Raw genomic sequence first — 57,224 nt, 5'->3', positions numbered from 1 at the left:
GTCAGCTTTACTGGATTCAGCATCAGCCACACATTCGTGACGCCTTCATCGCTGACGTCAAAGGTAATCATTCCGTATCGACGCCCTTCATTTCGAATAATGTATCCGAGACCGTCAGCTGTGTCGCGTCGCTCAAGACGGAGGGCGGGCTGCTTGCGCATCACTCCCATGAACCACCGGGCTACATGATCCGACCCACGGATGACCTGAGGTGCGGCATTGACGAAGCCGCCGCCGTCTACTCGTAGTTCGACGTCTGGAGCCAACACGCGGAGCAGGTCCTCGATGTCCCCTCTGACAGTTGCACCACGGAATGCCCGAACAACCTCATCATGCTGGTGGGGAGAAACCTGTGCGCGTCTTCCTCGTCGAACGTGGCGGCGTGCGGACGTTGCCAGTTGCCTTGTTGCTGCTGCTGAACGACCTACGACACCAGCAATCTCGTCAAACGGGACGCCGAACACATCATGCAGGACGAACGTCACTCGCTCTGCTGGGGTCATGGCCTCGAGGACCGTCAGCAATGCCATGCTGACGGCATCATCGAGGGTGACACGTTCGAGCGGATCAGCAGCGAGATGACTGGAGTTCAGTGGCGCAATGCCTGTGTCCGCAAAGAGGTCGGCCGGAACTGGCTCCGGCAGCCATTGCCCGACGTACGTCTCCCGTCGTGCCCGCGCGGAACCCAGCAGGTCGAGTGAGATGCGGCTCGCAACTCGAATCAGCCATGCTACAGGCGCGGCAATTTCGTCGCGTTCCTCGGGCTCAAGGCGGTACCACCTCACATATGTCTCTTGCACGACGTCCTCGGCATCGGCCAGGGTGCCCATCATGCGAAAGGCTAGCGACAGCAGACGATGCCGCTCCGCCATGACCGAATCGAGAGCCCGTGATTCGTCACGCTCGGCTTTTCCGAACTCTGCGGATTCAACAGGAAGATCTTCCGACATGGGGCACCCTTTCCCATTGGGCGCAGCACGCCTAACCGATTGCCTGGCGGTCAGACGTTCCCGCCTCTCTCCACTATCGCATTCAGGCGGTGGGGATCCCTGTAATCGGGTACCGCACGCTGCCTGTCCGGTACGCGCCGCGCGGAACCATGGCATCGAGGGGCTCCTGTCCGTCCACGGTCACAACCTCACGATCGTCTCCGCGATCGGCCAGAGTGGCACGGAAGAGGTCGTCGTGGTAGAACCGGTCGGGTCCAGCGATCTCGACCACACTTCCCGGCTCCAGCGTCGTGACAGCCTCGGCGAGCAGCTCGACGACTTCGTCCAGCTCGACGGGCTGGATGAATGACCTCGGAGCGAGAACCTTTCCGTCCACGGTGTGCTGGTCAATGAGGACAGGGATGTAGCTCTGGAACTGGGTGGCCCGAATGATGGTGGCGGGGATCGAAGCGGATCGCACGGCCTTCTCCTGCGCCACCTTGCCGAGGTAGTACCCGATCTCAGATGCGTCCCCTTCTCCAACGCCGACGATGGAGAGCACGATGTGATGACGCACACCTGCCCGCTTGCCCTCCGCGGTCAGATTGTTGATCGCTCCCTCGAAGAACGAGATTGCCCCCTCCGCATCAAAGCGGGGGGTGTTGAGGACGTTCACGATGGTGTCGACTCCGACGAGAGCCTCGGTGAGCCCCTTGCCCGAGATCACGTCGATCCCGTCCTCGAGTCCTCCCGAGACCACCTCGATGCCCTTGGCCTCCAGGTTGTCAGCAAGGCGGGACCCGACACGGCCGCGCCCACCAGCGATGAAAACCTTCATTTCCTCACTCCGTTCCGGGGCACCAGTCGCTGCCCTCACCAACAGGACGACGCAGGCCGGAAAAATGTGAGGTTGCGAAGCAGGCTTGCTACCACACCGTGTCCTATGTGGTGAGGCGGAGGAGTCGCTCGTAGCAGCCTCCGCCGCCTGCGAACCTCATTCTGAAACGATCAGTAAGTCCGTCCCCGGTCACGGGCTTCCGGGTCCCCGGTCACGGACTCCGAGTCCACTTCCAGTCACGGCCGGACGGGCGCCTCCGGCCACGCACTCCCGCGTCCGCCTCCGGTCACGGCCGGACGGGCGCCTCCGGCCACGCACTCCCGCGTCCGCCTCCGGTCACGGCCGGACGGGCGCCTCCGGCTCCCGGACGCCCTCCAGGAGGGTCCTGGCCAGCGCGGCGGCGAACTCGTCGAGCGGCCGGGCGGCCGGTCCCGACGGCGGGCGCCCCCCGGCGAAGGCCTGCAGGAAGGCGCGCTGGAAGCAGGCCCCGAGGAACAGGGCCGCCGCCGCCTCGGGGTCGGCGTCGGCGCGGACGCGCCCGGCGGCACGCTGCTCGCGCAGGTAGGCGGCCAGGGAGTCGAGCGGCTTGTGCGGGCCCATGTCGAGTCTGTCCATCTCCTCGCCGTGCCGCCGCAGCAGCGCCGGATCGGAGAACAGGGAGGCGGCGATCGGGAAGGACGACGCGTAGAACGCCACGGCGTGCCGGGCGATCTCGGCCAGGGTCTCCTCGACGTCGCGCCCGTCCGCCTCCCCGCTCTCCAGCTCGGCGAGGAGCGGGGCGAACCGGGGCAGCCGTTCCTTCAGGACGAACGTGAACAGCTCCTCCTTGCTGTCGAAGTGCTTGTAGAGCGCGGCCTCCGAGCATCCCGCGGCGCGGGCGATCTCCTTGGTGGTGGTGCGGGCCAGCCCGATGGTCCGCATCAGCTGGTCGGCCGCGTCCAGGATCCGGACCCGCGTCGGCTTCATGCTGGGAGCTCCCCCGGAGTTGACGAACAGGTGGGTGAACACTCACTCTAATGGTTAGTGAGCACTTACCCACCAGGAGGGCACCATGAAGCTGACCGTCTGCGGAGCCACGGGTGGTACGGGCCGGGAGGTCGTACGACAGGCGCTGGAGGCGGGGCACGAGGTGACGGCGGTGGTGCGCGATCCCGCTCGGCTGCCCGGCGACCTCACCGGCGTGCGGGTGGTGACGGCCGACGTGACCGACCCGCAGGCGTTGCGTCCCGCGATCGAGGGACGGGACGCCGTGATCTCGGGTCTGGGCCCGCGCAGCAGGAAGCTCGCCCGGGACGGCGTCGTCGCGCCGGCGACGCGGGGGATCCTGTCCGCCCTGGAGGTCTGCGGGGTGCGCCGCTTCGTCGCGGTGAGCGCGGCCCCGGTCGGCCCGTCGCCGCAGGGCGACCCCTTCCTCGACCGCAGGATCATGACCCCGCTGATCCGGAGGTTCCTGCGTGACGTCTACACCGATCTGGGGGCGATGGAGGAGGCCGTCCGCGCCGGCGACACCGACTGGACGGTCATGCGGCCGCCCCGCCTGCTGGACAAGCCTCTCACCGGGACCTACCGGCTGGCCGTCGGCGGCAACGTCCCCGGCGGACGCACGATCGCCCGCTCCGACCTGGCCCACGCGATCCTCGCCCTGCTGGACGACCCGGCGACCGTGAGGCAGGTGGTCGGCATCGCGTACTGAGCCTCCCCGCACCTCCGACGCCCCGCTCCTGCGCGACGCGGGCACGGGGGCACCGCCGGCCCGGACGTTCCCGGCGGTCATCCGGCTCCGGCAGGCCCCGGCAGGACCCGGCGGAACTCCGCGGGACCCGGCACAGGATCATCCCGGGGGCGCCGGGACCGGTGCCTTACCCGGGCTCGCCGGCGAACGCCCGGGCGAACGCGTCGTGGACGGGCGTTCCGGGGGCGTCGTCGAGCACGGCGAAGACCACCCGCTCGAAGCGCCCGTGGAAGGCGCCCGAGGGGCCGAGATGCGTGGCGAAGCAGGCCGCCACGAGCGCGGGCGAGTTGCGGAACACCCCGCAACCCCACGCGCCCAGCACGAGCCGGCGCAGCCCCGAGGCGGCGAAGAGGCTCAGCGCCCTCCCCGAGCGCTCGAACAGCACCTCCGGCAGGCGGGCGCGCCGCTCGTCGTTCTCGTCCATGGCCCCGGCGTTCGGCGCGGCCACGGTGAGGAACGAGACGGGGTACGGACGGGCGAGCAGAGCGGCCCGGTCGTCCCTGAAGACCGGGACCGCGGGCGAGAAGATCGCACGATCGCTGTAGAGCGGATCGCCCCGCTTCCGGTGGAAGGCGTAGAAGTCCGGCGCCTCGAGCAGGCAGCGGTAGAGCCCCGACGCGTACGCCAGGCTCTCCTCCTGCGCCTGGGTCCCCCTCAGGAAACCGCCCCCGGGATTCTTCGCCGAGGCGAAGTTCAGGCAGCCGACGGCACCGTCACCCCAGCCGTCACCGTTCCCGTCAATCCCGTCGGCCCCGGCCATCCGGCGGGCGGCCGACAGGGAGGTCTCGTTGACGACCTCCACCGAGGTCGCGACGGCCGGGGACATTGTTGCCGGGGACACGGCGGGCGGCCCGACCGGCTCGTCGGGCCCCCACAGCCGGGTGCCCGCGACCGCACCGGCGAGTTCTTTCGCGATGGACACCCGCCCCCGCGAGGGGTGGTCGTACCAGCCGCGCTCCAGGATCTCCACGGTCTCCGCGGCAAGCGCCCGGCGTGCTTGGGTCATCTTTCCTCCCGATTTCCTCCCGGGCACAAGTTATCCTCATTGTGAGAAATTCTCAACACGAGAAAGACATGAAAAAGGAGGCTCCCCGGCGCGGATGGCCGGGGAGAGCCGACCAGTGTGGAGTTCCGTGGCCGCCCGATTCGTCTCCAGCTGGGCCACTCGCTCGGCAATGGCACGGGGCCACAGGGTCGCCGTCAGGGGCGCCCGCGGCATCGCCACGCGATGGGCTTCGCCGATCCTGAACCACACCCCCTGCCCAAAGAGCCTTCACGGCACAACACGGCCGCCAGTACCGAGATTGATAATTTTGGTACCGGCAGCCTTGGAAAAGGGATTACGGTGCTACGGAAGTATCAGTTCACCCGAGGGCGAAGGGTCGGTGCAGACCGCCGCGATGCGCCGCGACAGCACGGAGACCGGAGGGCTTGAAATCTTTTGTGAACGATCCTTTCAGCCACTCCGTGAGCCATTCGGCAAGGGTCATGTTCTGTGCCAACAATTCCGGGTGATCTACGCTTTTCTCCTCCTCTGAACTTATCTGGTCCGGCCGACGGTAAGGGCCCATTGGATCCCATATCCACATCGGCCCCGAAGGGTCACGGCAATCCACCAGCGACCAGATCGCATTTCCCCAGTCGCACAACCAAATAAAACCGGGAGGGACAAAAGGGTCGGAGCCTGAAGTCCAAATCCTATAGAATTCGACGATGTCGGCCGACTGGACGGTTCCTGTAATGGGCACCCCAAGAATGCTGCGGCCTGGCCCCACCCCACCGTTGGAGACTTCCAGGTAGATTCTGCGAAGAAGTGGAGGAAAATCAAATCCTATTACCCGTTCCGCCTCCTCGACTGCCAACAGAGGTGCAGGCGGAATCAAGGGATGGAGCCTGGATATCGCGTCAATGATCTCGTCGTCGGTCAGGGGTTCCGGCGAAGCGTATTCCAGCTCGTCGGGACCGATGTCGAACACCGCCCTGCGCTCGGAAACAGCGATCAGGCCCGAGGTTTCGAAGGCCTTCTCCAGGTTTCCGTTGAGTGACTCTGTGAGCCATTCGGCCAGGGTCATGTTTTGAGGGATGAGCAGAGATTCATCTGGATATTCGATCTCATCGAAATTTGGATCCCATATCCACATGGGTCCGGCCGGATCCCGGCTGTCCATCACGGACCAGATTCCCGCACCCCAGTCGAACAGCCATAGCATTCCGGGCCAATCGTCGCGTGTACTCTGGTCCACATCGAGGATGTCGGCCACCTCGAAATGGTGCTCGTACTCGCTGCCGGCCACCCCGAGGATCCCCCCGCGCGGGCCGAAGCCTCCGTTGGCAATCTCAAGATAGAGACGGCGAAGCAATGGTGGTAGTGGATGTCCGATTGCCTCCTCCGCCTGACTGATCGCTTCCGGTGAAGCGGGAGGCAGCAGATTCGGGAGCACACGAATCGCTTCGACGATCTCATCCTCTGTCATGTCCACCATTGTTGGATATAGCGACCGGTTAAGTCAAGGAGACATCAGGTCGTGCGACCGGTGTCGGCCGCACGACCGGGACGGTGATTCTCCTACCGCCCAACGCTTCGGCCGTTAGATCCTCCGCGACCTCCCCTGAACATTCCGGCAATATAGGCCTTGGATGCAACCATTGAAGGAACCATTCCAGATCCCTTTGCGCCGAAGAGACCTCTGGCTGTCTTGAGGAATTTTGAATCTATGACTTTTCCGCCAATCATTCCATTGGTCCCGACCCGGACGCTCTTGGTAGGGTCGCCAATGAATCTGTTTAATCTGTCTTCGCACGCTTTGGCGCATATTTGAATGGTAGAGAAGGCGCTCTTAACTGTTTTTATTCGACCGCCCAGATCCTTTATCTGCGCCTTTATATCGCTTCGAAGGTCTGCGGCTGCTCGTTCAGCGTGACCGTTCAGATCCCTTGAGGGCGATTTGGGCGCCTTGTATACCGTGACCCCCAGCTTGGACAGTTTTTCTTTGAGTGCGTCAGGTATCCCTCCTTGACTGGTGAACGCGATAATCCTGGGAACGGGGCCGTGTTCCGTTTCTACGACCACTTCAGCAAGTACGATCGTGAACCTCGAGCGCTGAGGACCATTCAGCTTCTGGAGATATTCCGCTATGTGCTGCAGCGCCACTCCGAATATTGTTGCCCCGCCCGCTTCGACTTCTTCAGCGGTGAGCCTTCTTGAGGGCGTTACGATCTGCGGATTGTTGTCCTTTATGAACGACGGTGGGGAAGGGCATACCATACGGCGAGAACCATCGCCACATGGATCTGGAGCAAGACCGGTTGGGTCAGATATACCGATGGGGTTATTACCGGCGTAGGAGTACGGGTTGGCCCATTCGGGTTTGCGGGGATCGAGCAGGGGGTCGGTGGAGATGAATTTGGCGATGGTGGGGTCGTAATAGCGGGCATCGAGGTAGTTCAGGCCGGTGGCGGCGTCTTCGATCTTGCCGAGGAAGCCGCGATCGGTGAAGGGCAGATCGTCCCCGCCGCGGCGCTGGCCGAAGGGCAGGTACCGTTCACGGTTGACGGCGCCCGTAGCGTCGTTGATGGCTAGCTGGGTGCTGCTGTGAGAGCCGGACAGCAACCAGGTGACTCCGCCGGAGTCGCGCATGGCGATCTGGGCGCCATCGGCACTGTTGTAGTAACGCCTCCCCGTGGTTTGTGCGCCGGAAAGTTTAATTTCGGTGTCGGCCAAGTAGAGGGTGCTGGTGCCGTCGGGGTCGCGCCGGATGAGGCGTTCGCCGTCGGCGTCGTAGATCATCGAGGTTTGTTTGCCGTCGACGGTGGCCGTAACTAGTTGGCCGAGCTCGTTCCAGTTGAAAGTGTTCTGTTTCCCGTTGACGGTTCGAGCGGTGAGTTGGCCGTTGTTGTTGAAGGTGTAGTTGTCCGTGCCACCGGGTCGGGTGATGGAGGTGACGGCGTTGGGCCGGACGACGTTGGCCCCAGGGGCGGGATAGGTGTATTTAGCGATCTGACCGTTGTCGGTCAAACTGGTGAGGTTGCCGACCTTGTCGTAGGTGTATGCCTGGTTGTAAGGATCGGCGCCCAGGCCGTCACCGGTTCCGGTGCAGGAGCCGGTAGTGGTGGTGTAGGCCGTCTTCAGCCGGAGCAGGCCGTCGTAAGTGAAGCATTCGGACTGCCCGTCGGTCGTGCCGGCGACAGCTGAAGCGGCGTCTAGGACTCGGGTGACGTTGCCGCCGAGGTCATAGCTGTACCGGTCGTCCTGAACGGTTTGCGGGCTGGAACTGTCGGCCTTGGTCTGGGTGGTAACTCGGGACAGCCAATTGGTGGCGGCATTGCGTTCGAGGATGCGCTTGATCTGGCCGTTGCCGCCGAGTTGCCTACTGGCGAGCTGACCGGTGGGAGTGAGACCCGTGTCCTTGAGGTAGGTGAGGCCGAGGTTCGAATTCAAACCCTTGACGAATCCAAGGTCGGTGTAGGTGTGAGTGAGCTTCTCGGCAGGAAGCCCGCCAGCGGCGGGAAGGGTCTGTTCGCGTAGGTTGCCTGCGGCGTCATAGCTGGAGGTGAAGGCGTAGTCACCGCCGAGGGCGCCTTCGCTGCCCGGGATGGTGATCTTGCCGGTGGTGGCGTGATAGTCGTTGTCGTAGGCGGTGATCACCTGCCTGTATGCCTGCGTGCCGACGTATCGGGTGGAGGAGGTGGGCTGACCCTTGGCCACGCTGTCGTAAGCCCATTCGGCGAGCTTCGTGCCCGTCCCCGCATCACCGGACCACAGGGTGGTGGGGCGGCCGAGGTCGTCGTAGCTTTGGGAGACCTTCTGTCCCTTGCCGTCGATGCTCCAAGCCAGCTTCCCGGCCAGGTCGTAGCCGTAGCTGGAATTGCCGCCATCGGGGTCGGAGTTGGCGATGCGACGGCCGAGCCAGTCGAAGGTACTGGTGCGGACATTGGCGTTGGCGTCCGTCATCGTGGTGAGGTTGTCGTTGAGGTCGTAGCCGTAGCTGGTGTCGGCGTGCGTGCTGGCATCCGACCAGTCCTCGACCTTGACAACACGGTCGAAGGCGTCGGTGACGGTGACGGTCTTACCGCCGACCGGCGGGGTGACCTCGGTGCGTTCGCTGCCCAGGTAGGCGGTGGTGGTGCGGCGCAGCTCCGTCCCCAGGTGGTAGGCAATCGTGGAGACGGGCCGTTCCTGGTCGTCGTACACGTTCTTCGTCCAGTGCGGCAAGCTGGTGGTCGCCGGGTTGAGCAGGCCGCTGCCGGGCTCATCGGTGTTGTGCACCGGCTCGGACTGTGTCGCGGCCAGGCCGCGGGCGTCATAGCTGGTGGCGGTGACGATCCGGCCGCCGGCCGGGGAGGCGCTCTGGGCTTCCCTGATGCGGCCGAGGCCGTCTTCGTAGCTGTGCGTGGTCGTATAGGTGGTGCCGGTCAGCAGTTGTCTGACGGTGGTCTTGATCGGCCCGGTAGGCTGCCCCAGCCGGCCATCGAACGGGATGTCGTAGGCGACCCTCACGCTCGGAGTGCCGCCGCTACGCGGCTGGCCCGGCTTCCACAACGCGGTGGTACGGCCCAGCCCGTCGTAGTCCATCTCGGTTACCTTGCCGTTGGCGTCGGTGACCGAGACGGCCTCGCCTAAAACGTGCGACAGCCGTGCGGTGACGGTGTGACCGAGTGGGTTGGTGGTGGTCACCCCGGTGTGGGGCCAGCCGATCGGCGGCGTGTAGGTGGTGGAGCTAGTCTTGCCGAGCGGGTCGGTCGAGGTGAGTGGACGACCGTAGTCGTCGAAGGTCGCCTTCCTGGTGGAGATGATGCTCGCGTCGGCGTACGAGCGGATTTCGGTCGCATTGCCGTCGCTGGGCTTGTTGGTAACCGGGTCAGTGCCCAGGTCGTACAGGGTGATGCTCCTACCGATCAGTGTCCCCGCGTCGCAGTTGTCGCCGGCGCGCTCTTCCATGACGGCGGGGAAGGCGGTCAGCCATTGACCGGCGTCGGTGTTACGGGCGTACGTGGTCCTGGCGCAGGTGTTGTCGCCGGCGACGCCTTCCTGGCCGTAGTCGTTGACCTTCACGGGCAGACCGTGGGCGTCGTGTTCGGTCCTCTCGTCGGTGTAGCGCCAGGCACCGGTGCTCAACCTCTCGCGCGAGCGTTTCCGGGTGGTGAGCACCTGCGAGGGATCCCTCGGGCCGGTGCCGTTGCGGATCGTGTACTCGTATCGGGTGGAGTCCACCTCGGTGTAGGCACGCGGGCTGAGCGTGGTCATCTTCCATGACTGCTCCTGCAGCACCTGGCCCTGCAGCGGCCTCGCATCGACGATGGTGTTGCCGTCGAAGTCGGTGATGGGATCCCCAGTGCCGCCCAGGAAGGTGCGGGTGCTGACGGAGTAGGCCGACGGATTCGTACCGGCGCCCCCAATGGTGCGCACCTGGGCGTAGCCGCGCCATTCGGACTCATCCGGCGCCTGTCCGGGTTCAATGACCTGTCGGGGGTCGATCCAGCGAGGGTTGCCCAGGAACTCGTACTGATGCACCATGTCCGGCGAGTCGGCCACCATGTCACGTTCGACGACCTTGGTGGCGAGCTGCTTGAAGAACCGGCTCCACGTCTCGTACCCCTGCTCGGGGTCACTGCCCATGTCGACCTGATAGCAGTCGCCACTCTTGTCGGCGAGGTAGTTGCCGCCCACCCTGCCCTGGCCGCCACCACACGGGTTGGCCTGACCGTAGGTGACCTCGATTCGGCCGCCCATCCCGTTGGCGATGCCGGCGATGCGCGGCACCATCCGCCATGACAGCAGGTCGGTCCAGTCCGACATGGTGTCGTAATCCATCTTTCCAGCCAGCATCACCGCACCGAAGTCCAGCGGTGGCAGCGTCACCGACGGTTCGACGGCCGAGCCCACCTGCTGCACCGTGTCCAGCCAGAGCACCGGGTCGAAGGCCCAGCCGAAGTCGGTGCGTTGGTAGATCCATTCGTGGGTGAGATCCAGACGATCTACCGGGTCCCACTCACCCGAGCTCGGGTTGCGGGATGCAGTCTCCACCGACACGAGCTTGCTCGTGGAGTAGAACGCGATCGAGTCGTTCTCGCAGCCCACGGCTTGCTCGCAGTGCAGGTCCGTGGGAACGTCCTCACCGTCACGGGGGGCGGTGACGAACACCGTGCGCGCGGTTGGCTCACTGCCGGCCACCTGCGTGTTGTGCCCCCAGTTCACTTCGGACAGGAACCCGCCCCGGTCGTACGGCAGCACCCGATAAGCCTCATGGATACAGGAGGGGAGACAGAAATAGTTCGTCTCGCGGGTGTAGGAGTAGTCGATCACGTTCTCGTTGCGGTCGACCTCCTGGTCCAGGTTCCACCGCCATACCCCTGTACAGGTCGGCGGAATGTCATCGTTGAAGTAGCGGTCGTAGCACGGCTCATCCGCCACACGCAGCGGGTCGTGCTCGTTGCCTACGTAGGGTGTCTGCCACTGCGCGTCCCGGTTGTGACCGAATCGCCACACCTGGCCTTCCTGGCTGGTGATCTTCCAGTACGGCTGGCCGGTCGCTCCCCCTGCGATTTGCTCGATCTTCCACCCGAAGTCCGGCACCGTTTTCCAGGTGCCGGATACCTGAACAATCGTGGCCGACCGGCCACCCGCCGACAGCACCAAGTCCGATTGCGTCTGGTCATTGGTGGACGCGTCATTGTCGTTCTGATCGGGTGACTCCCAGCACAGTGCTCCGCCACCGATACCGCGCTCCTCGGCCAACCAGATCAGCTCACCGGTCTCATCGCTGAAAAAATTGTCGACATAACAGCGCCGGTACCGCCGCTCGATGAACCCCGCGCTCAAATCCCAGCCCACCCCGACCACGCCGGACTGGTTATTGGTCCACTGTCCCTGCCCGTCCACCGACGATGCGTCGTACCGCAGCGACAGAGCTGGGCCATTGCCCGTAGGCGACGGGGGCTCCGGCAGCGGCACGTCATAATCAAACCCGCCACCGGACGTGCCTGCTTGCCAGGTGCCCGACGGCTTGAGATCAGTCGCGCCCCAGTTCCCGTCCGGCCCGGTCAGGGCAGCCGCCAGCAGATACACCGACCCTGCCGCGAACTGCCTCGCCTGCGTCGTCTCCATTGCCTCCGCAGCGGTCTTCTTGTCCTTACCTGGCGTCGGCTTGACCGGTACGGACACGGCATTGGGCGCCATCGCCTCCACTTCAGCGGTCACCGTCCCGGCCTTCGGGTCGTTCACCGACGGCACCGCCGCCGGCCGGACCACGCAGGAGCGTGGACGCGGCGACTTCAGCACACATGCGGGCAGCCGTACGAGTTGCAGCCGACTCGCGAAGTTACCGCCGTAGGCATCCCGGAATCCGGCGTAGGAGAACTCGGCGCGCACCTTTCCCGCCGTCTTCCCGCCATCGGCACGCATCACCCGGGCCGCAATCCCCAACCCGCCCAACGTGCGCACTTTCTCCGGCGCCAAGGTCTCCACCGTGACCTTGTCTAACCCTGCGTCCTTGACCGGGGCGATCCGGACCGGTAAACCCTCGGCTTCGGTCACTTTGTCCGCTTCAGAGACCTGCACCTCAGCGGTGCCGGCCTTTGGCCACACTGGCTTCCTCGGCTCGACCTTCGGCACGGACTCCTCCGCGCCCTTGGCCACCTTCTTGCCGGGTACGGCCCGCTCATCGACCGACTGCTCGGGGTCGGACTCTGATGCAGCCGCCTGCGATATCAGAATGTCCGGCACCCCCACACCGGAGATCGTCACCAGCGAGCAAAGCCCAACGATCAGCACCACGAACCACACCGGCAGACGTCGATTCGGCATCCCGAAATCCCTTCAGGGCACGCTGACGCAGACCTCGGCGAAGAGGCCCTTCACACGCCATAAAGAAGAAATAAACGATCCATCGGAATGTGATTGACAAGTCGAGATAGGTCAACAAGTGGAGCGTCGCTTACCTGATACGAAGAGTCGATAAGTATCCACAAGCTCGCCATAGATGTACTGATCAACCCGCAAGTCACGAAATCTCACCGACCCCGCGAATTTGCATGATGTGATTTACGTCACTCTAGTGCGGGCAGAAACCCGGGACTGTATGGGTTCGGCTCTGGCTCACTTTCGGTGGTGACCGAGCGTTTTCATAGGTGATGAGGAGTCGCCGGAGACGAATCAGGTGGCCAGAAGGGTGTCATGGAGCGGTCCGGCGAGCGGGGGCACGGGTGACCGCGCGGTCACACAGGTGTCCGATGAGGAAACCGCCCAGCTCCGTGATGTCAGCTTGATAAACACGTTCCGTCATCACCGAAAGTGAGCCAAAGCCGGATCTGTGATAGAACCGTTAATCTTCGCTTTTAATCCGGTGCCGGATGTAAGCTGTCCAGCTGGACATTGTGGTGGCCGGATGATGAGGAGCAAGTTCGCGGAGAGTCCCGCATGGGCGGCTTGGAGAGTACCCGCGCGGTTGTGGTGGGCTGGTGGGAGCGCCTACCTCCGCGTGAACGGCGCGAAACGTGCGCCGTAAGCGTCCAGGCGTTAATCGGTTGGCGGGCAGGGATTTTTCCCAGAACAGGTGCAGGTCGGTGACGAAATAGTGGGCTAGGCGTAGCTGGATGTAGGCCGCGACGATGAGCCAGGTCCACCGGTCGGCCTGTTCGGGGGTGCGAGGCCTGGGCAGTGTCCGGTCCAGCGTCTGCTTACAAAAGCCCAAGGTGTGCTTGAGGTCGAATCGCCGCACATAGGAGTGCCACAGCAAATCCAGGCGCAAAGGGCAGCCGGTCGAGCCGTGCCACCACAGCTAAGGTGGCGGGTTCGCGGATGCGGCCGGGTAGTGCGGTGACGGTAAGCCGAACCACAGTGCCGACAACGATCAGGCGCGGGCCACAGTTGCCGTGCCCGTCATGCTGCTGGGTTTTAGAGGGCGGTTCGCGAGTTGACGTCCCTTTCGCCGCTGAGATTGGGTGAGACGAGCTGGTCGGAGACTCGTCGGCGGACTACGGGCGCGGCTGAGCGAACAAGCCCGGCTCGGTCTCGATGAGGATGCCGCGGCTGACCAGACGTTTGAGCTTGGAACGGATGTTCTCGGTGTTCTTCGACACGATGGACAGGTCCAGGGCCTCGCACGGGTCACGGGCGCGCAAGGGCCGATCGGCATCGGCGAAGACAGTCAGGATCTGCTGGTAGGCAGGATGGCTGGGCAGCGCGGGCGGCGGTGCAGCCGGTCGGGCGTCGTCTTCGTCGGCCAGCGCGAGGAGGGTCTTGCGGGTGATCCGCAGATGCTCGATCGCCTCGCCGAGCTCGCCCAAACGTGCGCTCAGAGCGTCGATCTCCGCCTGGACCTGCTCGATCTGGCACGTCAATACCTGCTCGCGAGCGTCGATCTTGTCCAGTAGTCACGTGCCGGGGTCGGACGGGGTCACCGTGAGCCTGTTCACGTCGACCGCCACGACGGCGCGGGCGCACGGATCAACCGGCGAGACATCACGTCGGTCATCGCCCAATACACCCGCGACTCGGACGTGGCCGGCAGGTGCTCGTAATCGCGGACCAAGCGCCGATGCAGCATCAAGGTGCCGTAGGTCTGCTCGACGATCCACCGTGTCGGCTGGGGGACGAATCCCTTGCCTGTCCGGTTGCGTTCGACGATCTCCACGTCGATCCCCAAAGCGGCTCCATGGGCGATGACCGTGTTCTTGAACCCCTGGTCGGCCAGCGCCTTCATCACCGTGCCGTCGGTCCGCGCGGCGAGGCGGTCCAGCAGAGCCGTTCCCGCGGTGTTCTCGTGCGCTGATGCGGCGAGCACCACCGCCGCGATGACCAGTCCGAACGTGTCCACGGCCAGGCCGCGTTTGCGTCCCGGGACCTTCTTGGCCACGTCCTTACCGGTCGTGGTGGCCGGGACGCCGGCTGCAGCGTGGACGCTCTGGGTGTCCAGCACGACCAGGCTTGGATCGGCCTTTCGCCCTTTGCTCTCCCGCAGATACCAGCGCAGCAGGTCGTGGATCACCTGGTCGGTGCCGTCGTTGCGCCACTTGGCGAAGTAGTAGTACGTCGCGCTCTTGGGCGGCAGGTCATGCGGCAGGTACGTCCATTGGACGCCGGTTCGTCCCTGGTAGCGGATCGCGTTGACGATCTCGCGCATCGCGTGGTTGCCCTCGTGGCCGCTGACCGACGGGTGCGCGGCCTTCCATGCCGTAATCACCGGTTCGATCAGCGCCCACTGCTCGTCGGACAAGTCGCTGGGGTACGGCTTGCGCTCGCTCACCCGGTCATCCCAGCACATCCTGGCCCACCAGCCAGCTGTAACGCTAAATGTCCACCCGCTCACACTGTGACATCACAGGCATCGACTCGCGAACCGCCCTCTGAGAGTGCAGCCCGCTCCAGGCGTGCACGGTGACCGTGCCGCACTGCGCATCCGTTGTGGCGAGGGTGGCGCTCGGGAGCGGCCAAGTGGCTGGAACGGTGCAGGCGAACTTCGTGCCGTGCCGACGCGGTCGGCCTTGGGCGTCCCGCCCGGCGGGTGGCGGATCGACGTGGAAGCAGCGATCGGAGCGGATCCGCACCAGCAACTGCGCGGGAGTGTCCTTGAAGACGAAGGCCAGTCGGACTAGGTCGTAGCCGCTGTCGAGGACGAACAGCGAAAGCCGGCCGCCGGTATCGGGCAGACGCGAGAGCAACTGGAAGATCTAAGCGGCCGCGGCATCGTTGATGCTCGCACCCGGAAGCAGACGCACCACATCCAGCGGTGCAGTCCAGGAATTGGGCGTTGCATCCGAGCGACGGGTGAAGCAGCCCATTGGCTTCTGCCGGAACGTCGTTGGACCAGCCAGCTCTTGGCGAGATGGGCCGGATGAGAACACACTCGAAACGACGGCCGCCACACATCTCCGGGCACTTGGTCATACTCGAAGCATCGCGCAGTGACCGCTCCATGTAGAAAACCACCCGCCACTGGATCAAAAGCGAAGCCAACTGGACAAGCCCTTCCTGAAAACGAAACAGAACGATCCCATCCGGCCGGAATGATCGGGTGGGATCGCGTTTCCTTGTTCAGGTTCCTGAAGGCTACGAGCCCTCAGCGGCGGACCGCGGTGAACAGGGCGTAGCTGATCTGCGGGATCTCCCCGAAGCGCCGGTACATCTCCGCGCAGACGGCGAGCTGCTCGCCGATCTCGCCGCCCAGCTGGATGGCGGAGGCCGGGAGGATGTCGCCCACGAGCTGGAAAGACCGGCTGATGTTTGGCCATATGTCGTGAAATATCTCGATCTTCAGCCCGGCGCGGTCCATCTCCTCGTAGAACTCCTCGACGGTGGGCAGGAAGTGGACGTTGAAGCTCCGGGAGAAGTGCTCCAGGTCCGCGGCGTCGTCGTCGGCGAGCGGACCGAGCAGGTACCACTCCCCCACCACGAACCGCCCGCCGGGACGCAGCACCCGGGCGATCTCGCCGAGGACCGCCGCCGGGTTCTCCATGTGGACGAGCGACTCGATGGCGTACGCGGCGTCGAAGGAGGCGTCGTCGAAGGGGAGCCACATCGCGTCGGCGAGCTGGAAGTCGGCGTGCCCCTGACCCTGGCCCGCCCCGGGGCGCGACTCGGCCAGCCGCACCTGGTACTCGCTCAGGGTGACCCCGGTGACGTGGACGTCGCGCGCGGTGGCGATGCGCGCGGCGGGCCTGCCGGTGCCGGAGCCGACGTCCAGGACGCGCTCCCCGGGAACGACCTCCAGGCGCTCGGCCACCAGGTCGGTGAGGTGGTCCGTCGCCTGCGCGACGGGCGCCTCGTCGTAGTCGTCCGTCCAGTAGCCGACGTGGAGGTTGCCGCCGAACGCGTCGGCGCAGGAATCGGTGAGCTGGTTGTACATCTCGCCGATCGCCTCGGGCGAGAGCTTTTCCTGACGGGCCATAACCAACCTGCCTCTCAGCGGCGGTCCGCGTGAAACCCCGTGGGGACGGCCCCATGAAGGACGCGCCTGCCGGGGAGCATGCGGCCGTGTGAGACCGCACGCTCACCCACCCGCGGCATCTCCTGGAAATCCCGGGACGAACGCTCGCGGTGCGGCGTTCCCAGCGTTCCCAGCGTTCCCAGCGTTCTCGGAGTTCTTGGCGTTCTCGGAGTTCTCGGCGTCACCGCACTTCACTTCGTGCGGTCGCCAGATTACTCAGGCCGCCCCCCGGCAGGTGCCTGGCCTGCGCCGCCTGTCAGGTAAACCTTCGTCCATGAGACACCGCCCCCGCGCGGACACCGGGAGGGCTCCCGCGGGGTGCCTCATCCGGTTCGCGTGCCCGGCAGCAGCTCCACCCGCCGGTCCTCACGCTCGACGATCACGAACGTGCGCCCGTTCCCCTTCCTCCAGTCCGCCACCGTGATCAAAGGGATCAGGTAGTAACGATCCCCGCGCGTCATCAGCAGGCGCAGTCCCTCGTAGCGGAACGGGTAGGTCTTGTCCGCCAGCGTGACGCGGGTGACTCCCGGAGCGTTGAGCGCGAGCGTCTTCCCGCTGTAGATGGCGACCGAGGTGTGGTGCGGCAGGGAGGCCACGAGCTGCTCCGCCGTGGCCTCTCCCTTGCGGTACGCGTGCAGGGACGCCGCCCACAACAGGCAGAAGACCGAGGTCACCACGGCGGCGGCGAACGCCGTGCGGCCGACCGCGAGCCCGCGCGTCGGCCAGGTGAGCAGCAGCGGGCCGATGACGCTCAGGGCCAGCACGACGAAGGTGTCGACCTGCCATCCGGCCAGCGCGGCGAACGCCAGGGCGGCCCCGCAGACCGTCACGACGGCTCCGCCGAATCTCGGGTCCGCCGCGATCCGGACCCGCCTTCTCGCGGCCAGCGCCGCGCCCGCCGCGCGGGCCCGTTGCGGAAGCGCGGCGGTCAGCGACGACCGGTACGCCGTACCCGCCAGGAGAACGGCCGTACCGCCGACCATGAAGGGCAGGAAGGCCGGGGAGAAGATGTTCAGGCCCCGCAGGGCGTACTCGTCCACCCCGAAGCCCATGTCCGTCGCCTTCAGCTGGAACGACCCCAGATAGCCGTCCAGGTAGGCCCATCCCATGTAGATGAGCACCGCGCCGCTGACGGTCAGCAGAAGGGTGATCAGCCCTATCACGTCGAGCGGCCTGGACTGTTCGGGGTGCTCCTGGTCGACCTGCGGCACGCTCACCCCGTCTGGAGGGGAGAGGGCGGGCCCGGGGAGAAGATCGGGTCGGGAGAGGGCGACGACACGGGCGGTTCGTGTGTCGGTTGTGGGGCGGTGAGACTGGGCGCCGGCCTCCTGCCGCCGACGCTCGGGCAGGGGCCCTCGACGGGATCCCCGCCACCGGCCGGGCACGGTCTCCCCGGCGGGGCGATCGGATCGGTGGTGGGCCGCTCCCGCGGCGGTTCCGGCTCCGGCGTGTTCGGAGGGCTCATCGGCGCGAGAGTCTCCCCCGTCTCCGAGGAGCCCGGAGCGTCCGGGCTCTCCGTCACCGTCACGGTGATCACCGGCGGTTCGGCGCCGTCGCCGCAACCGGCGAGCACGAGCAGGCCGGTGACCGTCAGGGCCGCCCGGCACAGGAGAGCCGCCGCCCTGATGCCGTACGGCTCGCTCATGGTCGGCAGGCTCCCGGGGACGCGAGGGACATGGTCTCCTCATGTGCATCCCCCCGCCGTGGCCGGCCGTTACCCGACCGGCGTTTAGGCGCCTGACTTTCCCTTTCAACGGGACGTCCGGAAAGTCAATGGGACGTCCGGAAACGGGACCGCGTGTCCCCAGGTCAGGTGGCGAGCGGCCGGAGGCGACCTTCTCGTCGATCCGGGTGGCGAAGACGTCCGCGGACGACCGGAGAGGCGGGGAAGGCCTCATCAGGAAGGTCACGCTCCCGCCCGATCGGCCTCCCGGGCCCCGAACACCCGGCACCGGGCTCAGCCGGCCTTGCCGTTCACCCCCGCCGCCTCCAGGAGCACCAGGGCCAGGCTGTCGGCGGCGTCGACGCGGCCCAGGGCGCCGGCGGCACCGGCCATGGCGGCGCGGGCGTACGGGTCCCGCAGGAGGGCGTCGAGCTCGGCCAGGAGGTGGTCGGCGGTGGGGCCGTCCTCCAGGAGCGCGCGGGCCGCGCCCGCCTCGGCGAGGTAGCGGGCGTTCTGGCGCTGCTCGTCGGCGGCGGAGGGCACCAGGGGGATGAGGACGGACGGCTTGCCCACCGCGGTCAGCTCGGCGACCGTGCCCGCCCCGCTGCGGGAGACCACGACGTCGGCGGCGGCGAACACGTCGGCCAGCTCGGCGCCGACGTACGGCACCGGGCGGTAGCGGTCGCGCACCGCCACGGGGAGCCCGGCGGCGGTACGGGTGAACTGGGCGATCCAGCCGGGACCGCACTGGTGGATCACCTGGGCGCGGGAGAGCAGCGCGGGCAGGATCGCCTCGACCATGGTGTTGATCTGGCGGCTCCCCTGCGCGCCGCCGGTCACGTAGACCAGGGGCAGGTCGGACGAGAGCCCGAAGTGGCGACGTCCCGCGTCGACGTTGCCGCGCAGCAGGTGGGGACGCACCGGGTTGCCGGTGATGACGGCCCGGTCGCGCACCCCCGCGGGCAGGTGCTCGATCGAGGAGGGGTGGGTCAGCGCGATCCGCCGGGCGAAGCGCGACAGGATGCGGTTGGCCAGTCCGAGCGAGGTGATCTGCTCGTGCATCACCAGCGGCCGGCCCAGCAACCGGGAGGCGACACCCAGCGGCACGCACACGTACCCGCCGGTCGACAGCACCACGTCGGGCCGGTAGCGGGCGGCGATGCCGAAGGCCTGGAACACGCCGACCGGGATCCGGAACAGGTCCGCGAGATTGGTGGCCAGCTCTCGCGGGTTGGGCGAGCGCCTGAGCTTTCCCGCCGTGATGGCGCGGAACGGGATGCCGTGCTCCGCCGCGACGCGGGCCTCCAGGCCGGCCGCCGTACCGACCCAGAGCACGTCCAGGTCGAGCCCTCGCGCGGCGGCGTGGTCGCGCAGGGCCGCGACGGTGGTCAGCGCGGGGTAGGTGTGACCACCGGTCCCGCCTCCGGTGACGAGCAACCGCAGGGTCCGGCGATTTCCGGCCTCCATATGTGTCCATCCTTCCAATGTCACCGTGGTCCGCGCCCGGCCCGCGTTCGCGGGCCGCGCCGAAGTGCTCAGGGGCCTCGGGCACGGTACCCGACGTCCCAGTGAAGATCCACTTTGCCCTTCGTCGCCGCGTGGTCGCACCCGGTGGTTTTCCGACACGCCCGCCATCCGGGAGCGTCATCCGAACGGCTTTCGGATTTCGTGGCGATGAGTACGGTATGTGACATGGATCTGACCGATGAGCATTTCTCCGGGGCGTCGGAGCGTCTCGATGACGCGTTGACGGCGCTCCGGCGGCAGGCCGGGGCCGGCGCGGCGGCGCTGGACTATTTCGGCGACATCGCGGAGGAGTTGCACCCGATCGGATCCTGGCTGCGGCGGCCGGCCCAGGCCGGTGAGTGGCCGCACCACATCATGCCTCCCGTCTACGGTCTGCTGTTCGCGCAGGCGTGGTCGCTGGCGTTTCCCGGCGAGACGCCCTCGGTCTTCCCCGACGGTGCGGAACGAACGGAGTCGGGGTGGATCGTGCACCGGGCCACGATCTGGTTCGGCGACACGTACGTTCCCGGCTGGCTCGACGTGAAGGCGCCGCTGATCGTGATCGGCGGGCTGGTGGTGGAGGGGCTCCTCGACGACGGCGACGCCTCGGAGAGCTACCTCGCGGTCACCGGTGACCTGCGGGCCCGCGCGATCCACAGCGCGGCGGACCATCTCGTGCTCGGCAGCGTCGCCGCAGGGGTGATCTTCTGTTCGGGCAACGACGGGGTCCTCGTCGTGGGCGGGGACATCGTGGCGGACCTGTTCGTGCCCGCCGAGCACGCGTACGAGCACTACGGCCGGCTGCTGGCCGGGGTCGTCGGCGCCGGTGACCGCGACGACATCGTGGCCGAGCGGGTGGCGCCGTGGCTGCCGTCGGGCTACGTCCGTCTCGGCGGGCAGGGCGCGCCGGTGGACAGGTGGCGCGTCCTGCAGGAGGCCGCCATGGGGCGGTCACCGGTGCTCGCCCAGCCCCGGCCGGTGATACTCCCGCCCCCTGCGCTCCTGCTCTCGGCCCTGGCCGCGCCCTCCGGGGTCGAGGAGCTCGACCTGTCCGGCAGCCGCCTGCACCGCGTCCCGGAGGACATCTCGGCCCTCACCTCGCTGACCCGGCTGGATCTGGAGCACACGCCGCTGACCGGTCTGGACGGCATCGAGGGCCTGCGCACCCTGGAGCACCTGTCGATCAGGAACACGCCCGTGCGGTCGCTGGCCCCGCTCCAGACGCTGAAGGACCTCCGCCACCTCGACGTCTCCTACTGCGACGACGTCCAGGACTGGGCCGTCCTCCTCGAGCTGCCCGCGCTCGACACGCTCGTCGCGCACGGCTGCGCCCTTCCGGCGCACGTACGCGCGCAGCTCGTCGCCAGGCTCGCGGACCGGATCATCGGGCAGGGCCCGGGCCCGGCCGGCTGACCGGCCGGGCCCGGGCGTACGAGCTCGGGCGTACGGGCCCGACCTCGGCGCGCACGGCTCAGAGGCGCTGCCAGAGGGCGGGGGTGGTGGACGGCTCCCAGCCGACCTGGGCGGTGTGCGCCTGCAGGCACCGGTAGCTCACGCCGGAGTGAGTGACCTGGGCGCCGACGGCGTAGGCGGTGCCGGCCCTCCAGGACGTGGCTCCCGTCTGGGTGGGCGTGGGCGTGGGGGTCGGCGTCCGGGTGGGGGTGGGCGTCGGGGTGGGGGTGGGGGTGGGCGGGGTGGTCCCGCCCTCCAGCTGGTAGCCGCGCATGTTGCGCAGGAGCAGATAGGTGTTCTGCAGCGAACCCGAGGTGTCGCCGAGGGAGCGGTAGATGCCCCACTTGGGGCGGACGCGGTCGGCCAGGAAGGTGTCGACGCCGGTCTTCACGGCGTCGATCACCGTGGTCCCGCCGCTGCGCAGGACCCAGCGCACCGACCCGGCGGTGCCGTTCCCGATCTTGATCTCGTACTCGACGTCGACCCACTTGTCCTGCAGCGGTTCGAGGTCGGTCCTGCCCACCAGGACGTCCTCGGCGAAGATCTTGTGCTCGATGGTCTGCTTGCCGCCGACCCTGCGCAGCGAGGTCACGGTGATGGGGGAGGTTCCGTTGCCGGGCTGCTTGGTCTGCATGATGTGGGTGAAGGTGGTGGTGGCCTTCAGCGTGCTCGGGATGTACATCGAGTAGGTGACCCGCCAGGTCTCGCCGAGCCGCCACTGCAGGTACGACCCGCCGTTGCGCATCCCGGTGACCTCGTGGCGCTGCCGGTCCGTGGCGGTATCGCGGTCGGCCGTGTGCATGTCGAAGCGGAAGGCACCGCCCGACACCTTGATGTGCGGGGCGGCGGACGGGTGGGAGCCGGCCCGGTCGTCCTCGATGGTCTCGAAGGCGGACAGGCCCGTCTGCGCGGCGTCCGGCGACCAGCGGAGCTGCCAGGCGGCGGCTCCGGCCGCGGAGGCGGGCAGGGCGGAGGCGGGCAGGGCGGAGGTCGGGAGCAGCAGGGTCGCGAGGACCAGCAGAGCCGTGCGTGAACGTTTCATGGCGGCCACCTCTGAGTCGCGGCGTATCGGGGGGTGAACGCCATCCTGCCCCGACCCAAACCGTTAGGAAAGCTTCCTAACGATTAAATTTTCTTAAGCGGGCAAGGGGATCTGGGTCTTGCATGACAGGCCCGGGCCACCTAACGTCACGTGTCACGTTAGGAAAGTTTCCTAATAAAGCGCCATGACGTGTCCACCACCCCCCACGCAAGGAGCGATGATGCGGCGCACCACCCCAGCCCTGGTGCTGACCGGGCTGCTGACGTTACTGTTCACCCTGCTCGTCCCGTCCGCCGCCCACGCGGACACCGCGACGTTCACCAAGGCGCAGGATTGGGGCAGCGGCTACAGCGGCCAGTACACGGTCAAGAACACCGGGACCGCCACGCTGAACGGCTGGACGGTCTCCTTCGACCTCCCGTCGGGCACGAGCCTCGGCACGTACTGGGACTCCCTGATGACCAGCAGCGGCAGCCGGTACACCTTCAGGAACCGGGAGTACAACGGCACCCTGGCCCCCGGGGCGAGCACCACCTTCGGCTTCACCGCCTCCGGCTCGGGCTCGCCGGTCAACTGCACGCTCAACGGCGCCCCCTGCGGCGGCGGGCAGAACCCCGGCGACACCACGCCGCCGAGCGTGCCGTCCTCCCCGCGCAGCACCGGCACGACGTCCTCCTCCATCAGCCTGGCCTGGAACGCCTCGACCGACAACAGCGGCACGGTCAAGGACTACCGGGTCTACGAGGGCTCCGCCGTGGTCGCCACCGTGACCGGCACGAGCGCCACGGTCTCGGGGCTGGCCGCCTCGACGACCCACACCTACACCGTCACCGCCCGCGACGCCGCGAACAACGAGTCGGCCAGGAGCGCGTCCGTCACGGCGACGACCCAGGCGGGCGGCGGCGGCACGCCGGTCGCGGCCAACGGGCAGCTGCGGGTCTGCGGCACCAAGCTGTGCAACAAGAACGGCAAGCAGATCCAGCTGCGCGGCATGAGCACCCACGGCCTGCAGTGGTACCGGCAGTGCGTCACTACCGGCTCGCTGAACGCGCTGGCGACCGACTGGAAGGCCGACGTGGTGCGCCTGTCCACGTACGTCCAGGAGGGCGGCTACGAGACGAACCCGCGGGCGTTCACCGACCTCGCGCACACGCTCATCGAGCAGGTCAGCGCGCTGGGCATGTACGTCATCGTGGACTGGCACATGCTCACCCCCGGCGACCCCAACTACAACCTCTCCCGTGCCAGGACCTTCTTCACCGAGATCGCCCAGCGGCACGCCGCCAGGCCGAACATCCTCTACGAGGTCGCCAACGAGCCGAACGGCGTGAGCTGGAGCACCATCAAGGGCTACGCCGAGCAGATCATCCCGGTGATCCGGGCGCAGGACCCCGACGGGATCGTCCTGGTCGGCACCCGCGCCTGGTCCTCGCTCGGGGTGTCGGACGGCGCCACGGAGACCGAGGTGACGGGCAACCCGGTCAACGCCTCGAACATCATGTACACCTTCCACTTCTACGCGGCCTCGCACGGCACCGAGTACCTCAACGCGCTGTCCCGCGCGGCCGACCGCATCCCGATGTTCGTCACCGAGTTCGGCACGCAGAACTACGCCGGAGAGGAGGCCAACGACTTCGCCATGTCCCAGCGCTACCTCGACCTGATGGCGAGCAAGAAGATCAGCTGGGTGAACTGGAACTTCTCCGACGACCACCGCTCCGGCGCGGTCTTCAAGACCGGCACGTGCGACGCCGGAGGCCCCTGGACCGGCACCACGTCGCTGAAGGAGGCCGGCGTCTGGATCCGTGACCGGATCCGCACCGCCGACGACTTCTGACCGGTTCTGACCGCAAGCAGGAAAGCCGGAGAGAACCGGCAACCGGGAAGACCGGGAAAGGACCCGGAAGGACCGGAAGAACTGGAAGGACCAGAGAGGGAGGCCGGCTCGAGGGCCGGTCTCCCTCCCCCCTCCCCCGGCGAACCGGTCTCCCTCCCCCGGCGGACCGGCCCCCGCTCCCTCGGCGGACCGGCCCCCGGCGGACCGGCTCCCGTCACCGCTGTGGACCGGCCCCGCCGGGGAACGCCCCGGTGAGGATCACGGCCGAGCCCGGAGGGTCACGCGGGGGTGCCGATCCGGAAGGACACGGCGAGGCGCCGGAGCCGGGAGCTCACGCGGGGGCGCCGAACCAGGTGGACAGCGCCTCGCGGAGACCGTGGTCCGCAGGTACGCCCGTCCCCTCGTCCGGGGCCGTCCAGGCGACGTAGCCGTCGGGGCGGACCAGGAGCCCGGCGGGGACCCGCCGGTCGGGAACGGCGGTGACGGCGGTGACGACGTCCACCCTGTCCTTCCAGCCCGCCGCCGTCTCGGCCAGCGCGTTCCCGCCGCCGAGGTCGAGCAGGAGCGGGCGGGCGCCGTGGGTCAGGTCGGCGAGCCGCGTGGTGCCCGCGTCCGTGGTGAGGGACAGCTCCGGCGCCAGGCCCCCGAGAAGGGCGTGCGGCGCCGGACCGGCACCGGCCGCGCCAGGGCGAACATCGCTGCCGCCCGCGCCGGGACGGCCCGTACCGGGGCCGCCCGTGTCAGGGCGGACGTCCCCGCCGGCCGGGCCGGAGGGCGTCCCGATGCCGGCCATGTCGTAGCGGATGTCGGAGCCGGCGATGAGCTCGGCGACGCGCCGCCGGTTCTCGTCGTGGCCGAGCAGCTCGGCGAAGAGCGTGCGCAGCGCGGTGACCTCTCCCCCGGGCGCGAGCAGGGCGGACTGCGCCTGGGTGTGCATGACGACCCGCTCGCCGACGGGGTGCCGCTCGTCGTGGTAGGTGTCGAGCAGTCCCGGCGGCGCCCAGCCGCGGACCTCGGCGGCGAGTTTCCAGCCGAGGTTCACGACATCCTGCAGGCCGAGGTTGAGCCCGGGACCACCGGCCGCCGAGTGGACGTGCGCGGCGTCCCCGGCCACCAGCACGCGTCCGGCGCGGTAGCGGTCGGCCAGGCGGGTGTTGCCGCCGGTGAGGCGGCGGAGCACGTGGGGACCCCGCCCCCCGGGCGGGCTCATCGGCAGGTCGGCCCCGAGCACCCTGCGCACGCTGTCGCGCAGCTCCTCCAGGGTCATCGGCACCCGCTCGTCGACCTGCTCCCGCCCCCACTCCATGGTGGTGACGAGGTGTACGCCGGGCTCGAACGACGCGAGGGCGAACACGCCGTGCGCGGTGCGATGGATCATGAACGGCCTCCAGCGCTCCCCGGCCAGCAGCAGCTCGCCGGTCGCGGGGTCGAGCAGGGAGGCCGGCAGGGCGGCGTGGGCGCTGCGGGACACGACGTCCTCGGTGGTGACGCCGGGAAAGCCGATGCCCGCCTTCTTGCGTACGAGGCTGTGGGCGCCGTCGCAGCCGACCAGGTAGCGGGTACGCAGCTCGTAGTCGCCGTCGGGGGCGTGGACGCCGACGGTGACGCCCTCCTCGTCCTGTGACATGTCGACCAGCTCGTGGCCGCGCCGGATCTCCACCCCGAGTTCGATCGCCCGCTCCTGCAGCAGTTGCTCCAGGCGACGCTGCGGGATCGGAAGGGTGTGCAGCGGGCCGGGATCCAGCGCGCTCAGATCCAGGAGCATGCCGCCGAACATGAAGTACGGCACCGGCGCCGGGGGTTCCGGGGCGCCGGTGAAGCGCCGGTACAGGCCCCGGCCGTCGAGAACCCTGACCACCTCCCCGACCAGGCCGTTGGCCCTGGGCTCGTCACCCGGTTCCGGCAGCCGCTCCAGCAGCGCCGGGCGGACACCGGCCAGGCTCAGCTCACAGGCCAGCATCAGCCCGTTCGGGCCGCCACCGGCGATCACGACGTCGATGGACATCGGGCACCTCCTTGGTCGCGCTTGGTCGCGCTTGGTCGAATGGGGAAACGGGCGCGGTAACACGTCGCCCGCCGGGGGCCGGGACGGCCGGAAACGGGCTCGGAGCCCGTACGCGACCAGGCGGCGAGGCCCGCTCCGGGCCCGCGCACCTCCCACTGCCGTCAATATAAGTTGACACAACGCTTACGTCAACCACGGTTGACGCGAGGCCGGGAATCCCGCGAGAAGGACGTCCGGGCGCGGCCGTGACACCGGGACATCGGATTTCCCCGGGGATGGGGGTTCCTGCCAGGATCGGGACATGGTGAGGATCGGGCAGGTGGTGCTGGGCGTCACCGACATGGGGCGCGCCGTCGGGTTCTGGACGCGGGCACTGGACTACGCGCCCCGCGAGGGACAGGCCCGGGACGACTGGACCGTGATCGAGCCCGTGCGGGGGGACGGCGTCCCGCTGGCGCTCGGCCTGACGCGGACGCCGGTCCAGGAGCAGCCCCGGATGCACCTCGACCTGTTCGTCCCCGACGCCGCGGAGCAGGCTGCCGAGGTCGAGCGGCTGGTGTCACTGGGCGCCGAACGGGTCGCCTGGGATCTCTACCCGGACGACCCCGACTTCGTGGTCCTCGCCGATCCCGAGGGCAACCTCTTCTGCGTCATCGACCTCGGCCACGACTGAGTCCCGAAGCCGGGAGCATGTGACGACAGGCGGACGGCCCTGCGGCTGGGGATGACGCGGGAGCCGGCCCCGCGGGACTCCTCGGGGCCGGCCCACCGGTTCGCCCTCACCGCCCCGGCGAAGCCGGGTCACCCGTGAACCGTCCGGCTTCCACACCCGTCCCGCGCCACCACCAGGAGGTCTCCTTCCATGCACGCCATGCAGTACGAGATCGGGTTGCCCGCCGACTACGACATGGGGATCATCCGTGAGCGGGTGGCGACCAGGGGCCACGCGCTCGACGGCTACGCCGGGCTGGGCCTCAAGGCGTACCTGATCAGGGAGCGGGGCGTGGACGGCTCCGCGGTCAACCGGTACGCGCCGTTCTACCTGTGGAGCTCGCCGGCCGGGATGAACTCCTTCCTGTGGGGCGGGGGCGGCTTCCAGAACATCGTGCGCGACTTCGGCAGGCCGGTGGTCCGGCACTGGACCGGCGCCGGCTACGAGCGGGGGCCGTCGGCGGCGGCGGTCCCCCGCGCGGCCTCGCTCCGCACCAACCCGATCCCCGCCGACACCGATCCCGCGGCCGTGGTCGAGCGGGCCCTGGCCGGCCTGCGCCGGCACGCCGCCACGGCGGGCGTGCACTCCGCGGCCCTCGCCGTCGACCCCCGGCACTGGGAACTGGTGCGCTTCACGCTGTGGGAGCACGAGGTTCCCGGAGAGGGGGACGGGACCGCCTACCGGGTGCTGCACCTGTCGGCACCGCATCTGGACGACATCGCGACGGGCCGCCACTGGTGACCGGGACGGGCTCCCCCTACGCGGCCACGGCGGGCGAGCGGTCGGTGGCGATGCGGAGGGCGAGCCCGCCGAGTACGGCGCCCATCAGATAGCGCTGCACGCGCATCCAGGTGGGCCGCCCGCCGAGGAAGGCCGCGACCGAGCCCGCGGTCAGCACGATCAGCGCGTTGACCGACAGGGCGATGACGATCTGGGTGGCGCCCAGCAGCAGGCTCTGCGTGCCGACGTCGCCACGGGCGGGATCGACGAACTGCGGCAGCAGCGACACGTACAACACGGCGATCTTGGGGTTGAGCAGGTTGGTGACCAGCCCCATGGAGAACAGCCGCCGCGGGGGGTCCGCGGGAAGGACGCCCGGCGCGAAGACCGGCCGGGCGCCGGGCCGGACCGTCTTCCAGGCCAGCCACAGCAGGTACGCGGCGCCCGCGAGCTTGATCCCGACGTAGAGGGCGGGCACCATCGCGAAGATCACCGCGATTCCGGCCACCGCCGCCAGCAGGTAGACCAGGAAACCCGCCGCGACGCCCGCCAGCGAGATCATGCCGGCCAGGCGCCCCTGCGTCACCGACCGCGACACCAGGTAGATCATGTTGGGACCGGGGGTGAGCACCAGGCCGAGGGCGATCGCGGCGATGCCCGCGAGAGCGCTGACAGAGATCATGGGCACATCATCGAGCAGCTTCCGCACCGAAAGAACGGCCAATTCCCGGGATTGGCCCGGAATTCGCCCGGAACCGGGCCGCGACACCTGCACCCGCACCGAACCGGCGGCACCGAACCGGCGGCGCCGGACCTCGACACCTGCACCGGCACCGGCACCGGCACCGGCACCGGCATCGGGCCGCGACACCTGCACCGGCACCGGCACCGGCATCGGGCCGCGACACCTGCACCGGCATCGGCGTCAGCACCGATACCGGCACCGATATCGGCACCGTGAGATCACCGGGCTCCACGTCCTCGCGGCCCGAAGATGACCGCCGGGTACCGAGATGGGGCCGGTCGGCACCGGCGCCCGCCGTCCGCGCCTCCCGCGCCCCGGCCGGCCCCTCGGGCAACGGATCATCTGTCACGGCAGGCGCCGCAGTGGGCTCGGATGAGTGCGATCACGGTGCCGGCGGTGCGGTCGAGGTGGCTGCGGCCGTCGGGCAGCCGCGCCTCGGGGCTGATGTAGCTGCCCTGCCCCACGTGAGTGGCCGGGTCGAGCCGGTGCACGGTGATCTTTCCGGCGCGGCGGGCCCGGTTCCATCCGCTGCGGGAAAACAGCCGCCAGCGCTGGGGAAAGAGCCAGGTGCCGCTCCGCTCGATCCAGTCACCGCCGCTGGTGAGCTGATGCAGGTGATGGGCGTGGGTGAGATCGTTGGCGCCGTTGTGGAACCCGCCGAGCGTGATCAGCAGAAGCGGGGCGCGCAGGTGGGTGCGCAGCTCCTCGACCGCGCCGGTGGCGACCTGGGCGCCGCCGCTGTAGCTGAGCAGCACCACGGGTATGCCGCTGTCGGGCCGGTAGGCGGCGAGGCGCAGCTGGTTGGCGATCTGGGCGCCCACGGCACGGTTGTACAGGGGACGGTACCGGTGGTCGGCGGCGACGAAGATCTGCATGACGTTGTGCAGGAACAGCAGCAGCCCGACGCGGTGGCGCAGCCACTCCCACACGGGCCGGTTGACGAGCGGGTCGGCCAGCGGGGAGTAGGGCTGCACCTGACCCAGCACCCGCAGCTCCGGCGCTCCGGCGATCAGAGCCTCGACCAGCTGGCCCCCGTCGCGGGTGTCGCGGAAGCGACGTTTCCCGATGCCGTCCAGATAGACCAGGTAGGCGTCCGGAGGACGGTCGGGGTCCGCGCCTCGCGCGTAGGGCATGCCCTGGGGGAGCTCGACGGTGGGAACCCGCCAGCCGGCGGTGTAGGCCATCAACTCGTAGCGGGCGAGCAGGGCTTCGGCGAGCAGGACCAGCCCGAACACCAGGACGAGAACGAGGACGAGGAACTGGAACTCGATCATGTGAGCAGCTCCCGTGTCCCGGTGGCGCTGATCCTCACGACCAGTCGCCGGACAGCCTCGACGGCGACGGCGAGCCCGGCTCCGGCGACGGCCAGGCAGCCCGCGGCGGCCCACCAGCCCAGCCCCGTCGCCGCGGCGAGCGGGGCGGCGAGACCGGCCCCGACCCCCGCGACGAGCAGCAGGTGCAGCAGGGGCCCGAGCAGGGGGAACGCCAGGACGGCGGCGAGAAGCAGCGGGGCGACCCGGCCGGGTGTCCAGACGAACGCGGCTCCGTCCGACGGCGGAGAGGACACCAACAGCTCGGCGAGGGTCCACGCGGCCACCGGCCACAGGGCGAACACGACGCCCTCGACCACGGCACCGATCAGCAGGAGCCTGATCGCGACGGACCGCGACACGCTGGGCCGGCGAGCTATCAGGGGCAGGATCCGCCCGGCGGCTTCGGACAGCCCGGCGAGCAGCAGCAGGACGATCACGACGGGCGACATCGGTCAGCTCTCCCGCGGCGAATCGTCCGGGGCGGCCGACCGGCCGTCCCGGACGCCCGGCTGCAGGTAGTGCTCGAGCTCGTCGGCGGCGCGCAGGTAGCCGCCGGCCTCGCGCTGGGCGACCTGCAAGGTGGCCGTCGCGGCCCGGAAGCCCGGCTCGTCGAGCAGGCGCCGGGCGAGGGCGTTCACGGATTCCACGGCGGCGTCCCGAGGACGGATCGACAGGCCGGCGCCGAGCTCGACCACCCTCCGGGCCACCAGCGGCTGATCCGCTCCCTGGGGGACCACCAGCATCGGAACCCCCGCGTACATGGCCTCGTTGACGCTGTTCATCCCGCCGTGGGTGACGAACAGCGCCGCGCGGGCCAGCACCTCCGGCTGCGGTACGAAGCGGCGGGCGAGCACGTTGCCCGGCAGCGGATCCAGCGCGGCCGGATCGGTGCGTCCGGTGGAGACGATCACGGTGCCGCCCAGCGGCGCGAGCGCGGTGGCGAAGTCGCGCAGCGCCCGCGGGCCGGCGTCGAACACCGTGCCCAGCGAGGCGTACAGCACCGGATCCCGCAGGCGATCGACCGGGAACGACGGGTCGGGCGGACGGGCGCCGAGGCTGGGGCCGACGAACCGGTACGACTGGTCGAAGTCCTCGACGCCGGGCTGGAACGCTCGCGAGGTGAAGACCAGGTTGAGCGGCTGGCGTATGTTCGCCAGGTCGATCAGGGGCAGCCCACGGGTGTCGTAGCGGCGGTGCAACTCCCACCGCGACCGCAGGTAGCCCTGGGCGTTGCGGGGGCGCCTCGCCGCCGCGGCCAGCAACTCCCACGAGACGTGGGTGAGGCTGGGCGCATGCCGGTTGAACGCGAACGTGGTGAACGTCGCCGCCGCCGGCATCTTGAGTTCCCGGGCGGCGACCGCGCCCCAGGGGCAGATGGCACCGTGGACGACCAGGTCCGGCCGGACGCGGCGCAGGTCGGAGAGCACGGCGGGCAGCAGAGCGACGGCGGTGCGCGCGAGCCCGTCCAGCATCGTGAGCGGCATCGGCGGATCGGGGAGCGGCTGGTCACCCCCGGGGTAGCGGCACACGGTCGCGCCGGTGGCCCCGATCTCCTTCGAGAACGCGGGCGAGGTGTGGTATGTGACGGAGTGTCCACGGCGGACGAGCTCGGCGACGACCGGCAGCGTCGGGTTGACGTGCCCGTGCATGGCGATGTTGAGGAACGCGATGGTGCTCACCGGCCGGCCTCCCAGACGTCGGTCCACGCCCCGGCCGGGCCGGCCGATGTCGCCGCGGGACCGTCGACCCGGTACAGGCCGGGCCCGCTGATGCGCAGCCCGTCGAAGAAGCGGCCCGCCGTGAGGGAGGCGGTACTGATCAGCCGCCGGGAATGGCCGAAGTCCCACGGGGCGGGCCAGGTCTCGATTCCGGTCGGCACCACGACGGTCGGAATCCGTTCGGACACCTCGCGCAGGTCGCGCTCGATCTGATGCTCCAACAGCAGCAGTCCTGCCCTGGCGGCGACCGCGCCGGCCCGGCGGGGCGGATCGGCCGGGAGCGGCGACCAGCTCTTCTGGCCGGTCGACAGCACCACCACGCTGGCCGCCCCTGCCTGCAGGGCCGCCCTTACCGGGACAAAGGCGATCACTCCCCCGTCGACGAGCGTCCGGCCCTCCCGGTTCACCGGGGGCAGGATCCCCGGAATGGCCGCGCTGGCCAGGAGCGCGGATTCGAGGTCTCCGTGGTCGAGCAGCGCCTGAGCGCCGGTGGCCAGATCCATGGCCACCGCGGCGAAGGGGATCTCCAGCTCCTCGATCCGCGACGGCAGTGCGGCCTGGGCGATCAGCCTGCGCAGGCCGCGATCGGCGAAGACGCTGGCCCGCGAGGACAGGTAGCCGAACGGGAACACCTCACGGCGACGCGCGCGGGTCCACACGAGATCCAGCCATGGTGCGGCCTCGCCGGGGTGAGCGGCGGCGATCGCCCCGTTGAAGGCGCCCACCGAGGTTCCGACGATCAGATCCGGGACGAATCCTCGCTGCTCCAGCGCGTACCCGACACCGACCTGCGCGGCCCCGAGCACTCCCCCGGCCCCTACCACCGCCGCCACGGGACGGGGAAGGCCGCGCAGGCCCACCGGCTCCCGGCCCGCGTCCGGGCCGCTCGACGCCGGGGAGCGCGTCCCCTCGTCGCCCGTCATGGCCTGACGCTGCTCGTCGCCTCGCCGTGACCGCCCGGCCGGTCACCCTCGCTGACGCCGTGGAGAGCCGAGAAGGCCCATCTCCGGCGATATGCAACGTTCATGGTCCGTTCTCCCTCACCACGGCGCCTGATCGGATACGTGCCTCGGTTGGGACCGGGCGGTCACCACATCACCGGCTTCGCCGGCCGGCGGGTTCGCTCACGTCGCCATGATCGATGACGACGGTCGCCGGACAGGTGGCTGCCGGGAGGCCCGGTGGCAGGCTGGTGGTTCCGTTTGGAAACCGAATGCGCTCAAAGCCCAGCGTACAGACCCCTTTTTCATGAGAGAGCAACGACTTTCACGAGAGGGCAAAGACTTTCACGGGAGGGCAACGACTTTCACGGAGGGCGACGACGCGGTCCGGAGGATGAAGCGAGGATCGCGGCGTCGCCGGAGATCCCGGCCCCGGGCCGGGGAACCACCGCGTACCGGATGTCGAAGCCGGCGCGTTCCTCGTCGTCGCGCGGGAGGTCCGCGGTGGCGGCCGCTCCGGGTGGCCGCGCCGGCGGCCGCGGACCCGCACTTGACGACAAAAGCTACTGGCCATAGCTTTAAAGCTATGAGCGATAGCCAAGGAGTGCGCGTGACGGGTACCGAGTTCCTGGACATGGCCGGCGGGCGGCTGGCGTACGAGGTCATCGGGCCGCGGGGCGGGCCGCTGGTGGTGTGCGCGCACGGCATGGGCGACACCCGCAAGGTGTTCCGGTTCCTGGCGCCGCGGCTGGCGGAGGCGGGCTACCGGGTCGCCACGGTCGACGTGCGCGGCCACGGCGAGTCCAGCACGGGCTGGCCCGACCACAGCCCCCGGTCGATCGGCGCCGACCTGCTGGCCCTGGTCCGCCACCTGGGCGGCCCCGCCGTCCTCGTCGGCAGCTCCTCCAGCGCCGGGGCGGTGGCGTGGACCACGGCGACCGCCGCCGAGGGCGAGGTGCGCGCCGTGGCCATGCTGGCGCCCTTCGTCGGGCAACCTCAGCTCAGCCTGATGCTGCGGCTGGTGAAGGATCTCGTCATGGCCAGCCCGCTCCTGTGGGGGATGTACTACCGCTCGCTCTATCCCACGGCCAGGCCCGCCGACTTCCCCGGCTACCTGCGCGAGCTGAGGGCCACGCTGCGCGAGCCCGGCAGGATGGCCGCCGTCTCCGGGTTGGTCGCCCCCGCCGAGGGCCACTGGACCGACTGCGCCCCCCGCGTGACCTGCCCCGTGCTCATCGTCATGGGGTCGAAGGATCCCGACTTCCCCGACCCCGCCGCGGAGGCCCGCCTGGCCGAGGAGCTGCTGAGGCCGTACGCCGCCACGGCCGGGGTCGCGATGATCGAGGGTGCCGGCCACTACCCGCACGCCGAGCTGCCCGAGGCCACCTTCGCCGCCCTGGAGGGCTTCCTGGCCGGAGCGGTCCGTGCCTAGGGCGGGCCTGACCTCCGGCGCGGTGGTGGACGCGGCGCTGGCCCTGATCGACGAGGAGGGGCCGGGCGCGCTGACGCTGGCCGCGGTGGCCGCTCGCACCGGGGTGGCCGCCCCCTCCCTCTACAAGCACGTCCGCGGCCTGCCCGAGCTGCGCAAGCTCGTCGGCCTGCGCGTGATGGACGACATGGCGGCGCGGCTCGGCACGGCGGCGATGGGGAAGAGCCGCGACGAGGCGACGGCGGCCCTGATGCGTGCCTGGCGGAGCTACGTGGTCGACTTCCCGCACCGCTACGCGGTCTTCCCCGACAACCCGCTTCTCGATCCCGACCTGGTCGGCACGGCGACCCGCCTGCTGGAGGTGATCCTCGCCGTGCTGCGCGGCTACGGGCTGGAGGGGTCTCGGGCGCTCCACGCCACCCGCTGCGTCCGCGCGGCCGTGCACGGTTTCGCCTCCCTGGAGGCGGCCGGCGGGTTCGGCCTGGACGAGGACCTGAACACCAGCTACGAGATGCTGATCGCCATGGTCGTTTCGAGCCTGCCCCGGGCTCCAGCGTCCTGAAGGGGCGGCGAGAGGCCGGCCGGACGGCGCGCCCAGGCTTCCCGAAAGCGCTCAGGCTTCCCGAAAGCGCCCAGGTTTCCGGGAACCGCTCAGGCTTCCCGAAAGCGCCCAGGCTTCTGGGAAACGCTCAGGCTTCCCGAAAGCGCCCAGGTTTCCGGGAACCGCTCAGGCTTCCCGAAAGCGCCCAGGTTTCCGGGAAACGCTCAGGCTTCCCGGAAACGGATGTCGCGGGACGTCGCCGCCGGGGCGACGAAGTCGAGCATGCGCGCCCCCTCCACCTCCAGGTCCGCCCGCTCCCCCTCGCTCACCGGCGCGAAGAGCTCGACCTCGCAGATCGCCTCGCCCCGTTTCCCCGTCACCTTCCACATCCCCCGTACGAAGCCGTCGACCAGCACCGTCGCCTTGATGATGCCGTTGACGGTGAAGATCCGCCCCCGGTACTCCTCCTCCGCGATCCGGGTCCTGGTCCGCCGGTCGAACGACAGCAGCATGTTGTCGAACTCCGACAGGTAACGCACCGGGGCGGGAGTCCCCGGGCCGGGGAGCGACGCCTCCGGCAGGTCGAACAGCTCCGCGCCGTCGTCGGTCGCGAAGGCCCGCAGGCCCATCTCGCGGACGATCTCCCCCAGGCGGGTCATGCCCGACCACTGCTGGACGTCCATCACCGTGGCGGGACCGTAGGCGGCGAGATAGCGGCGGATCGCCTCCTCGGCCAGGACGCGGCCGGGCCGCCCGTCCTGGGACCGGCCCAGCCACGCCTCCGCGGTGGTGTGGGCGGCCTGCCCGCCCACGCCCCAGATCCCCCTCGGCGGGACCTGGACCAGCGCCAGCGTGTTGCGCACCCCAGCGACCAGGTCGGTGGCCGGGGCCTCCGGCCACCGCTCACGCAGCAGCGCGCCGAGCTCGCGGAAGGTCAGGGGGCGCTCCTCCACCAGCTTCCGCCCCACGGCGGCGAGCTCGTCCAGATCCACGCCCGCCAGGCCCTTGCCGTGCGCCGACCCCCGCAGGCCCCGCGCCAGCGTCGACCCCAGCAGCGGGCGCAGCGCCAGGCAGTCGTCGGCGGTGACCAGGTGGATGGTGGAGCGCATCAGCGACAGCCGCACCACCAGGCGCTCGTTGATCAGCCGGGCGAGATCGTCGGCGGCGAACCCGGCCAGGCGGGTCCACAGCCCGATGTAGGGAGGATCGGGCGCCTGGGCCTGCATGCCGTACAGATGGCGGACCGCCTCCAGCGCGGGCAGCTCCGCCCGGGTCAGCAGCAGCTGCCGCTCCAGGGTGGCCCGGTTGAGCGCGCGCCTGCTGAGCACCTCGGGCATGCGTGTCCTCTCGTGGGCGAGCCGCGACGGCGCAGCGTGGCGGCACGACTGCGCCTGACCGGCGACACCGTGACACCGCTTCCGGGTCCGCGCCAGAATAGCGGCACCCCGCATGATCGGCATCAGAGAGTCGGCGGCACCCACATGTACGGCGTCGTCGTGGTGATCGCCTCCAGGCCCAGCCTGGCGAGGATCGGGCGGCTGGCGTCGGAGGCGTCCACCTGCACCAGGGGGAACCCCCGCGCCACCGCCAGCTCCGCCCGGTACGACACCATCGCCCGGTAGACGCCCCTGCCCCGCCACTCCTTCAGCGTCGAGCCGCCCCACAGCGAGGCGAAGTCGGTGCCCTCGTGGAAGCGCGCCCACGCCGCGCACACCACCTGCCCGTCCGCCTCGGCGATCACCACCGCGCACGGGTCCCCGGGTCCGGCGAGGTCGCGCTCCAGCATGCCGGGCAGCCAGCCGTGGTCCGCGTCCCAGACCGTCTCCTCCAGCTCGCGGATGCGCTCCAGGTCGTCCCGCCCCGCCGCCTCGCGCAGCCGTACCCCGGCGGGCACCACCTTGGCACCGGCCAGTTCGCCCGCCTCGCCGACGAACACCGTCTCCCGCTCCTGCGGCTCGAACCCGGCCGCCACGAGCCGCTCGGGCAGGTCGGCGGGCAGGTCGTAGCCGTGGTACTTCCACTCGACCTCGCGCCCGACCCGGGTGAAGAAGTCTCGCTGGCGCGCGATGAAGGCGTCCAGCTCGGCGCCCTCCAGGCCACCCAGGTCCCGATACGTCAGGAAGCCCTGGCCGTGGCCGTTCGACACGGTCCTCAGCAGCGGCCCGATCCGCTCGGCGGTGCGGCCCGGCATCGGCCTGGCCCGGAGCTGCTCGTCGTATGCCGCGAGGTAGGCGGAAGCCCGCGATGAGATGTTCATTGCGAACAGCCAATCACACACTCATCGGCTCCGACATGGCGTTATGGACCTAGACACGACCCGGAGTCTCTCATCCCGCCCCGTCGCCTTTACAACGTAGATTCACTGGCGGCCCGCCGCGCTCGCCCCGGGCGACAGGTCCGCCCGGCACCGTGTCGGGGATCTGATTCCGACACGTTCCACCGGGCGCGCTGTAACTGTCGGTGGCGACCCCTACTATGAGCCACCTCGAGGAGGGATAGCCGCTCATGGTTGACGCGCTGAGGGTTTCGCTGCTGGTCACGACCGATCTGCCGCCCGATACCGACCTGAAGGAGTTCGGGCGGTTACTGGTCGACTCCGTGCTCACGCTCCAGCGGGGCGAGGTGACGTATCCCGCGCTCCTGCGCGGCGGGGTGTTCTGGCTGGACCGGCCGCTGCCTCCGTCCGACGACGGGGTTCCCCGCGCGGCGGCCGAGGAGCTGCGGTTCGCGGCGCTGCTGGGCCACCTGTCGGCCGCCCACCCACCGGGTTCGGCGAAGGAGACGGTCGCCGACGCGGGCCGGGCGATCACCGCCGCCGTCGCCGCCCGGTACGGCGACCTGGGCAGCCCACCGGCCGTGATGGCGATCCGCGGCGAGGACGTGCGCGAGCGCACCCCCCGATCGGCCATCACGGTGGGATCGGAGACGGCGGGCCTCCTCCCGAACCCGAAGCCCCTGCTCGGGCCGGAGCGCCCGTCCAAGACGGAGCCCCCGACCGGGCCGGAGCCCTTGACCGAGACGGTGCCGTTCCTGAGCGCTCCCGCCTGACACCGGGAGCGGGGCCCGCCCACCCCGGTCGGCTGATAGCTTCCCGTCCGTGGACGTGAACATCCGGTACGGGCGGATCGAGGATGTCGAGGCGCTGCTGGCCTTCTGGCTGGTGGCCGCCGAGGGGACCGACAGGCACGACGACCCGGCCAAGGTGGTCGCGCTGATCGAACGAGACCCCGAGGCCGTCCTCATCGCCGAGATCGGCCAGAAGATGGCCGGCACGCTGCTCGCGGGCTGGGACGGCTGGCGAGCCCACCTCTACCGGCTGGCCGTGGATCCCGCCCTCCGGCGGCGGGGAGTGGGGACCGCGCTGATCCGGGCGGCCGAGGCGCGCTTCGCGGCGTTCGGCGCGTTCCGGGTCGACGCGATGGTGCTGCACGACAACGAGCCGGCCCATCATGCCTGGGGCGCCGCGGGCTACGCGCCGCAGCCCCAGTGGTCCCGCTGGGTCAAGCCACTGGGGTGACGCGTGACCGATCCGTCCGAGACCACGGCTTCTCAGCGGTCGTGCTCGCCGCCGGCGCCCCACCCGCCACATCATCGCCGCCGGCGGCCACCACCTGTCTGTCGCCAAGAACAACCGGCCGACGGCTACTCGGTCTCACACCCTGAGAACGCTTTGGCACCGAGTGGTGAGCGACGGCCATGAAGCCTTCTCATGAGAGAAGGCCGTGACAGGCCGCGGTCGAAATCTATTCATCCTCCCCGTCCCGTGGCACGATCTCACGAACCTCGTCACCCGTTCGCAGCATGACCCGGCGCAGGCCCCGCAGGTTTTTCACGAACTTTCTGAGATCGGTGGTGAGCTCGTCGAGCTGCCACACGGTGACCTTGGCCACGCCGATGATCGCTAGGACGGTCAGAACAGCCTGGTTCAGGTCGACGGCCATCGGGAGAGCCGGCTCGGCATCCACCTCCATGTCCCCCGGCAGCGACCGCAGAAGATCGAGCACCTCCTGGGTCGCCCGCTCGGGATCTGTTCCGTCATCAAACTCGAACGCAAGGTCGACAACCTGATTCATCCTCGGCTCCTTGCCGGTAGCAGGGTCGTGGTCGTGAGGGTGTAAGGGCCCCAGTGATATGGGGAGTTGCGGTACAGACAGCGCTTGTCACGCACCTCCAGGACGGCCGCACGCAGGGCTTCGTCGGCAGGCACACCGGAGATGAGCCGTTCGTGCAACGGTGAGAGCATCAGGGCCGCGAAAGATTTCTCGGCGGGCCACAGGGCGCCCAGAACAGCCTCGGCGCCTGCCGCGAAAAGGGCTCCCGTGAGCGAGTTGAGCTCTTCCGCGAGAAGTTCGCCCCCGGATTCGCTTCGTACCGCCTGTTGTCCGCTGTAGCAGGAAACAAGCAAGACGAGTGGGCCGCTGAGCTGCCACATCGCCAGGTCGAGATCGTCGAGCGCACCGTCGAACAACGCCAGCCTCGGCCCGACGGCCATCTCGGGCCACGGATTTGTTCCGTGTGTGATGAGTTGCAGGAAACCTGCTTTCCCGAGTTCGTCATGCCGGTCCTGGAGTGCGGCCACACTGGCTTCCGCGTCGGAGAGCACCATGCGAAGTCGGCCGCGGGAGTGCCACGAACGACAGGCGTCCCGAGCCTGTTCGGCGATGAGGTCAAGGTTCCTGAGACCCGTGTGGTTGCGGAAGTCGGCGATGTCGACGGCGGCGAGTTCACCGACCCCCGGACTTGATCGAGGCCGCGCCAGCGCGGTCAGGGACGGCGCCAGCACTACCGTCATCAGGTCGATCAGAGGGCGCCCGTCGAGTTCGAGGACGGAGAACGGCACAGCGTGCAGCAGACGGTGTGGACTGACATAAAGCCGGCGAACGTCCGCGAGCACGTCCGAGGGCGGTAACAACACGCGGCCGAGCGAGTCGAACGTCCTCAACAGGGCGACATCGCCGTAGTTCAGGAAACCACCGGTCACCAGCGCGGTGTTGGTTTCGAGCACCGTGCGGGCGGCCGCGTCGACGGGCAGTACGTCGTGCCACGAACGGTCGTGGCGTATGACGACGGCGACAAGGTGGTGGGGATCAAGCCAGAAGTAGCTGAGCACCGCCTCCTCCGGCTCCAGCCGGGATCGCAGCGTATCGAGGTCGAACGGCGGCAGCGACGCGTACGGCCCGGCGGCGTCCCAGGCGTCGGCCATCAGGCGCCGCGTCCAGCCCGACTCGGGCGACTCCTCACCACCGAACCGGGGCTCGTGACCTTCCGCGCGCAGGCCGCGCACGGAGGCGGCCAGCGCCACGCGATCGGCGTCCTGTACGGGCACGCGTACACGCGTCAACCGCCTGCCCCTGAGCAGCTCGGTGACCTTGAGAAGCCGCTCGAGGTCGTTGCGGCGCAGGGCCGCCTCGATCGCCACGTGGTACGCGTCGATCCGCTCGCCGGTGTAGCCCTCCCGAGGACGGACGCCGGTGACCGTCCGGCGTAGCGGCTCGATCTGCGCGATGGCCGCTGACGCGAGCCGCTCGGCGTCTTCCCATTGGCCGAGACGCGCCTCCGCCCGCGCCTGCCGCACGAGGAGTGCCACACCCAGGTCATGCCGACGCCGCTCGGGGACGCGCGGTGTGGCCGCCCGCAGCAGAGCCGCCGCAGCGTGGGCATCGCCCTCACGGAGGTACAGATCGGCGAGGCGGCGGGCGATGGCCGCCGCCACGTCGGCCGCGTTCGGCAACCGGCTGGCGGACCAGTCGGCGTACAACCGCTCGGCACGGTGCCGCAGCCGCGGATCGGCCGGGGTTTCGTGGATGGCTACGTCCCAGTCGTCGAGGCTGTCGCCGAGCAGGTCGAGCGGACTCGGCCGCGAGGAGCCACCGGCCGCCGCCGCTATCAGCCGGTGCGCCGACCGCCGGTGTTCGCGAGCGATCCGGAGCCAACCGGCATCACCTGTCACAACCGCGATCTCCCGGCCGATGCTGTACACCAGCAGCCGCTCGCGGACTCGAATCTCAAGATCCTCCGATGCGCTCAACGGCATCACCTCACGCGCGGCCTGGCGCAACGCCCTGATGCCTTCGAGGTGATCCCCGGACCGGAGCTGAAGCTGGCCCAACTCGAGGAGAGCCTGCGCACGACGCACGCCTTTGGCGTCCGGATCCCTGAACTCCGCGACCAGCCGGAGAAGCTCCGTGTCGATCACGCCGGACCGGTAAAGCCGGTTGCGTGCCATGGACTCCCGCGCCCACCGTGCCCGCTCCGGCGAACCGGCCGACTCCCACCAGTGCGCCGACCGGCTGAGGGCTTCGTCGACGCCGGCGACGTCAGCGGGGTCGGAGCCGAGTTCGCGAGCCCGGCCAAGCCAGTCCCAGGCGTCGGCGGCGAGCATCCGGCCCGCGAGGGTGCCGCCCAGCCTCTCGGCCTCAAGCGTCAGCGCCGCCAGGTCTCGCAACAGGGCCGCGCCGACATGGCCGGTCATGATCTGCGAGCTGATTCCTGTGAGGCGTTCCCGCAGGAAACGGATCCTATCCATGGCCGCTCGATGCGTGGTCGACGCGGTTCATCTCGGTTGTCCTCGCTTTCGCGCGGTCACTCGGTCTCGGGGGAATCCGTGATCGATGCAGCCGGGCGGCTCGCCGGCCCGACCGTGATTTCGCCGCCCTGAACTCGTGAATCCTTGTTCCGAATGACGCACTGTCGCGGCTCCGGGCGGCACTTTCGCCGTTGCGACCGGCCACGTCGCGCAACTCTTGTCGACACGACTTCGGACCGTGACGGCATGCCGAAAATACATGTATTTCGGGCATTTCGGAACGGTAGCCGCGAGGCCATTCCGATCGCCCGCGTTCTCGCCGGAGCGGGGTCACTGAAGCGGAACCGCGTGAAGGGCACGGCAGGGGAGGACAGAAGATCTGCCCTTGCGGCCTGGTCACAAGATTGACAACCAATCAGCCATCAGCGCACAACTCATCAAACAAAGGTCGCATAGGACTTATAGGGTCAAATCTGACAATACGCTTATATGTAATCGGCTCTACAGTACGGCATGATACCCTCACGTTCCGATGTGGTCCATCGACGAAAGAGATCATCGTCATGGAGTTACTGCTGTTTATGGTTGTCGTGGGATCGGTGTTGTGGTTCCTCGGGGCCGCGATCGAGTCGGGCCATAAGATCGATCCGGCGAAACTCGCGGCCGATCTCAAAGTGGCACTTGGCCGCGGTGACAGCATCAAGGCGCGTCGGCTTCTCAAAACACTGCCCGAATGGAAGGCGGTCGATTCTCTCAAGAGAGTCGCCGGCAACACCTGCGATTTGCGCCGGGACATGGACGCCGCGGTTCAGGCAGGCGTTTCCCAGGGATTGCTCGGCCCGCTTCCCCACGTGATCGGGCGCAACGACGAGATCGTGATCACGATAGCGCGCAAGGTTGCCGCACTCGCCCTCCAGAGCGAGAGGAAGCTCAAAAAGCTGCCGCCCGCCGCCCGCGACCTCCTGGACGCCGACGTACGTCGACTGGAGTACATAAACCAGGCGTCGCAGACTGTTCGCAACAGTCTCCTGATCGCCACCGCGTCCATTCAGGGCGATGACGCGGTGGGTCGCGCCGACGCTCTCGAGGCCTTCGGACGCGCGCTGCACGAACTCGGCAACGGTTAGGAAGGATCGTCGAATGTCTGGTCCCGTCATTCCCGTCAACCTCTTCGATCGGATTCTCGCCATGGTCGGCCAGGCAGACGTACCGCAGCACGAGATCGACGCGGAGATAATCCGTATAAACACCACTACGCAGGACTTTGACCAGCCTTGTATCGAGCACCTGTATGAATACCACCTTTTGGGTATCCAACTCGAACGTCTGCGTAATGAGGAGGTGGCAGCACGTCGTGCGGTGGGCAAGGCGCGCGGCACCGATCTGATGCGACTCCGAGAGCGCAAGCTTCGCGAAGTTCACGATGAGATGGAACACCTGACGTACCTGCGGGCGCGGATGGAGGAAGTGCTGACCTATGTCAACGAGACCACGGCCGTGATCCGGCGAGGCCGCAAGCAGTTACGGCAACTGCGGGCCACGATCGCGGTCGAGGGCAAGGCCGCCCTCGCCGCGGAAGAGAGGGCGGCCGCGTACGCACGACTACAGCGGTCGCGGGAAGAGCTTCACGCGATACGCGACGAAGTCGACCGGCGCGCGGCGTGGGCGTATGGCGCCGAGAAGCAGGCGACGGACGACATGTTCCTGACTGAGCTGATACTCGAAGAGGCCCACGACAGGCACCTCGAGAATCGCCCGTCGCTCGGGAGCAGGCGTAGGTCGACACACCTTTGAGACTATCACCATTTATGCGACTTGCCGTCTTTAGGAATATAAGAGGTGGATTCCCGAGGCAGGCTATTTATTTGCCCCCGCTAGGCCTCGGCCGCTTGTCTTCATTCTTTGGCTGAGTAATCTTTGTTTTGCGGCACTGAGGCTGCGATATACCGCTAATTCACACTTTCCGGTTATGCGCTCGCGAGCACGGGACGTCGCGCGGTTTCGCACTGCCGAGGCGGAGCTCGATGCCCGCTCGCCGATGAACGCCCGCCGAACACGGGTGACGGCAGGCACGGCACGCCGGGAGGCATGGATGAACGACGACAGCACGCTGACGCTGCCCCCGCCCGCCTCGACCCCCCGGTCCCCCTCACGGCCGGGCGGCTCGCGGGCGGCCCCGATCCTGGGACCGGCGTTCGTCGCGGCGATCGCCTACGTGGACCCCGGCAACGTGGCCACCAACCTGACGGCCGGGGCGACGTCGGGCTACCTGCTCGTGTGGGTGGTCGTGCTGGCCAGTCTCGTCGCGCTCCTCGTCCAGTTCCAGGCGGCGAAGCTCGGCATGGCGACCGGCAAGAGCCTGCCCCGGCTGTGCCGCGAGCGTTTCTCCCGCCGAGGCAGCCTCCTGCTGTGGCTGCAGGCCGAGGTGGTCGTACTGGCCACGGACCTGGCCGAGTTCGTCGGCGCGGCCATCGGGATGCAGCTGCTCTTCGGAATGCCGCCCGCGATGTCGGCGGTGGTCACCGCCGTGGTGGCGCTGCTCATGCTCCAGCTGCGGCGGCACGGCCGGACGCGGCGGTTCGAGCTCGTCAGCGCCGCGAGCCTCCTGCTCGTCGGGGCGGGGGTCGTCTACGACGTCTTCGCGGTGGGCCGGCAGTCCGTCACCGAGCTGGCCGGCGGGCTGATACCCCGCCTGGACGGCGGCGGCTCGCTGATCCTCGCCATGGGGATCGTCGGCGCCACCGTCATGCCCCACGCCATATACCTGCACTCCGCGCTGGTGCAGGGCCGTGGATGGCCGGCCGGCGCGGCGTGGCGGCAGCCCGCGTCCGTCCGGCGGGCCCTGCGGATCGACTGCCTGCTCGGGCTCGGCACCGCCACGATCGTGAACGTGTCGATGATCGCCCTCGGCGCCGGGCTCGGAGCGGCCGCGGGCGGGGCCTGGACCGGCGACCTGTTCGCCGCCCACGCGGAGTTGCTGGACCGGGTCGGCGGCGCCGCCGCCCTCGCGTTCGCCGTCATGCTCCTGTCGTCGGGGGTCTCCTCCTGCGGGGTGGGCACCCTGGCGGGGGACGTGGTGATGCGGGGCTTCCTGAACCTCCGGGTGCCGATCCAGCTGCGGCGCGTCGTGACGATGACACCGGCCGTCCTCGCCCTGGTGCTCGGCGTGCCGCTGACCAGCCTGCTGATCGTGAGCCAGGTGGTCATCTCGCTCGGCGTGCCCGTCGCGCTGTTCCTGCTCGTCCACTTCTGCCGCGACCGGTCGGTGATGGGCCCCCTGGTCAACGATCCGCTGACCACGCGGATCGCGGCCTGCGCGGGCGCCGCGGTCGCCGTCCTCGGGTGCTGCCTGCCGCTGACCTTCCTGTTCTAGAAACCCCGGCCTGTTCCACTCCCACCCGCTCTCACGGGGAGCCGCTCTCAGGGAACCCGTTCTCACGGGGACCGGGGGCCGGGACTCCCGCACCGGAGGCATCGATGAACACCGTCACCCGCGTCTCGTCAGGCTCGGTCGCCGAGACGCTCGACCGGCTCGAAAAGCTGATCACGAGCAGGGGGCTGAGGCTCTTCGCCGTCATCGAGCACGACGTGGCCGCCGCGGAGGCCGGGCTGAGCATGCGGCCCGCCAAGCTGGTGATCTTCGGCGACCCCGCGGCGGGCACCCCGCTGATGGTCGCCGCGCCGCTGCTCGCCCTCGACCTGCCCCTGAAGATCCTCGTCTGGCAGGACGAGTCCGGCCGTACCCTGGTCAGCCACGGCAGCGTCGCCGAGCTCCAGGAGCGGTACGGCCTGACCGAGGAGCAGGTGGCGCCGCTGCGCGGGGTCGCGCTCCTGGCCTCCGCGGCCACCGGCGCCTGACGGTCCTGACGGCGTGAACGCGAGGCAGCGGTCGGAGCGGCGCGGGCACCCGGGCGAGCCCCGGCTCCCCGCCGCGTGCGCGGTGGTGGTCGCCGCGGCGCTGTACGCGGCGCTGCCGGGCAGGCTCATCGTCGGACCGCGCTTCGTCATCCCCGTGCTGGAACTGCTGCTGCTGGTGCCCCTGATAGCGATCAATCCCCGGCGGATGGTCCGGGAGAACCGGTTGATGAGGCGGCTGTCCATCGCCCTCGTCCTGGTCATCGCGGTGGCCAACGGGGTGTCGCTGGTCCTGCTCGTCATCGAGCTGGTGTCCGGGGAGGCCAGGGAGGGCAAACAGCTGCTGCTCGCCGCCGTCCAGGTGTGGGTGACCAACATCATCATCTTCGGGCTGGCCTTCTGGGAGCTCGACCGGGGAGGGCCGGTGCGGCGCACCCAGGCGAAGGGCGGCGACCTTCCGGTGGCCGACTTCCGCTTCCCGCAGGACGAGGACCACGACGCCGTCGCCGAGGTGGCGGCCCGGTCGTCGGCGAAGTCGGGGTGGACGCCCGGCTTCGCCGACTACCTCTACGTGTCGGTGACGAACTCCTCCGCGTTCAGCCCCACCGACACCATGCCGCTGTCGGTACGGGCGAAGCTCCTGATGGCCGTGGAGTCGGTGTCGGCGCTCATCCTCTCGGTGCTCGTCATCTCACGAGGTGTCGGCCTGCTGGGGTGACGCCTCCCGGACGGCTCTGGCGTGCCTGCGCCGCGCCACCGCCGTGACGAGACGCGGAGTGATCACCGAGATGATCAGGAGCAGGCCGGTGACGATCGACTGGATCTCGGTCGCCACGTCGTTGAGCATGAGCAGGTTGCGCAGCAGGCCGATGAGCAGCACTCCGGCGATCACGCCGCCGAGGGTGCCCCTGCCCCCGTCGAAGTCGACGCCGCCCAGCAGGACCGCGGCGATGACGGCCAGCTCCAGCCCGATGCCGTTGTCGGCGCGGGCGCTGCCGTACCGCAGGGTGAAGATCACCCCGGCGAAGGCCGCGACGGTGCCCGAGAGCACGAACAGGATCAGCTTGATCCGCTTGACCCGGATGCCGGCGAACCGCGCCGCCTCCTCCTGCGCGCCGATCGCGAACAGCGAGCGGCCGAAGCCGGTGGCGTGCAGCACCACGGCGGTGACCACGGCCAGCAGGACGAACAGCGCCACCGGGTACGGGATCGGCGTGCCCGGCACGTCGCCCACGGCCAGCTCCGTGTACTGCGCCGGGAACTCCGCGATCGCCCTGTCGCCCAGCACCACGTAGGCGAGGCCCCGGTAGAGCGCCAGCGTGCCGATGGTGACGGCGAGCGAGGGCAGCCCGAGCCTGGTCACCAGGAGGCCGTTGACCAGCCCGCACACCGCTCCCACCACGACCACCAGCGGGATGATCGTCTCGATCGCCCAGCCCGCGTCCCAGAGCGAGCCGACCAGCGCGCTGGACAGGCCCAGCACCGAGGCCACCGACAGATCCACCTCCGCGGCCACCACCAGCATGGTCATCGCCAGCGCGATCAGCGCGATCTCCCCCAGGTCGCCGAGCGCGAACGACAGGTTGCCGACACTGGCGAAACCGGGCGATCCGGCCGAGCCGCCGATGAAGACGAGAACCAGCAGCAGGCCGACGAACACGTCCCAGCGGAGCAGGCGGCCGAGCGAGCCGCGCTCCGGCCGGCCGGCGGGCGGCACGGCCCGCGCCTCGGGCTTCACGGTCGTCACGTCAGGAGCCATGTCGGGAGTTCCTCCTCCGCAGTACCCGCGCGACCCGCAGCGCGAGCAGCCGGTCGACGCTGATCGCCAGGAGCAGCAGAGCTCCGGTGATGGCCTGCTGCCAGAACGGGTTGACCTTGAGCACGACCAGCGCGCTGGTGATGGTGGTGAGCAGCAGCGCGCCGAGCGCCGCGCCGTACACGGTGCCGACGCCGCCGGTGATCGCGACCCCGCCGACCACGACGGCGCTGACCACCTGGAGCTCCCAGCCGTTGGCGGCGTCGGCGACCACGGTGCCGAACCGCGACAGCCACAGCACCCCGGCCAGGCCCGCGAGCGCGCCGCTGAAGAGGTAGGCCCCCATCACGCGGCGCCGCACCGGCACGCCCGCCAGGCTCGCGGCCTCCGGGCTGGAGCCGATGGCGTAGAAGTCGCGGCCCGAGGCGTAGGAGCGCAGGTAGTAGCCGACGGCCAGCATCACCACGACGGCGATGATCGGCAGGTACGGCACCCCGAACACCGAGCCGTTGCCCAGGGACAGCAGCGCCGGGGGCAGGTCGACGGCGTTGATCTGCCGCCCGTGGGCGATGTAGTGGTCGACGCCCTGGATCACGTACAGCGTGCCGAGGGTGACCACCAGGGCCGGCACCCGGCCGAAGCTGACCAGCAGGCCGTTGATCATGCCGCAGAGCGCGCCGATCGCGACCCCCAGCACGACGGCGAAGACGATGCCCCTGCCGTGGTCGGCGGACAGGAGGTCGCCGACGGTGAAGGCCACCAGGCCGACGACCGAGCCCGCGGACAGGTCGATGTTGCGGGTGATGACGACGACGGACTGGCCGACGGCGAGCAGCACCAGGATGGAGGCGTTGAGGAAGATGTCGGTCAGGCCCTGCCCGGACAGGAAGTTGCCGTTGGTGCTCGCGGTCACCGCGACCAGGACGGCCAGCGCCGCCACGATGCTCAGCTCGCGGGCCCGGAACACCAGGTCCACCAGGCCGCGGGCGCTCCGCCCGGCGGTGACGGCGCTCATGCGCCCTCCCCCGCCGCCCGCGCGCCCTGGACGTGTCCCCCGGTGCCCTCGGCGGCGCCCGTGCCCCGCCGTCCTCGGGGGCTCTCGTTCGGCTCGATCACGAGGCCCTCCCGGTCGCCGCTGACATGACACTCTCCTCTGTGGCCCGCTCGCGCGGGATCTCGGCGACGAGCCGCCCCTCCTGCATGACCAGGACCCGGTCGGCCATGCCGAGCACCTCGGGCAGGTCGGAGGAGATCATCAGTACGGCGAGGCCGTCGGCGGCCAGCTGGGACAGGAGCCGGTGCACCTCGGCCTTGGTCCCCACGTCGATGCCCCGGGTGGGCTCGTCGATGATGAGCACGTCGGGGCCGGTGGCGAGCCACTTGCCCAGCACGACCTTCTGCTGGTTGCCGCCGGAGAGCACGTTGGCCGCGTCCGACAGCCGGTTGAACTTGAGCTGGAGCCGGATCGCCCAGTCGCGGGCGCGGTCGCGCTCGGCGGCGCGGGAGATCACCGGGCCGCGGCGCAGCGCCCTCAGGCCGGTGATCCCGATGTTGCGCTCGATGGAGTGGTCCATCACCAGGCCCTGCTGGCGCCGGTCCTCGGGGACCAGGGCCAGGCCCGCGGACATCGCGGCGGTCGGGGACGCGGCGGGCAGCCGCTTGCCGTTCACCTCGACGGTCCCGGCGTCCCAGCGGTCCACGCCGAAGATCGCGCGGGCGACCTCGCTGCGTCCCGCCCCGACCAGTCCGGCGAGGGCCACGATCTCGCCCCGCCGCACCTCGAAGGAGACGTCGGTGAACACGCCTTCCCGGGTGAGCCGGTCGACCTTGAGCGCCACCTCGCCGGCCTCGGTCTCCTGCTTGGGGTAGAGGGTGTCGAGGTCGCGGCCGACCATCCGGCGGATCAGGTGCTCGTGCGTCAGGCCCGCGACCGGCTCGCCGGCGATCCAGGCGCCGTCGCGCAGCGTGGTGACCCGCTGGCAGAGCTCGAAGATCTCGTCCAGGCGGTGCGAGATGAACAGGACCGCGCACCCCTGCTCGCGCAGCGCCTTGACCACGTTGAACAGCCGGGCCACCTCGTTGCCCGACAGCGCCGCGGTGGGCTCGTCCATGACCAGCACCCGCGCGTCCCGCGACAGCGCCTTGGCGATCTCGACGAGTTGCTGGTCGGCGATGGACAGCCCGCGGGCCGGCTGCTCGGGGTCGAGGGCCACGCCCAGCCCGGCGAACAGCTCCGCGGCGCGGGCGCGCATGGCCCCGCGGTCGATCCGGCCGAGCGTGCTCCTGGGCTGGCGGCCGATGAAGATGTTCTCGGCGACCGACAGGTCGGGGAACATCGTGGGCTCCTGGTAGATCACCGCCACACCCGCCCGCTGGGCGTCGGCGGGGTTGCCGAACTCCACCGGCTCGCCGTCGAGCAGGACCTGCCCGCTGTCCGGGCGGTGCACCCCCGCCAGGATCTTCACCAGGGTGGACTTGCCCGCGCCGTTCTCCCCTGCGAGCGCGTGCGCCTCTCCCGCGTAGAGGTCGAGGGAGACGTCGCGCAGCGCCCGCACGGCGCCGAACGCCTTGCTCACCCCGGCCAGCGCCAGGACCGGAGGGGGCTCGCCGGAGGGCGGTCGGAGTGGCGCCTCTCCCTCGTCCGGTACGGTCACCGCGCCACCCCTTCATCTCCTAAAAACGTTTTAGTAGAATGAGCGGACGCTAATCCCGGCCGCCTCCCTTGTCAATGGGGAATGAAAGCCTCGTTTCCAATGCGTTACGCCATCCCGCAGGTGGGGCGCGACCGGACCGGGCGCCGGCCTCGGAGAAGGTCTCACCTAGATCGAGTAACACGTTTTAATCGACACCGGACCCTCGACGCCGGGGCGACGCCGGGGCCGGGGTGGCCATGACGGCCCGGGAGGTCGCAGAGGCGGCCCGGCCCGCCCGGCCGGACGCCCGACCGGCGGGACGGGCGGGACGGGCGGCTCCCGGCGCCCCCGCGGGGGCGCCGGACCCCCGTACCCGGCCTCTCCCCGCACCCCAGGTCCGGCTCCGCTCTCTCCGCTCCCCGCCGCTCCCGCCGCTCCCGTGGCGCCGAGCCCGGCGGACCCGCCGGGCCGATGGTCACGGCCCCGGCCCGCGGTTCTCCAAGACCGTCGACGAGGGCTGTGACCTGCGGATCTCCGGGCCGGAGGGCCCCGCCGGACACGCCGGTGACCTCAAATCGGAATAACCTGCGGCAGACGTCCGTTAGAGTGATCGTGCCGATGTGGTTTGTGTCCCCCGGGCCGCAAATTACCGCCTTCACGGAATACCGTTCGGCTGGAGCCGTGTTGTGCCTCTCGCCGAGGAGGCGACCGCCACATCGGCACCAAACGTCACGCCCCGTGAGCCCTCCCGGCCCGCGGGGCGTTTCTTTTCCTCCGTGACCGGTGGGGGTTTTCACCGGCTTCGCCCTGGAAAAGAGCGGCGGCGATGGAGGAGGGCTACAAACCTGGGCGCTCCGCTTGTGCGGGTGCGTACAACCGTCGGCCGCCGGGCCACCACCTAGTGTTGGGTAACCCGTCTCATGAGGAGAGCCCGTGCTCTATCGCCTGACCAAGATCGTCGGCGGCCCGGTCCTGCACCTGCTCTGGCCGACCTCGGTCACCGGGCACGAGCACGTTCCCGTCACGGGTCCGGCCATCATGGCCTCCAACCACCTGTCGATCCTCGACTCGACCTTCCTGCCCCTGGTGCTCAAGCGTCAGGTGCGCTTCGTCGCCAAGTCCGAGTACTTCACCGGCAATCCCGTCACCGCGATGTGGATGCGCGCCACCGGCCAGATCAGCATCGACCGGCAGAGCCCCACCTCGGCCCAGGACATGCTCGACGCGGCGGCGGAGGTGCTCGGGAACGGCGAGCTGTTCGGCATCTACCCGGAAGGCACCCGCTCCCCCGACGGGCGCCTCTACCGGGGCAAGGTGGGCGTCGCCTGGCTGGCCCTGGCCACCGGCGCGCCGGTGCTCCCGGTGGCGATGGAGGGCACCGGCGAGGTGCTGCCGATCGGCGCCGCGAGGCCCAGGCTCGGCCGGGTGAACGTCCGCATCGGCAAGCCGATGACCTTCACCGGCTCCGAGACGAGCGCGCGCGACCGGCGCAGGGTGACCGACGAGATCATGTTCGCGATCCAGGAGCTGTCCGGCCAGGAGTACGTGACGAGCTACGCACCTAGTCGCACACAGGCCAAGTGACCATTTATCCATATATGTCGCGTTGGTCACGCTAGGCTGCGGCCCTGGGGAAAAGAGAACTGGGGGATCAGGTGGCACGGGGCAAGACGATCGCGATCACATCGGCAGCCGTCGTGCTGGTGGCGGGGGCCGCCGGCGGCGGCGCCTGGTGGTACCTGCACACCAGGGGAACTCCCCAGGAGACCGCGGAGCGGTTCGTCGGCGCCTGGCAGAGCGGCAACCTGGCGGGCATGCGCGCCGAGCTCGGAACGCCGGACCCGGCGTTCGCCAAGGCGTACGACGGCATGCGCAAGGCCCTCGCGGTGGAGAGCACGACGGTACGGCTCGACGGGGTGCGCGAGACCGGGGACGGCACGGGACAGGCCTCCTACACCGCCACGCTGCGGCTCAAGGACGTCGGCGAGTGGAGTTACTCCGGCAACGTCGACCTGGCGGTCGTCGACCGGCACTGGCGGGTCAAGTGGTCGCCCAGCGCCGTCCACCCCGACCTGACCGCGACCACCGCCTTCGCGCTGAAGACGAAGTGGCCCGAACGGGCCGCGATCACCTCGGCGGACGGCGAGCGCATCGACGGCGCCGACGTGGGCGGCTCGGTGCAGCAGCTCGTCGGCTACCTGGAGAAGGCCACGGCGAAGAGCGTCGCGAAGCTGGGCGTCCCCTACAAGGTGGGTGACGCGGTCGGCGCGAGCGGATTGCAGCACACCTTCCAGGAGCGTCTGGCCGGCACCCCGGACACCGAGATCGAGCTCGTCGGCCCGGACAAGAAGACGGTCAAGAAGCTCGGCACGGTCGAGGGCAGGAGCGGCGAGGCCCTGGAGACCACCCTGGACATGCGGGTCCAGCGGGCCGCGGTCGAGGCCGTCCGCGACCTGAAGAAGACCGCCGCCCTGGTCGCGATCAGACCCTCGTCCGGCGAGATCCTCGCGGTGGTGAACAACCAGGGCGGCTTCAACCGCGCCCTGGACGGCAACTACCCGCCCGGCTCGACCTTCAAGGCGGTCACCACCGTGGGGCTGCTGGCCGAGGGGATGAACCCCGGTGATCGGGTCACCTGCCCCAAGAACGTCACGGTCGGCGGCCTGCCGATCCGCAACTCCGAGCACGCCGCCTACGGCTCGGTGTCGCTGTCCGACTCGTTCGCCTACTCCTGCAACACCACCATCGCCCCGCTGGTCAAGGAGCGGCTGGGCGCCGACAAGCTGTTGAGCACCGCCGAGCTGTTCGGTTTCAACAAGCCGCTCGACATCGGTGTCGCGGCCGCCAAGGGCAGCTTCCCCAGGGCCGAGAGCGACGCGGAACTGGCCGCGGAGTCGTTCGGCCAGGGACGGATCACCGCCAGCCCGCTGATGATGGCCTCGGTCGCCGCCGCGCTGGCCGACGGCACCTGGCGCCCGCCGACCCTGGTCCCCTCGATCAAGCAGAAGGCTCGGCCGCAGGCCCTGCCTGAGGCCGTCGTGCCGGACATGCACCGGATGATGTCCGCGGTCGTCACCAAGGGCACCGCCAAGAACGCGAGCCTGCCGCAGGGAACCCGGGGCAAGACCGGGACCGCCGAGTACGGCGCGCAGGGCGATCTGAAGACCCACGCCTGGTTCATCGGCTTCCGCGGCGAGGTGGCCTTCGCGGTGATCGTCGAGGAGGGCTCGGGCGGCGGCGCGGTCGCCGCCCCGGTGGCCGCCGACTTCCTGCGCGCCCTCGGCTGACGGCGCTCTCGGCCGGTAACGCTCTCGACTGGTGGCGCCCTCAGCCGGCGGCGCCCTCGGCCGGTAACGCTCTCAGCCGGTAACGCTCTCGGTCGGCGGCGCCCTCGGCCGGCGGTGCTCTCAGGTGACGGCGTTCCCGGCCGGCGGTGTTCTCCCCGGGACGGCGTTCCCGGTCGGCGGTGCCCTCCCGGGGGGCAGGGTTCCTCCCAGGGTGACCCGCGGCGAGGGGAGCCTGCGGGACCGGTGCCGGAGCGTTCCCCTCACCTCTGAGTCGATCATTACCTGCAAGGTATTGTCGCGCTCGCGGGGTCATGTGAAAGCCTTCACAAAGTATCCCCCTGCCGTTGGGACCGCCTCATGACGATCCTGATCACCTCATCACTCGAATCCTTCACATCGCCCGCGTCGCCCGGGTCGCCCGCGCCGCCCAGGTTTCAGGCGCCCGGCCTGGAGCTGTTCGACTTCCCCCCGCTGTGGGCGGGCGCGCCGTACTGGCTGACCAAACCGATCCTGATGGCCGTCCTGGCCGCGGCCCTGGTCTGCGGCGTCTGCTGGGCCGCCTTCGCCAACCCCAAGGTGGTGCCGCGCGGCCTGCAGAACGTGGTCGAGCTGGGCTACGTGTTCGTCCGCGACCACGCGGCCCGGCCGTTTCTCGGCAAGGACACCGACCGGTGGATGGGCCTGCTGCTCAGCGTCTTCTTCCTGGTCTGGATCTGGAACCTGATGGGGGTGGTCCCGCTCGTCCAGCTCCCCGTCTCCTCGTTCCTGGCCTTCCCCGCGGTGATCGCCGTGAGCGTCTACGTCCTGAAGATCTATCTCGGCGTCACGCGGCACGGCGTCGCCGGCTATCTCCGCGGGCTGATCCCTCGCGGGCTGCCCGTTCTGGCGTACGTGCTGGTCATCCCGCTGGAGCTGCTCTCCACCTTCGTGAACTCGCTGTTCGCGCACATGCTGCGGCTGGCCGCCAACATGTTCGCGGGCCATCTCATCCTGGCGTTCTTCAGCATGGTCGGCTTCTGGTTCCTGTTCGAGGAACCCACTTTGCCGGGCGTGCCGGTCGGCGTGGCCGGCGTGCTGATGGCGATCGTCATCACGGCCCTGGAGATGTTCGTCCAGTTCCTGCAGGCGTTCCTGTTCACGCTGCTGACCGCGATGTTCATCGGCAACGCGCTCAACCCCGAGCACTGACCGGCCCGCCGTCGCCCCGCACGACCGGGGCGACCGGCATCGTGCCCCGACGCCCTCCGGCCGTTCCCGGTCTCCACGCGCCCCGCACCGCGCCACCCGCCGCCGTCACCCGCACCCCGGCGATCACGGCGGCGGCCGCGGTGGCGGGGTGACGCGGCGGCCGCGATCACAGCGGGAGGGCCGCGACCGCCTCGTGACGCAGGACCATGACGAGAAGCGTGATGATCAGTGTCGCGATCAGCAACCAGCTGAACATGATGATGACCGTGGAGCGGCGGAGACGCCTGGCGGACCGCCCTCGTCCCTTCCCGGTGCCACGCCCGCGGCCACCGCCCTCCTTGCGCTGGACACGCTCGTTGAACGACTCCAGCCGCGCGGCGAGTCGTGGGTCCTCGTCGATGAGGTGGCGCTCGATCTGCAGCAGCATGCGCTCCTCGTCTTGTGACCAGGCCATGCATCACCTCCCCGGAACGCAAGCCGTGTGCGGACGTTCTGCCCAATCGTGAAGATCATTATCCTTTCTGAGGGCTTCGATTTACCTCTTCTTTTCACGGGCGCAATCCGAGCACGCGATCATGCCCTCGCACGGGGGACGGCGCGGCGCCGGCGGGGTGTCGGGCGATTCCCAGCCTTCTCCGCGATCTCGACATTCCACCGCCCCGACCTCCCTTCATCACGCCTCCCTTCGTCACGCCTCCCTTCGTCACGCCACGCGAAGGCCGGGGCATTCTCCGTGGTGCCATCTCCGCTCCCGGCGGCGATGCGCCGTCAGGCCCTCTTGACGTCAAGCCACCTTGACGAGAAGCTGGGGGCATGTACACGCCGGACAGCCTCGAAGGCGACTTCACACTCCTGACCGCCGCCGCCCGCTACGACGAGCTCCGGGTGCGCGACGCACTGGCTCCGGCGGCGGGCGACGCCACCGGCGGGGAGCACCCCGACGACCCCGATGACCCCGCCGATCCCGAGGTGCCGCCCCTCACCCGCGACGAGGTGCTGGAGCTTCTCGCGCTCGGGGAGGTGGTCGCGCGCAAGGCGGGCTACGGGCGCCAGCTCGCCGTACGGTCCGCGCGGGCCGCGGGCGCGTCGTGGTCGCAGATCGGCGCGGCCCTGGGCACGAGCAAGCAGGCGGCGTGGGAGGCGCACGGCCGGTGGATCGACGACCAGGCCGAGCAGCACCGGCGCAGCGGCTACGAGGGCATGAGCGAGCGCGACGCGGCGGCCGCGCGGGCCCTCGCGGGAGACCCCGACGGCGAGGGCGGGGCATGAGTGAGAGCCCCGGACCGAGCCGCCGACCGCCCTCGCGAACGTGACCGTCTTCGCGTCCGCGCCGTGACCCGCGCCGTACGGCGGCTCGCCGGGCGGGGCGGGGCGGGACGGGGCGGGGCAGGGCGGGGCCACCCGGAGCGCGGTGGTCACGGCGGTCGCGGAGGGAGCGGGCGCATCGCGGTGATCGGCGGAGACGGTGACCACGGCGACCACGGCGACCACGGCGACTACGCACTCGGCGGTGGGGTCGTACGCGTTTCCGCTGATGGCAACCAGCTCATCCGTCGCAAGAATGGCTTCAGCCGACAAAGAAGTCGTCGGTCGACGTGTTCCTCCTCCGGGCCCTGCACGCCGAGGGACGGGCCGTGCCGGAGACCGATCCGGAGCGGGCGCTGGGCGTCTCCGCCGCCGCCGCGGGCCTGTTCCGCGGGCCGGTCCTGACGGGGATCAACAACGGGCTCATCGTGGGCACCTTCGCCCGGTGGGCGGAGGAGGTGCGGCTGGAGCGCCTGGAGACGGTCGCGCGCTGCTCGCTGCGGCTCGGAAGGCACCGGGAGCTGATCGGCGACCTGTCGGCGTGGGTCGAGGAGTACCCGCTGAACGAGAACCTCCGCGAGCACCTCATTCCGGCCCTCTACCGCTCCGGCCGGCGGGCCGAGGCGCTGGAGGTCTTCCAGTCCGCCCGGCAGGCGCTGCGGGAGGAACTCGGCCTCGATCCGCGCAGGACGATGCGCAGGCTGCAGTTCGCGATCCTCGAAGCGGACACCGATTACGCGATCGCGGGCTGAGCCACCGGGGGACCACCGGCACCGTCCCCCTCGCAGGACGGTGCCGGCGCTCACGTCCCGCTCAGCCCCGGGCCGGTTCGGCCCGGCGCGCCCCGGGACCGAACCAGAAGAGCAGCGCCACCGCCAGGGCCAGCGCTATCGCCGCGCAGGCCCAGGCGAACACCGTCGAGATGTTCTCCGCGACGCCGCCGGCGCCCCCGGTGAACGGGATCAGCAGGGCCGCCAGGCCCAGCGACCCGCCGATGGTCAGCGCCGTCTGCAGCAGGCCGGCGGTGACACCCGCGTACTCGGGCGGGGCGGTGGTCAGAATGATCATATTGAACGGGATGATGGCCACGCCGACGCCGAGTCCCATCACGACGAGCGCCGGGAGCACGCCGGCCAGGTAGGTGCTGTCGGCGCCGAGACGGGTCAGCCACGCCACCCCTGCCAGCACCACGACCAGGCCGAGCACCGCGCGGGCCTGCAGGCTCACGGACGCGATGTGCCTGGTGAGCAGCTGGGTGACGGCGAGCAGCGCCAGGCCGAAGGGCAGGATGGCCAGCCCGCTCCGCAGCGCGTCCAGCCCGAGCACACCCTGCAGGTACTGGACCAGGTAGATCAGGAAGCCGGTGAGCACCGCCGCGAGCAGCAGCAGGCACAGCAGGGCTCCCGCCCGTTGCCTGCCGGCGAAGACCACCAGCGGCAGAAGCGGCTCCTCGGTGCGCCGGTCCCATACCAGCAGCGCCGCCGCCAGCACGACCGCCGCGCCCAGTGAGATCAGTGCCCCGGTCTCGCCCCAGCCGTTCTCGGCCGCGCGTACCAGCCCGTAAACGGCGGCGGTGACGGCCACGGTGCCCAGCAGGGCGCTCGGCAGGCCGAGCGGGCGCGACCGGGTGGCCTCGTCACGCAGCCCCAGCACCTTGACGGAGACGGCGATGATGACCAGGCCGATGGGCACGTTGACCAGCAGGCTCCAGCGCCAGTCCCCCGCCCAGGTCAGCACGCCGCCCAGGACCATGCCGGCGGAGGCGCCCAGCCCGGTGACGGTGGAGTACAGGCCGAAGGCACGCTGCCGGCGCTCCCCCTCGAAGATGATCGCCAGCAGCGCCAGGCCGGTCGGGCCGGCGATCGCCGCGCCGGCACCCTGCAGGACCCGGCCGAGCAGCAGGACCTCCAGGTTGGGCGCGAGGCCGGCCAGCAGCGAGGCCACGACGACCAGCCCGATTCCGGCGAGGAAGACCCGGCGGTGGCCGAGCACGTCGCCGAGCCGGCCCGCGAGCAGCAGGAGCCCGCCGAAGGCGAGCAGGAAACCGTTCGGCACCCACGATCCGCCGGTGATCGAGAGTCCCAGATCGGACTGCAGGGTCGGCAGCGCGACGTTCACGATGGTGCCGTCGAGCTGCAACATGAACTCCGCGCCGACTATCGCGGTGAGCGCGAGGGCCCACGGCCGGGCGGGGGCGTCCCGGGCCGGAACACCGTCGGAGACGCTGTCGGAAACGCCGTCGGAGACGCTGTCGGTACTCATGGGACCTCCAGGGCCGATCACCCAGCACATACCGAGGAACCCTCAGGTTAGAGGCCGGAGCTATACTGAGGAAGTCTCAGCTTGGATGAGAAGAGTCAAGCTGAGGGCGCCTCAGTATGTCAAGCGGGAGGTTCGATGACGACCGGTACGCCCCACATCGCCCAACGCCCCAGACGGGCCGACGGCCGGCGCAACTACGACGCGATCCTGGCCGCGGCCCGCAAGGCGTTCGAGGCCGACGGCTCCGAGGCGTCGCTGGAGAGCATCGCCGCCCAGGCCGGCGTGGCGATCGGCACGCTGTACCGGCACTTCCCCGCCCGCGCCTCGCTGGTGGAGGCCGCCACCAGGGACGGGCTGGCCGACCTC

48 protein-coding genes and 2 pseudogenes (2 of these 50 running past the window's edge) are annotated in these 57,224 nt (G+C 69.5%); 21 read left to right on the top strand and 29 right to left on the bottom strand.

All coding sequences use genetic code 11. The features are described 5' to 3' along the window. The 3 genes from sigJ to AB0F88_RS38775 all read right to left on the bottom strand — a co-directional run. Positions 1 to 950, bottom strand: partial view of an RNA polymerase sigma factor SigJ gene (gene sigJ, locus AB0F88_RS38785; RefSeq protein ID WP_362696057.1) — the 5' portion only. 16 nt of this gene lie to the left of the window's left edge; 950 of the gene's 966 nt are visible here — the first part of the coding sequence; it begins with the start codon at positions 948 to 950; its stop codon lies off the left edge, out of view. 82 nt (positions 951 to 1,032) lie between these two features. After that, positions 1,033 to 1,767 (bottom strand): NAD(P)H-binding protein, encoded by a 735-nt coding sequence (locus AB0F88_RS38780; RefSeq protein WP_362696055.1) that lies wholly within the window; start codon positions 1,765 to 1,767, stop codon positions 1,033 to 1,035. 336 nt (positions 1,768 to 2,103) lie between these two features. Then, complete coding sequence (locus tag AB0F88_RS38775; RefSeq protein ID WP_362696053.1) at positions 2,104 to 2,733, bottom strand: helix-turn-helix domain-containing protein; 630 nt, start codon at positions 2,731 to 2,733, stop codon at positions 2,104 to 2,106. A gap of 85 nt (positions 2,734 to 2,818) precedes the next feature. On the opposite strand from AB0F88_RS38775, the gene AB0F88_RS38770 reads away from it, so the two are divergent. Then, positions 2,819 to 3,460 carry an SDR family oxidoreductase gene (locus AB0F88_RS38770; protein ID WP_362696051.1) on the top strand — a complete coding sequence of 214 codons (642 nt, stop codon included), beginning with the start codon at positions 2,819 to 2,821 and terminating at the stop codon, positions 3,458 to 3,460. 166 nt (positions 3,461 to 3,626) lie between these two features. Here AB0F88_RS38770 and AB0F88_RS38765 read toward each other — a convergent pair whose 3' ends face one another. The 10 genes from AB0F88_RS38765 to AB0F88_RS38720 form a co-directional block, all read right to left on the bottom strand. Next, a complete protein-coding gene (locus AB0F88_RS38765; RefSeq protein ID WP_362696049.1) occupies positions 3,627 to 4,505 on the bottom strand; it encodes a TIGR02452 family protein in 879 nt (292 codons plus the stop codon). 358 nt (positions 4,506 to 4,863) lie between these two features. Then, on the bottom strand, positions 4,864 to 5,973 hold the full coding sequence (locus tag AB0F88_RS38760) for an SMI1/KNR4 family protein (protein WP_362696047.1): 1,110 nt from the start codon (positions 5,971 to 5,973) through the stop codon (positions 4,864 to 4,866). Positions 5,974 to 6,065: 92 nt separating this feature from the next. Further along, positions 6,066 to 12,302 (bottom strand): RHS repeat-associated core domain-containing protein, encoded by a 6,237-nt coding sequence (locus AB0F88_RS38755; protein WP_362696045.1) that lies wholly within the window; start codon positions 12,300 to 12,302, stop codon positions 6,066 to 6,068. A gap of 1,169 nt (positions 12,303 to 13,471) precedes the next feature. Beyond that, positions 13,472 to 13,837 carry a hypothetical protein gene (locus tag AB0F88_RS38750; RefSeq protein ID WP_362696043.1) on the bottom strand — a complete coding sequence of 122 codons (366 nt, stop codon included), beginning with the start codon at positions 13,835 to 13,837 and terminating at the stop codon, positions 13,472 to 13,474. 71 nt (positions 13,838 to 13,908) lie between these two features. Beyond that, positions 13,909 to 14,742, bottom strand: a complete 834-nt coding sequence (locus AB0F88_RS38745; protein ID WP_362696041.1) for an IS5 family transposase — start codon at positions 14,740 to 14,742, stop codon at positions 13,909 to 13,911. A 43-nt stretch (positions 14,743 to 14,785) separates the two neighbouring features. After that, the gene (locus AB0F88_RS38740; RefSeq protein ID WP_362696039.1) at positions 14,786 to 15,157 is read right to left on the bottom strand and encodes a transposase; all 372 of its coding nucleotides are present in this window, start codon (positions 15,155 to 15,157) and stop codon (positions 14,786 to 14,788) included. Between the two features lie 398 nt (positions 15,158 to 15,555). Further along, a complete protein-coding gene (locus tag AB0F88_RS38735) occupies positions 15,556 to 16,383 on the bottom strand; it encodes a methyltransferase domain-containing protein (protein WP_362696037.1) in 828 nt (275 codons plus the stop codon). Positions 16,384 to 16,745: 362 nt separating this feature from the next. After that, positions 16,746 to 17,633 carry a hypothetical protein gene (locus AB0F88_RS38730; protein ID WP_362696035.1) on the bottom strand — a complete coding sequence of 296 codons (888 nt, stop codon included), beginning with the start codon at positions 17,631 to 17,633 and terminating at the stop codon, positions 16,746 to 16,748. Between the two features lie 2 nt (positions 17,634 to 17,635). Then, the gene (locus tag AB0F88_RS38725) at positions 17,636 to 18,067 is read right to left on the bottom strand and encodes a hypothetical protein (RefSeq protein WP_362696033.1); all 432 of its coding nucleotides are present in this window, start codon (positions 18,065 to 18,067) and stop codon (positions 17,636 to 17,638) included. A 312-nt stretch (positions 18,068 to 18,379) separates the two neighbouring features. Continuing rightward, on the bottom strand, positions 18,380 to 19,552 hold the full coding sequence (locus AB0F88_RS38720) for a UDP-N-acetylglucosamine--N-acetylmuramyl-(pentapeptide) pyrophosphoryl-undecaprenol N-acetylglucosamine transferase (RefSeq protein WP_362696031.1): 1,173 nt from the start codon (positions 19,550 to 19,552) through the stop codon (positions 18,380 to 18,382). Positions 19,553 to 19,777: 225 nt separating this feature from the next. Between AB0F88_RS38720 and AB0F88_RS38715 the strand changes: the two genes are divergently transcribed. Beyond that, positions 19,778 to 21,004, top strand: coding sequence for a hypothetical protein (locus AB0F88_RS38715; protein ID WP_362696029.1), 1,227 nt, complete (start codon positions 19,778 to 19,780; stop codon positions 21,002 to 21,004). Between the two features lie 58 nt (positions 21,005 to 21,062). Here the strand turns inward: AB0F88_RS38715 and AB0F88_RS38710 are convergent, their stop codons facing one another. Beyond that, positions 21,063 to 22,085, bottom strand: a complete 1,023-nt coding sequence (locus AB0F88_RS38710; protein ID WP_362696027.1) for a carbohydrate-binding protein — start codon at positions 22,083 to 22,085, stop codon at positions 21,063 to 21,065. 184 nt (positions 22,086 to 22,269) lie between these two features. On the opposite strand from AB0F88_RS38710, the pseudogene AB0F88_RS38705 reads away from it, so the two are divergent. Then, a pseudogene (locus AB0F88_RS38705) lies at positions 22,270 to 22,671 on the top strand (cellulose binding domain-containing protein); the annotation flags it as partial. Between the two features lie 336 nt (positions 22,672 to 23,007). Then, a pseudogene (locus AB0F88_RS38700) lies at positions 23,008 to 23,922 on the top strand (glycoside hydrolase family 5 protein); the annotation flags it as partial. A 331-nt stretch (positions 23,923 to 24,253) separates the two neighbouring features. Here AB0F88_RS38700 and AB0F88_RS38695 read toward each other — a convergent pair. Then, entirely contained in the window at positions 24,254 to 25,927 is a 1,674-nt protein-coding gene (locus tag AB0F88_RS38695; RefSeq protein WP_362696025.1) for an FAD-dependent monooxygenase, read from the bottom strand. Positions 25,928 to 26,228: 301 nt separating this feature from the next. On the opposite strand from AB0F88_RS38695, the gene AB0F88_RS38690 reads away from it, so the two are divergent. Further along, positions 26,229 to 26,600, top strand: coding sequence for a VOC family protein (locus AB0F88_RS38690; protein WP_362696023.1), 372 nt, complete (start codon positions 26,229 to 26,231; stop codon positions 26,598 to 26,600). Between the two features lie 189 nt (positions 26,601 to 26,789). Then, positions 26,790 to 27,380 carry a DUF4865 family protein gene (locus AB0F88_RS38685; RefSeq protein ID WP_362696021.1) on the top strand — a complete coding sequence of 197 codons (591 nt, stop codon included), beginning with the start codon at positions 26,790 to 26,792 and terminating at the stop codon, positions 27,378 to 27,380. Positions 27,381 to 27,396: 16 nt separating this feature from the next. Here the strand turns inward: AB0F88_RS38685 and AB0F88_RS38680 are convergent, their stop codons facing one another. The 5 genes from AB0F88_RS38680 to AB0F88_RS38660 form a co-directional block, all read right to left on the bottom strand. Continuing rightward, entirely contained in the window at positions 27,397 to 28,041 is a 645-nt protein-coding gene (locus AB0F88_RS38680) for a LysE family translocator (RefSeq protein WP_362696019.1), read from the bottom strand. A gap of 401 nt (positions 28,042 to 28,442) precedes the next feature. Further along, positions 28,443 to 29,378, bottom strand: coding sequence for a hypothetical protein (locus AB0F88_RS38675; protein WP_362696017.1), 936 nt, complete (start codon positions 29,376 to 29,378; stop codon positions 28,443 to 28,445). Further along, the gene (locus AB0F88_RS38670; protein WP_362696015.1) at positions 29,375 to 29,866 is read right to left on the bottom strand and encodes a hypothetical protein; all 492 of its coding nucleotides are present in this window, start codon (positions 29,864 to 29,866) and stop codon (positions 29,375 to 29,377) included. Before AB0F88_RS38670 ends, AB0F88_RS38675 begins: the two co-directional genes overlap by 4 nt. 3 nt (positions 29,867 to 29,869) lie before the next feature. Beyond that, positions 29,870 to 31,096, bottom strand: coding sequence for a macrolide family glycosyltransferase (locus AB0F88_RS38665; RefSeq protein ID WP_362696013.1), 1,227 nt, complete (start codon positions 31,094 to 31,096; stop codon positions 29,870 to 29,872). Beyond that, positions 31,093 to 32,058, bottom strand: a complete 966-nt coding sequence (locus tag AB0F88_RS38660) for a patatin-like phospholipase family protein (RefSeq protein ID WP_362696011.1) — start codon at positions 32,056 to 32,058, stop codon at positions 31,093 to 31,095. The genes AB0F88_RS38665 and AB0F88_RS38660 overlap by 4 nt, the downstream gene beginning before the upstream one ends. Positions 32,059 to 32,686: 628 nt before the next feature. Between AB0F88_RS38660 and AB0F88_RS38655 the strand changes: the two genes are divergently transcribed. Both AB0F88_RS38655 and AB0F88_RS38650 read left to right on the top strand, forming a co-directional pair. Then, positions 32,687 to 33,508 (top strand): alpha/beta hydrolase, encoded by an 822-nt coding sequence (locus tag AB0F88_RS38655; protein ID WP_362696009.1) that lies wholly within the window; start codon positions 32,687 to 32,689, stop codon positions 33,506 to 33,508. After that, positions 33,501 to 34,067, top strand: coding sequence for a TetR/AcrR family transcriptional regulator (locus AB0F88_RS38650; protein WP_362696007.1), 567 nt, complete (start codon positions 33,501 to 33,503; stop codon positions 34,065 to 34,067). The genes AB0F88_RS38655 and AB0F88_RS38650 overlap by 8 nt, the downstream gene beginning before the upstream one ends. Before the next feature lie 203 nt (positions 34,068 to 34,270). On the opposite strand, the gene AB0F88_RS38645 is transcribed toward AB0F88_RS38650, so the two are convergent. Together AB0F88_RS38645 and AB0F88_RS38640 are read right to left on the bottom strand one after the other, a co-directional pair. Next, positions 34,271 to 35,383: a winged helix DNA-binding domain-containing protein gene (locus AB0F88_RS38645; RefSeq protein WP_362696005.1), complete on the bottom strand. Its 1,113-nt coding sequence runs from the start codon at positions 35,381 to 35,383 to the stop codon at positions 34,271 to 34,273. 122 nt (positions 35,384 to 35,505) lie between these two features. Then, a complete protein-coding gene (locus AB0F88_RS38640) occupies positions 35,506 to 36,303 on the bottom strand; it encodes a GNAT family N-acetyltransferase (protein ID WP_362696003.1) in 798 nt (265 codons plus the stop codon). Positions 36,304 to 36,551: 248 nt separating this feature from the next. Here AB0F88_RS38640 and AB0F88_RS38635 point away from each other — a divergent pair, with 248 nt between their 5' ends. Both AB0F88_RS38635 and AB0F88_RS38630 read left to right on the top strand, forming a co-directional pair. Further along, entirely contained in the window at positions 36,552 to 37,094 is a 543-nt protein-coding gene (locus AB0F88_RS38635) for a hypothetical protein (RefSeq protein ID WP_362696001.1), read from the top strand. A 49-nt stretch (positions 37,095 to 37,143) separates the two neighbouring features. After that, positions 37,144 to 37,563 (top strand): GNAT family N-acetyltransferase, encoded by a 420-nt coding sequence (locus tag AB0F88_RS38630; protein ID WP_362695999.1) that lies wholly within the window; start codon positions 37,144 to 37,146, stop codon positions 37,561 to 37,563. Positions 37,564 to 37,789: 226 nt separating this feature from the next. Here the strand turns inward: AB0F88_RS38630 and AB0F88_RS38625 are convergent, their stop codons facing one another. Continuing rightward, positions 37,790 to 38,119: a hypothetical protein gene (locus tag AB0F88_RS38625; RefSeq protein WP_362695997.1), complete on the bottom strand. Its 330-nt coding sequence runs from the start codon at positions 38,117 to 38,119 to the stop codon at positions 37,790 to 37,792. After that, a complete protein-coding gene (locus AB0F88_RS38620; protein WP_362695995.1) occupies positions 38,116 to 40,572 on the bottom strand; it encodes a CHAT domain-containing protein in 2,457 nt (818 codons plus the stop codon). Before AB0F88_RS38620 ends, AB0F88_RS38625 begins: the two co-directional genes overlap by 4 nt. 563 nt (positions 40,573 to 41,135) lie before the next feature. Here AB0F88_RS38620 and AB0F88_RS38615 point away from each other — a divergent pair. From AB0F88_RS38615 to AB0F88_RS38595, 5 genes are all read left to right on the top strand, one after another. Then, positions 41,136 to 41,699, top strand: a complete 564-nt coding sequence (locus AB0F88_RS38615) for a hypothetical protein (protein WP_362695993.1) — start codon at positions 41,136 to 41,138, stop codon at positions 41,697 to 41,699. Positions 41,700 to 41,712: 13 nt separating this feature from the next. Continuing rightward, a complete protein-coding gene (locus tag AB0F88_RS38610; RefSeq protein WP_362695991.1) occupies positions 41,713 to 42,366 on the top strand; it encodes a hypothetical protein in 654 nt (217 codons plus the stop codon). 298 nt (positions 42,367 to 42,664) lie between these two features. Continuing rightward, on the top strand, positions 42,665 to 43,945 hold the full coding sequence (locus tag AB0F88_RS38605; protein ID WP_362695989.1) for an Nramp family divalent metal transporter: 1,281 nt from the start codon (positions 42,665 to 42,667) through the stop codon (positions 43,943 to 43,945). Between the two features lie 104 nt (positions 43,946 to 44,049). Further along, positions 44,050 to 44,430 carry a DUF302 domain-containing protein gene (locus AB0F88_RS38600; protein WP_362695987.1) on the top strand — a complete coding sequence of 127 codons (381 nt, stop codon included), beginning with the start codon at positions 44,050 to 44,052 and terminating at the stop codon, positions 44,428 to 44,430. 13 nt (positions 44,431 to 44,443) lie between these two features. Then, positions 44,444 to 45,145: a hypothetical protein gene (locus AB0F88_RS38595; RefSeq protein WP_362695985.1), complete on the top strand. Its 702-nt coding sequence runs from the start codon at positions 44,444 to 44,446 to the stop codon at positions 45,143 to 45,145. On the opposite strand, the gene AB0F88_RS38590 is transcribed toward AB0F88_RS38595, so the two are convergent. The 3 genes from AB0F88_RS38590 to AB0F88_RS38580 form a co-directional block, all read right to left on the bottom strand. Further along, positions 45,119 to 46,186, bottom strand: a complete 1,068-nt coding sequence (locus AB0F88_RS38590) for an ABC transporter permease (protein ID WP_362695983.1) — start codon at positions 46,184 to 46,186, stop codon at positions 45,119 to 45,121. The two genes, AB0F88_RS38595 and AB0F88_RS38590, sit on opposite strands and share 27 nt — an antisense overlap. Next, entirely contained in the window at positions 46,176 to 47,198 is a 1,023-nt protein-coding gene (locus AB0F88_RS38585; RefSeq protein WP_362695981.1) for an ABC transporter permease, read from the bottom strand. Before AB0F88_RS38585 ends, AB0F88_RS38590 begins: the two co-directional genes overlap by 11 nt. A gap of 97 nt (positions 47,199 to 47,295) precedes the next feature. Beyond that, complete coding sequence (locus tag AB0F88_RS38580; protein ID WP_362696073.1) at positions 47,296 to 48,759, bottom strand: sugar ABC transporter ATP-binding protein; 1,464 nt, start codon at positions 48,757 to 48,759, stop codon at positions 47,296 to 47,298. Between the two features lie 990 nt (positions 48,760 to 49,749). Between AB0F88_RS38580 and AB0F88_RS38575 the strand changes: the two genes are divergently transcribed. The 3 genes from AB0F88_RS38575 to atpB all read left to right on the top strand — a co-directional run bounded on the left by AB0F88_RS38575 (position 49,750) and on the right by atpB (position 53,291). Next, complete coding sequence (locus AB0F88_RS38575) at positions 49,750 to 50,400, top strand: lysophospholipid acyltransferase family protein (protein WP_362695979.1); 651 nt, start codon at positions 49,750 to 49,752, stop codon at positions 50,398 to 50,400. 71 nt (positions 50,401 to 50,471) lie between these two features. After that, on the top strand, positions 50,472 to 52,103 hold the full coding sequence (locus AB0F88_RS38570; protein ID WP_362695977.1) for a penicillin-binding transpeptidase domain-containing protein: 1,632 nt from the start codon (positions 50,472 to 50,474) through the stop codon (positions 52,101 to 52,103). Positions 52,104 to 52,460: 357 nt separating this feature from the next. Continuing rightward, complete coding sequence (atpB, locus tag AB0F88_RS38565) at positions 52,461 to 53,291, top strand: F0F1 ATP synthase subunit A (RefSeq protein WP_362695975.1); 831 nt, start codon at positions 52,461 to 52,463, stop codon at positions 53,289 to 53,291. Positions 53,292 to 53,457: 166 nt separating this feature from the next. Here the strand turns inward: atpB and AB0F88_RS38560 are convergent, their stop codons facing one another. Next, entirely contained in the window at positions 53,458 to 53,745 is a 288-nt protein-coding gene (locus AB0F88_RS38560; RefSeq protein ID WP_362695973.1) for a DUF3040 domain-containing protein, read from the bottom strand. Positions 53,746 to 54,104: 359 nt separating this feature from the next. Between AB0F88_RS38560 and AB0F88_RS38555 the strand changes: the two genes are divergently transcribed. Next, complete coding sequence (locus AB0F88_RS38555) at positions 54,105 to 54,560, top strand: hypothetical protein (RefSeq protein ID WP_362695971.1); 456 nt, start codon at positions 54,105 to 54,107, stop codon at positions 54,558 to 54,560. A 326-nt stretch (positions 54,561 to 54,886) separates the two neighbouring features. After that, positions 54,887 to 55,348 carry an AfsR/SARP family transcriptional regulator gene (locus tag AB0F88_RS38550; RefSeq protein ID WP_362695969.1) on the top strand — a complete coding sequence of 154 codons (462 nt, stop codon included), beginning with the start codon at positions 54,887 to 54,889 and terminating at the stop codon, positions 55,346 to 55,348. 61 nt (positions 55,349 to 55,409) lie between these two features. Here the strand turns inward: AB0F88_RS38550 and AB0F88_RS38545 are convergent, their stop codons facing one another. After that, complete coding sequence (locus AB0F88_RS38545; RefSeq protein ID WP_362695967.1) at positions 55,410 to 56,858, bottom strand: MFS transporter; 1,449 nt, start codon at positions 56,856 to 56,858, stop codon at positions 55,410 to 55,412. Positions 56,859 to 56,993: 135 nt separating this feature from the next. On the opposite strand from AB0F88_RS38545, the gene AB0F88_RS38540 reads away from it, so the two are divergent. Continuing rightward, positions 56,994 to 57,224: the 5' portion of a helix-turn-helix domain-containing protein gene (locus AB0F88_RS38540; protein WP_362695965.1), read on the top strand. The gene runs 366 nt beyond the window's last position; the window shows 231 of its 597 coding nt (coding positions 1–231); its start codon is at positions 56,994 to 56,996; its stop codon lies beyond the right edge, outside the window.

This window comes from Streptosporangium sp. NPDC023963 (assembly GCF_040639135.1).
Classification (GTDB): Bacteria; Actinomycetota; Actinomycetes; order Streptosporangiales; family Streptosporangiaceae; genus Streptosporangium.
This window is presented reverse-complemented; position numbering and strand designations above follow the sequence as displayed.

Excerpts from the sequence above, each read along its gene's own strand:
- AB0F88_RS38680 (WP_362696019.1), bottom strand. The coding sequence starts at position 28,041 with ATGATCTCTGTCAGCGCTCTCGCGGGCATCGCCGCGATCGCCCTCGGC.
- AB0F88_RS38720 (WP_362696031.1), bottom strand. The coding sequence starts at position 19,552 with ATGGAGGCCGGAAATCGCCGGACCCTGCGGTTGCTCGTCACCGGAGGC.
- AB0F88_RS38620 (WP_362695995.1), bottom strand. The coding sequence starts at position 40,572 with ATGGATAGGATCCGTTTCCTGCGGGAACGCCTCACAGGAATCAGCTCG.
- AB0F88_RS38780 (WP_362696055.1), bottom strand. The coding sequence starts at position 1,767 with ATGAAGGTTTTCATCGCTGGTGGGCGCGGCCGTGTCGGGTCCCGCCTT.
- AB0F88_RS38545 (WP_362695967.1), bottom strand. The coding sequence starts at position 56,858 with ATGAGTACCGACAGCGTCTCCGACGGCGTTTCCGACAGCGTCTCCGAC.
- atpB (WP_362695975.1), top strand. The coding sequence starts at position 52,461 with ATGACGATCCTGATCACCTCATCACTCGAATCCTTCACATCGCCCGCG.
- AB0F88_RS38775 (WP_362696053.1), bottom strand. The coding sequence starts at position 2,733 with ATGAAGCCGACGCGGGTCCGGATCCTGGACGCGGCCGACCAGCTGATG.
- AB0F88_RS38755 (WP_362696045.1), bottom strand. The coding sequence starts at position 12,302 with ATGCCGAATCGACGTCTGCCGGTGTGGTTCGTGGTGCTGATCGTTGGG.
- AB0F88_RS38640 (WP_362696003.1), bottom strand. The coding sequence starts at position 36,303 with ATGAACATCTCATCGCGGGCTTCCGCCTACCTCGCGGCATACGACGAG.
- AB0F88_RS38695 (WP_362696025.1), bottom strand. The coding sequence starts at position 25,927 with ATGTCCATCGACGTCGTGATCGCCGGTGGCGGCCCGAACGGGCTGATG.
- AB0F88_RS38635 (WP_362696001.1), top strand. The coding sequence starts at position 36,552 with ATGGTTGACGCGCTGAGGGTTTCGCTGCTGGTCACGACCGATCTGCCG.
- AB0F88_RS38605 (WP_362695989.1), top strand. The coding sequence starts at position 42,665 with ATGAACGACGACAGCACGCTGACGCTGCCCCCGCCCGCCTCGACCCCC.
- AB0F88_RS38585 (WP_362695981.1), bottom strand. The coding sequence starts at position 47,198 with ATGAGCGCCGTCACCGCCGGGCGGAGCGCCCGCGGCCTGGTGGACCTG.
- AB0F88_RS38725 (WP_362696033.1), bottom strand. The coding sequence starts at position 18,067 with ATGAGCGAGCCGTACGGCATCAGGGCGGCGGCTCTCCTGTGCCGGGCG.
- AB0F88_RS38715 (WP_362696029.1), top strand. The coding sequence starts at position 19,778 with ATGGATCTGACCGATGAGCATTTCTCCGGGGCGTCGGAGCGTCTCGAT.
- AB0F88_RS38590 (WP_362695983.1), bottom strand. The coding sequence starts at position 46,186 with ATGGCTCCTGACGTGACGACCGTGAAGCCCGAGGCGCGGGCCGTGCCG.
- AB0F88_RS38690 (WP_362696023.1), top strand. The coding sequence starts at position 26,229 with ATGGTGAGGATCGGGCAGGTGGTGCTGGGCGTCACCGACATGGGGCGC.
- AB0F88_RS38670 (WP_362696015.1), bottom strand. The coding sequence starts at position 29,866 with ATGTCGCCCGTCGTGATCGTCCTGCTGCTGCTCGCCGGGCTGTCCGAA.
- AB0F88_RS38765 (WP_362696049.1), bottom strand. The coding sequence starts at position 4,505 with ATGACCCAAGCACGCCGGGCGCTTGCCGCGGAGACCGTGGAGATCCTG.
- AB0F88_RS38625 (WP_362695997.1), bottom strand. The coding sequence starts at position 38,119 with ATGAATCAGGTTGTCGACCTTGCGTTCGAGTTTGATGACGGAACAGAT.
- AB0F88_RS38685 (WP_362696021.1), top strand. The coding sequence starts at position 26,790 with ATGCACGCCATGCAGTACGAGATCGGGTTGCCCGCCGACTACGACATG.
- AB0F88_RS38760 (WP_362696047.1), bottom strand. The coding sequence starts at position 5,973 with ATGACAGAGGATGAGATCGTCGAAGCGATTCGTGTGCTCCCGAATCTG.
- AB0F88_RS38675 (WP_362696017.1), bottom strand. The coding sequence starts at position 29,378 with ATGATCGAGTTCCAGTTCCTCGTCCTCGTTCTCGTCCTGGTGTTCGGG.
- AB0F88_RS38710 (WP_362696027.1), bottom strand. The coding sequence starts at position 22,085 with ATGAAACGTTCACGCACGGCTCTGCTGGTCCTCGCGACCCTGCTGCTC.
- AB0F88_RS38735 (WP_362696037.1), bottom strand. The coding sequence starts at position 16,383 with ATGGCCCGTCAGGAAAAGCTCTCGCCCGAGGCGATCGGCGAGATGTAC.
- AB0F88_RS38560 (WP_362695973.1), bottom strand. The coding sequence starts at position 53,745 with ATGGCCTGGTCACAAGACGAGGAGCGCATGCTGCTGCAGATCGAGCGC.
- AB0F88_RS38770 (WP_362696051.1), top strand. The coding sequence starts at position 2,819 with ATGAAGCTGACCGTCTGCGGAGCCACGGGTGGTACGGGCCGGGAGGTC.
- AB0F88_RS38660 (WP_362696011.1), bottom strand. The coding sequence starts at position 32,058 with ATGACGGGCGACGAGGGGACGCGCTCCCCGGCGTCGAGCGGCCCGGAC.
- AB0F88_RS38610 (WP_362695991.1), top strand. The coding sequence starts at position 41,713 with ATGTCTGGTCCCGTCATTCCCGTCAACCTCTTCGATCGGATTCTCGCC.
- AB0F88_RS38555 (WP_362695971.1), top strand. The coding sequence starts at position 54,105 with ATGTACACGCCGGACAGCCTCGAAGGCGACTTCACACTCCTGACCGCC.
- AB0F88_RS38645 (WP_362696005.1), bottom strand. The coding sequence starts at position 35,383 with ATGCCCGAGGTGCTCAGCAGGCGCGCGCTCAACCGGGCCACCCTGGAG.
- AB0F88_RS38615 (WP_362695993.1), top strand. The coding sequence starts at position 41,136 with ATGGAGTTACTGCTGTTTATGGTTGTCGTGGGATCGGTGTTGTGGTTC.
- AB0F88_RS38600 (WP_362695987.1), top strand. The coding sequence starts at position 44,050 with ATGAACACCGTCACCCGCGTCTCGTCAGGCTCGGTCGCCGAGACGCTC.